This window comes from Pseudomonas sp. D47, from assembly GCF_045447305.1.
In the GTDB taxonomy this organism is placed as follows: Bacteria; Pseudomonadota; Gammaproteobacteria; order Pseudomonadales; family Pseudomonadaceae; genus Aquipseudomonas.
Genome location: NZ_JBJGXU010000012.1, coordinates 1 through 57171, shown reverse-complemented (window position 1 = coordinate 57171; position 57171 = coordinate 1). Strand labels below are relative to the sequence as shown.

Below are 57171 nucleotides of genomic sequence, written 5' to 3'. Positions count from 1 at the left end.
CAGGAGAGCCGCCTCATGCACAGCGTTTTAGACACCTTCCGCCTCGATGGCCGGCTCGCGCTGGTCACCGGTTCCAGCGCCGGTATCGGCCTGGCGATTGCCCGTGGCCTGGCGCAGGCCGGTGCGCGGGTGGTGCTTAACGGGCGCAACCGCAGCACCTTGCGCGATGCAGCGGCCACGCTGACGTTGGAGGGCCTGGAGGTGCACACCCAGGCGTTTGACGTGACCGACAGCGCGGCGACCCAGGCCGCTGTGGCCGATATCGAAGCGCGCCTGGGGCCACTGGAAATCCTCGTCAACAATGCTGGCATGCAACGCCGTGGCCCGCTGGAAGACTACAGCGAGCAGCACTGGCGCGAGCTGATCAGCACCAACCTCGACAGCGCATTCTTCGTTGGCCAGGCCGTGGCACGGGTGATGATCCCGCGCAAACGTGGGCGCATCATCAATATCTGCTCGGTGCAAAGTGAATTGGGGCGCCCGGGGATCGCGCCGTATGCGGCGAGCAAAGGCGCGTTAAAAATGCTCACCAAGGGCATGGCCATCGATTGGGGCCCGCATGGGTTAACGATCAACGGCATCGGCCCTGGCTATTTCAAGACCGAACTCAACGCCAACCTGGTGGCCAACCCCGCGTTCAGCGACTGGCTGGAGCAACGCACGCCAAGCCGCCGTTGGGGCGACGTGGCCGAGTTGGCCGGCGCTGCCGTCTTCCTGGCCAGCGACGCCGCCAGCTTCGTCAACGGTCATATTCTGTACGTCGACGGTGGTATTACCGCGTCGCTGTAACCCGGAGAGCCTTATGCACGCTATCGTTTGTCATGCCTCAAAAGACCTGCGGGTCGATCCCCTGGACGAACCGCAAACCCTCGCCCCCGACCAACTGCGCGTACGCATCGCCCGTGGCGGTATCTGCGGTTCGGATTTGCACTACTACCAGCACGGCGGTTTCGGCACCGTGCGCCTGCGCGAGCCGATGGTGCTCGGCCATGAAGTGTCGGCGGTGATCGACGCCGTGGGCAGCGAGGCCGGGTTGTTCAAGGCTGGCCAGCGCATTGCGGTGTCGCCATCACGCCCGTGCGGCGGTTGCCGGTATTGCCACCAGGGCCTTCCGAATCATTGCCTGAACATGCGTTTCTACGGCAGCGCTATGCCCTTTCCGCATATCCAGGGCGCGTTTCGCCAGAGCTTGGTGATCGAGACCCATCAGGCCCATCGACTGGCCGACCACGTCAGCCTCGCCGAGGGTGCACTGGCCGAGCCCTTGTCAGTGGGCTTGCACGCGATTCAACGTGCCGGCGCGGTGTTCGGCAAACGCGTGTTGGTGACCGGCTGCGGCCCCATCGGCAACCTGCTGATTGGCAGCCTGCGCGCCGCCGGTGCCGGTGAAATCGTGGCCGTGGACCTGTCCGCCAGCGCCCTCGCCTGCGCCGAAAAAATGGGCGCCACACGCACTCACAACCTTGCCGACGGCGCCGATGCGCTTAAGCGCTACAGCGCCGAAAAGGGCTACTTCGACGTGATGTTCGAAGTCTCCGGCAGCGCCCAGGCCCTGCGCAACGGCCTGGAATGCATCGCCCCACGTGGCGTCCTGGTGACGGTGGGCTTGGGCGGTGATGTGTCGTTGCCGTTGAATCTGCTGGTCAGCCGCGAGATTGATATGCGTGGCACGTTCCGCTTCCATTCGGAGTTTGCCCAGGCGGTGGACTTGCTCAATCGTCAGATCGTGGATGTGCGCCCGGTGATCTCCCATACCGTGCCGTTTGGCGAGGCGGTCAAGGCGTTTGAGTTGGCGGCGGATAAGACTCAGGCGATGAAAGTGGTGCTGGATTTTGGTGTGGCGGATTTGGATTGAAGCCTTCCCGCTAAACCCTGTGGGAGCTGTCGAGCTTTAGCGAGGCTGCGATAACAGTGGTTCAGTCAACTTATTCGGCGACTGATACACCGCTATCGCAGGCAAGCCAGCTCCCACATTTGAGCTGAGTTGGCTGCTCTGTCAGCGTTCTTCGAGACGATCGCGCAAAAACCGGTGGCTCGTAGAAAACAGCCGCCGGTACGTGAGCAGCACCGCTCCCACCGTACCCAACGCCGACGACGCGGCAATCAGAAACATGATCACGATCTGATACCGCACTGCGTCCACCGGGCTCTCCCCCGCCAGCACCTGGCCGGTCATCATGCCGGGCAGGCTGACGATGCCGACCACGGTCATCTGGTTCAACGTGGGGATCATCCCGGCGCGCACCGCCTGGCGAATCGCTTCCTGGGCGGCTTCCCAGCGTGAACCGCCGAGCGCCAGGATCATCTCGATGGTATTTCGCCCGGAGGTCAGTTCCTGGGTCATGCGCTCAATCCCCAAGGACACACCGGTCAGGGTGTTGCCAAGGATCATCCCCAAAATCGGAATCGCATATTGCGGCTCGTACCACGGGTGGATGCGGATCACCGCAAACAAACCCACCGCCGTGACCAGCCACGAGCTGCCCCACACCGACAGGATGCTGTCGACCCGTTGCCCGCGATAGGTCCTGCGCCCACGTCCGGCCGCCGACAGGCCGGCGATCAAGGTCATTGCGCACATCAGCGGCAGCACCACGTACCAGTACGCGAACTCGAACACCCAGCCCAGCAGATAACCGATGGCCAACAGTTGCACCACAGTGCGCACCGCCGCCCACAGCAATTGTCGACCAAGGCCCAGGCGCAACAGCAATGACAGCGCGCCGTTGATCAGGATCAGCGAGGCAGCGATGCCCATGTCCAGCGCGGTGAGGTTTTGATAGTTCATGGCTGTGCCGCTCCACTCAGCACGCCCGCGCTCATGTGCAGGTGGATGGCGCTCATGCGTTGGGCCTGGTCGAGGTCGTGGGACACCCAGATGAAAGCGCGCGAGTTATCGCCGGCAAACCAGGCGTCGATCAGCGCTTCCACATCACGCGATGACGTGGGATCGAGGGCGGCAGTAGGTTCATCGAGCAACAGCACTTCGGGGTTCAGTTGCAAGGTGCGAATCAACGAGACCACCTGGGACTCACCGCCCGACAAGTCACCGGCGTTTTTCTGCAGAAACTCCGGGGCTTTACCGGCATGCTCCAACAGCGTGGTGACGGCCTGCAAATCGAAGCTGCGCTTGCGCAGGGTCTTGAGGCTGAAGGGAAAACGCAGGTTGTCTTCCACGGTGCCCTCAAGCAGCGCCGGGCGTTGCGACAAGTAGCTGATGTGGCTGCGGTAGTGGGGAATCTCTGCATTGGCGATTGGTTGGCCATTCCACAAAATCTGCCCGGCGCTGGGCACATCCAGCAGCGCCAGCGCGCGCAGGAACACGCTTTTACCCGAGCCGGAGGAGCCGGTGATCGACACGCGGTCGGCGCGGTTCAGGGTGAAATCCGTGGGGTGGAGCAAGGCCACTTGGCGGCGCTCATCCCGGCGCGTGAGGGCGCGGGTTTCTATCAGTGCGCTCATGGACGCGGTGTTCCTCTTAAATCCTGTTGGCGCAATGGTGCGGCAGGTGCACGAAGATTTCATGAAAAAATTCAAACTATCGCCCTTCATGTCGTTCACACCTTCACGTGCAACGTAAAACAGGAGGCGACATGCTCTACCGACAACTGGGCCATTCGGGCCTGCTGGTATCCGAAATCATCCTGGGCACCGTGCCCTTCGGCGGTCGCGCCGAATTCGAAAAATGCGGTTCGGTGGGCGTGCCCCAGGCCAAGCGCATGTTCGACATCGCGTTCGACGCCGGGGTAAATATGGTCGACACCGCCGACCTCTACTCCCACGGCCTGGCCGAAGAAGTGGTGGGAAAAGCCTTGGGCGACAAGCGCCACGACATCCTGCTGGCCACCAAGGGCCGTAGCCCCGTGGACAACAACCCGAATAACTCCGGCTCCTCGCGTTACCACCTGATCCGCGCCTGCGAAGCCAGTTTGAAGCGCCTGGGCACCGACCACATCGACCTCTACCAATTGCACAACTGGGACGGCCTGACGCCGATCGAGGAAACCCTCGAAGCGCTGCGGCTGTTAGTTGGCTCGGGCAAGATTCGCTACTTCGGCACCAGCAACTTCACCGCCTGGCAGATGATGAAAACCCTGGGCAAGGCTGAGCTTCACGGCATGCTCAAACCCATCACCCAGCAGATTTACTACACGCCCGAATCCCGCGAGGCCGAGTACGAATTGCTGCCGCTGGCGCTCGACCAGTCCATCGGCACGCTGGTGTGGGGCCCGATGGGCGAAGGCCTGCTGACCGGCTCGACCCGGCGCGGGCACAAGCCACCGGCCAATACCCGCCAGGGCAGCGGCTGGCCGGAACCCTATGTACATGACCAGGAACGTGCGCTGGACATCATCGAAACCCTCGCCGCCGTGGGCGATGAGCATGGCGTGTCGGTCGCGCGCACGTGCCTGGCGTGGCTCAAGGATCGCCCGGGCATTACCTCGCTGATCGTCGGCGCTCGCACCGAAGAACACCTGCGCGACAACCTCGCGGCGACCGAACTGAAACTCACAGAAGAACAGTCTTCACGTATCGAAGCGGTGACCCGTCGCCAGCCGTTGTATCCATACTGGCATCGTTTTACCGCCGGGATTGACCGCTTTGACCCGGCGGAGCAACCGTTCCTGGCTGAGCATCAAAAGACCATGGATGCCAGAACAGATAAGTAAGGGACTATACATAGCTAAATGTGGGAGCTGGCTTGCCTGCTCCCACAGAAAAGCCAAGCACTGCTGTGCTGCCAGCCGAACTCGCTCCCACACTTCCAGGGTTGCACTGAACGCCAATGCTGCCTATATTTCCCGCCTGGCGCTCTCTACGCCACCTTCCGCGGAAAGGGCTGCGCCCAAGACACTCAAGCTCTACCTCATTTCTACGACTCCCAACCTTAAAGCGGAAAAGGTCAGTGCAAGGAGATCGTATGTCGCAACGCCCTCTATCCTCCAACACCGATGGCCGTCTCAACCTTGAGCAGCAGCGCAAGCGCGCCAAGGAACTGTTGCCGCGCCTGAAAAGCCAAGACCCCAACGCGACCTTGTCCCAGGCTCAATGGCAGGTCGCCAAGCAACTCGGTTTCAGCAGCTGGCCCAAGCTCAAGGCGCATGTCGACGCCCTCGACTTCGCCGCCCGCCACCCCGCGTTTGATGCCAGCGATGAAGCCCGTACCACCCACTGGCGCTGCGGCAATGACATTGCCCACAGCCTGCAAGTGGCGGGGTTCAAAGGCCAGTTCCAGATGCTCGCAGACCCGCTGTGCATGGGGCCGGTGCGCGACTTGCCCAGCGAAGCATTCCGCGTGATGCGCAGCGCGTTTATCAGCCAGGCCTTTGCCCTGGACCCCACTGAAGTCGCGCGACGTGTCAAGGATGAATACCACCAGCTTGAAGCCTTGGCCAACACCGACCACAGCGTGCTGTGGTGCGAGGCGGATGCCTATGACCAACTGTTCCTGATCCGTGCGCTGGCCGGGCTTGAGCAGGCACCGCGCAAGCTGGAGCTGATCGAGGTTGATCGCATTCCCGGCGTCGAGCGGTTTATCGGTATCGGCCAACTGGCCCCCGACGTGCTGGCGTGGCTATGGCCGCAGCGCCGGTTGATCGACGATTCGGCGGTGCAACTGGCCAAACAGGCGTGGTCGGCGTACTGCGCCAGCTCACCGGTTGGGCTGGCGGAACTGGCCCACAGCACGCAGCCTTCCCTGCCCTTTCTCGCACCGACATTACGTCGCCAATTGCAGGAGCTACCCGGTCTCCACGATGGCCTGTCCCTCACCGAACGCTTGTCGCTGAGGTACATCGCCGAGGCCGGGCCGGTGCCCTTCGGCAGGGTGTTTGCCGAGTTGATGGGCAAGCGCGAGCCGCTGCCGTTCCTGGGCGACATGATGTTCCATGCGCTGTTGCGGCCGTTGATCGAGGCTGAGCAGCCGTTGCTGATCGAGACCGGCACCGAGCACGAATGGCCGCGCCGCGCTCTGACGTTAACGCCACTGGGGCACGCCGTGCTGAACGGCGACGCCTCTTGGCTGGACCACGCCAGCCACGAGCGTTGGGTCGGCGGGGTCTGCTTGCGGCCAAGGCAACCCCATTGGACGCTGGGCGACGACCACCTGCCCGTCTGGCGTGGCTGATGCTGCGCCATAGCGCTCAGCGCTTGGGCGACAACCCGACCGCACACGCTATCACCGCCGGGTCGCCCTGGTAGAGGCCGCGCGGCGCCGTCGACAGGTGGCTGACGCGGCTGTCGACGGCGCGCAGTGTCGGCCGCTCGACCGGTGGCAGGCTATGGTCCGGGTCGACAATCTCCATGCAGCGGCGCAGGGAGTTGAAGTCCGGCGATTGTGACAACGACAGGTGCAGGGTCTGGCTCACCGATACCGACACCACCGAACTCTGCGCGCATTGCCCGTCATAGATCAGCGTGTGGCGAATCAGCGGGTTGTCGTGGCAGTACTTCAACAGGTTGACCTGCCGCGAGTGCACCAGCGCGGTGTTGATAATCAACAGGTCAAACGCTACGCCGTCCACGCGTGTCAACGCCTGCAGCTCGTCGAACGAGCTCAAGGGGGCGATGCGGTAATAGCCCAACTGGTTGAGCATTTTCTCAATCTTGATCCGTTGCAGCAGGTCTGCATCGGCAATCAGAAGGCGTAACGCTTTATTGGACATAGGGTAAACCTGACAGGTGGGCATCCGCGTCGATCATTCAACGCTGAACACGTTACCCGTCAGGGGTGAAACCTGACTTTAAGGCGATTCTGAAACGGCAACTGGGTACACCTGCCCACTTTTAAGAATCGCCTGAAAGCCCTCGCCCCACCCGCCCCCTACCATGGGCTGCGTTCCCACACGCTCCCATGGAATCCATCCTTGCTCATGTTTCTACTCAGAATGGTGATTTTAGCCTGCGGGCTGCTGGCCCTGGCACCGCCGCCTGCCAGCGCCGCGCTGAAGATCGAAGGTACGCGCCTGATCTATTTTGGCCAGGACAAGGCAGCCAACATCGGCGTGGTCAACCAGGCATCCCGTGAGGTGGTGGTGCAAACCTGGATCACCAGCGAGGCCGACGCTGGCGACCGCACCGTGCCGTTTGCCGCCACCGAGCCGCTGGTGCAACTGGGTGCCGGCGAGCATCACCAGTTGCGCATTCTGTATGCCGGTGAAGGCTTGCCCACCGATCGTGAATCGCTGTTCTGGCTGAATATCATGGAAATCCCGCTCAAGCCCGAAGACCCCAACAGCGTGCAATTTGCGATACGCCAGCGGCTCAAGCTGTTCTATCGGCCGCCCGCGCTCCAAGGTGGCTCGGCTGAAGCGGTGCAGCAGTTGGTGTGGAGCAGCGGCGACGGGCGCACCGTCACGGTCCGTAACCCCAGCGCGTTTCACCTGTCGCTGGTGAACCTGCAAACCGACAACGAGGTGCTCAGCGATTACCTGCTGCTCAAGCCGTACGAGAGCAAAACCCTGACCGTGCCAAGCCCCTTGCCCAAGGGCACCACCCTCCATTTCACCGAAATCACCGATATCGGTTTGCAGGCCCGCCATCGCGCGGCACTCAACTGATGATTCGCGGGGTATTTACACCAATGTCACTGACCAAACGCTTTTTACCCATGCTGCTGTGGGCCTGCGCGGTCCTGCCCGCGACCAGCCACGCACTGGCCTGCCGTGAAGACGGCACCGGCTCGATCATTACCCAAGAGGCACTAGGCACCGCGCTGGCGGTAGCTGCCGATGCACCCAACGGCAGCATCATCTGGGAGTCCGGCCCGCGCTCCACCAATGTGATCTGCAAGGACGACTACAAAGTCGGCCGCGAAGAAGTGTACTTCTACGTCAACCCGGGCAACGTCAGCATCGGAACGGGTATCCGCGTGGGCATTCGTTATAACAACCAGCCGATTACGCAAAGTACCGGCAAGGTCGGCACCGGTTTTTTTTCCGACCGCGGCTGCACCTCCAACTGCATCGGCTGGGACAAGGCGCGCTTCACGCTCAACTTCAGCGTGTACATCGAGAAGTACGACCCCACGCCACCCAGCGGCCAGGCCAGTACCCTGACCTCGTACCGCGTGTTCCAGCTCGACGGCGTGCGCGGGCTCAACTCACGGCCCAACAGCAACTTTAACTACGTGGTCACCGGCATGAACGGCATCCGCTTCGTGCCCTGCACGCCCGAGCTGACCATCACCCCCAGCGTGGTCAACTTCCCTATGCCCTCGCGTAAGTTTTCAATCGGTGAAGTCGCCAGCACCGCGAACTTCAGCCTGAACCTGCGCAAGGGTTGCGACACGCCCTACACCGTCAGCGCACGCTTCGCCACCACGCCGGGCGGCGGCAGCGTGATTAACGGCTTGCTGGTGCCGGATAACAACAAATCGGTGGGCATCTCGTTGTCCCGCGCCGAGAGCCAGCAACCGTTACCGTTCAACAACTGGTTCACCCTGCAGGAGCTGATGGGCCTGGGCCAGAGCCACGATGAATTTCGTGCTGACCTGAAGTGGCGCACCCTGCCGATTCCCGGCGCATTCGACGCCGCGGTGGTGGTGGATATGTACTACAAGTAGCGGGTTTTTAAGGATCGTCTTATGCCACGCGCAAAGGTCGACGCTTAAAGTCCGCCGATGCGATTGAAAAGTTATCTGCTCCAAATCAACCCCGTCCTCTCCCGACCCGAAGCAGCCAGAAGGCTGCTTCGTATTTTCGCGACCGTGCTGCTCATCGGCATCCTGAGCGGGGTGTATACCTTTCTGCTGTCGACCTTCAATAACGATATCTCCCAGCGCCGCGGCTACATGAGCAGCGCTATCGCCGAAGCCCACACCTTTTTCACCAACCGCGAAGCCTTGCTCGAAAGCCTGAGCCTGTCGGCGGTACGCAAGCAGTCCAGGGTTTACCTCTCTTCGCCGGAAGAACAACACCTGCAACTGGGCGACACGCCGGGCAACCAGTGGAGCATCTGGCTGACCGCGCGCATGCGCGACTACCTCAAGGCCAAGCAGCTCAACCTGCTTTATGTGAACGCCGGCCCCAACCCGCAAGTGGTGCGGCTGTACGACGCGACCACGCAGGTGCTGCCGATGTCCAAGTGCATGCTCAACCGCCTCAAAGCCCTACAGCACAGCGACCCGGCCATGCTCAGCGAGCTGTGGCTGAGCGACCGCACCGAGCACCATTCGCACCTGTATATTTTCATCCGCCTGGACCGCCAAGACCCCACTTCCGGCTGGCTGGGCCTGGAAATGGAAAGCCGCGAAGTGTCCTCAACCCTCAGCGACCAGAGCGCTGGAGAGTTCATGATGCTCAACGCCCAAGGCACGCTGGTGTTTACCAACAGCGATGACACGCAGGCACGCCAGCAACACCTGCGGCCCGGCGAAGAAAGCTTCTTCGGCTTTGTCGGCAGCGGTTTGCTGCCCGATCACCTGGTGATCCGCAAACACCTGAAATCCTCGGACTGGCAGTTGATGTACTCCATCGACCTGCGCGCGGTGGTCAACGGATTGTGGAAACAGCTACTGGGTTCGCTGCTGTTCTGCCTGTTCAGCCTGGCGCTGATCTGGCTGGTGATGCGTCGGGTCGACCAGCGCTTCATCATTCCCTCGATCCACCGCATCCAGGCGTTGATCGAGAGCGAGGCGTTCGGCCGCGATGTGATCCAGACCGCGCCCGTTGCGCTGTGTGTGCTACGCCGCACCGACGGCCAGGTGGTGCTGGAAAACACCCTGGCCCAGCAATGGCTGGGCAACGGCCCGGAGTGCAAGGCATTGCGCGCTGGTTGGATCGAGCAGGCCTACGCCGGTGAACCGTCCGAACGCAGCGATTACTTTGAAACCATCGACGGCCGCCACCTGTACCTGAGCAGCGCGCCGACCCGCTACAGGGGCGAGGACGTGTTGTTTTGCGCCTTCAGCGATATCAGTGCGCGCAAGCAAGTCGAGGCGGCGCTGGAAGAAGCGCGGCAGTCGGCAGACGCCGCCAACGCGGCCAAGACCTTGTTCTTGGCGACCATGAGCCATGAAATCCGCACGCCGCTATACGGCGTGCTCGGCACCCTGGAATTGCTGGCACGCACGCAACTGGACGCCCAGCAAAAAGACTATCTGCATGCCATCGAAGGCTCATCTTCGACCCTGCTGCAACTGATCTGCGACGTGCTGGACGTGTCGAAGATCGAGGCCGGGCAGTTGGCGCTGGAAATGAGCGAGTTTTCACCGCTGGACCTCGTCCACGAAATCATCCAGGGCTACGCCGCAGCCGCCCAGGGCAAGGGCCTGCAATTGTATGCCTGCTTCGACCCGAAGTTGCCGGAACGGCTGATCGGCGACGTGACGCGCATCCGCCAGATTCTCAACAATTTGCTGAACAACGCGGTGAAGTTCACCGACTACGGGCGCGTGGTGCTGCGGGTCAAAGTGCTTGGCCGCGATGGCGAGCGCTCAAGCCTGTTGTGGCAGGTTTCGGACACCGGCAAAGGCATCGCCCAGGAAGACCAGGCGATGATTTTCGAGCCGTTCTACCAGAGTGAAGGCAACACTAACGTGGTCGCCGGCACCGGCCTGGGCTTACCAATCTGCCAGCGTCTGACCGAATTGATGAATGGCAATATCCGCATGGTCAGCGAACTGGGGCTGGGCAGCAGTTTCAGTCTGATCCTGCCGCTGGAGGAAGCACCGACCCCACCGATGACCCCGCTGTTGGCCGAGACCATTTACGTGGTGTCGCCGATCCAAGAGCTGGCGCACTCCATCAGCGGCTGGCTGCGCCGCTGGGGGGCTCGCGCCCAGGCCGGCCTGCCGACGCTGCCGGAAAACCATCTGCTGCTGCAAGTGCACCCCGGCAGTGTCGACCCATTGCTGGCACCCGAGTGGCCGGGCCCGGTGATCCACGTCAGCAGTAACGCCTGCACCGCGCAGGAGGCCGAAGCCGGCGCCTGGCACGTCAACCTCAACCACCTCGGCGCAATTCATCAGGCCGTGAGCCAGGCCCAAGGGCTGTGGGTGGCCCGCGCCGGTGAGCAGACGCGCCAGAGTGACCTGAACAAACTCAACCTGCACCTGCTGGTGGCCGAGGACAACATCATCAACCAGCTGATTTTGCGTGACCAACTCGAAGAACTCGGCTGCACCGTGGAGCTGGCGGCCGATGGTCAGGAAGCGTTGCAGCTGTACACCGCCGGCAACTTCGACGTGGTGTTGACGGACGTGAACATGCCCCACATCAACGGCTATGACCTGGCACGCGAACTGCGCCGCCAGGGCTGCCCGTTGCCGATTATCGGGGCTACCGCCAACGCCATGCGCGGCGAGGCCGACCTGTGCCTGGCCGCCGGCATGAACCATTGCCTGGTCAAACCCTTTGCGTTGCGGGCTCTATTCAACTCCCTGGCGCCTTATGCACGGATCAACCATGAAGCCCCTTAGTATTTTGATCGTTGAGGACCACCCCCTGCAGCACGTCTACCTGCAGCACCTGCTCAGTGAGTTGGGGGATTTCATGCTCGAAACCGCCGAGGACGGCAAAGAAGCACTGGAGCGTCTGCGTAAGCGCGATTTCGACTTGGTACTGACCGACCTGCTGATGCCCGGCATGGACGGCGTGCAATTTATCCAGTGCCTGGCCAGCCTGCGTTGCAAACCGGCGCTGGCGATCATGAGCGCGGCGTCGCGGCGTATGTTGATGGCGGCAAGCCTGGTGGCGAAAAACCTCGATGTGGAAGTGATCGGGCTGATCTCCAAGCCCGTCGCCGCCGACGCCCTGCGCAGCCTGGTGGACCAGCTCAGGAACAGCGTGCGCAAGCCCTCCCCGGCATTGCCCGAACACTTGGACATCGACCGCCACACCCTGGTCCAGGCCATGAGCTCAGGCCAGCTCCAAGCCTGGTTCCAGCCGAAAAAGTCCCTGGCCAACGGGCGCATTGTCGCCGCCGAAGCACTGGTGCGCTGGATGCACCCCGAGCAAGGCGTGATGCTGCCCGCTGCGTTCCTGCCGGCGATCAAGGCATTCGAGCTGGAGGAGCGACTATTGTGGGTGGTGCTCAAGCAGGCGATCCACGCCCAGGAACGCTGGCGCCAGCGTGGCTACGAAATCCCGGTATCGATCAACCTGCCCACCCACCTGCTCAACAGCCACGACCTGGCCGACCGCCTGCTGGAATTTGTGCTGCACCACGACGGCATCCCGGGAATGATCTGCTTCGAGCTGATGGAATGCTCGGTGCCCCAGGACATCAGCAACTTCTACGCCGGCGCCTGCCGCCTGCGCATCAAGGGCTTCGGCCTGTCGCAGGATGATTTCGGCAAGGGCTACAGCTCGTACCTGAATCTTGTGTCCACGCCGTTTACCGAATTGAAGATCGACCAGTCGCTGGTGCAGGGCTGCCACGACAACGAAGGGATGGCCCAGGCGTTGGCGAGCATTATCGCGCTGGGCCGCAAACTCGGCCTGACCGTGGTCGCCGAAGGTGTCGAGACACCGCAGCAACTGGCCCTGCTGCGCAAGATTGACTGCAATCAGGTGCAGGGTTTCCTGATTTCTCACGCGGTTTCTTCTGAACAATTTCAACAACTACTGAACAATGATGGCCCCGCGACATCTCACTAGTTGGCGGCCAGGGATTATCTGTTCGATAGTAAGGAGTAAGCTCCATCCTGTGCCGATTTATCCTGCGCTTGCGGAAACCCCTGATGAAGCACAACAATGCGGTCCTCGAAGCCTTTACCCGCAGCTCATTGCGCCTGAACAAAGGGCTGATGGTGCTGCTCGGTATCGCGTTACTGTTGGTGTTGACCAACTACTGGTCACTGCAACGCGGGGTCGAAACCCGCTACGGCGCGACACGCTTTCATTTCGCGCGCCTGATGGAGAACCTGGCGGAACAGGAGTCGTACCTCAAGAGCCTGACACACCCGGGCATCCAGGCCGAACTGCTGCGCGCCACCAAGGTTCATGTCAGCCTGAAAAGCCGCATGGTCGACAACCACCGCACGCTGTACGAAGGCCAGAAGTATTCGTTTTCGGTACCGTTCAGCGTCAAATTCGATGAACAACAGGTCAGCCCCGCCACCCGGCCGCAGATATTTGCCCTGGGCGCGCACCTAACTAGTTATTTCAGCGCCTTCTGGTCGTCATCGCCGTATGAGGCGCCGCAAACCTTTCTGCTCAATCGCCAGGCGAACTACGCCATCACCGTACCGTCGGTGGGCTACCAGCGCCGGGAAAGCACCGAGGAAACCGGCAACTTGGTGGCGCTGGTTAACGCAGTGCAACAAACCCTTGAGCAGACGCCACAACCACTGGAACAGAACCGCGTGTACTGGCAGGCAGGCCCCGGGTCCGAGCACCTGCTGGCTTACATCGGCCTGCCCCTCGACGGCCAGGGCCAGGCGGTGGTCGGCACCCTGCTCGACATGGCTCAGGTCGACGACGTGCAACGCGCCCTGGAACACTCGGCATTTGACCGCTTTACCCTGATTGCCCCCGATGGCAACCGGTTGATCGGCCCCGAAGTGGGAGCGCCGCTCAGCGATGGCGTGCACTTCAACGCAGACGGCTTTGAATTCAAGATTACCCAGGCGGGCGCCCAGCCCTGGAGCGCGATCTATGGCCTGAACTACTCACACTTCTTTCATTCGGCTTTGTGGCCGTTGAGCACCCTGGCGCTGCTGCTCGGCAGCCTGATTACCCTGGGCTGGGCCGGCAGCCGCTGGTACCGGCGCCAGGTTATCGCGCCGGCGCGCCTGGCCCACGAACGGATTGCCGAAAGCGTGGCGTTCAGCCGCGTGATTATCGACACCGCCCCCACCGGTTTGTGTGTGGTACGGCGCAGCGACGCCAAGGTGTTGATCGAGAACCAACGCGCCCAGCAATGGCCGGGCACTGCACACCTGGTGGCCACCCTGGCCGGTATGCACGACAGCGCCGAGAGCGGCGAAACGCACCTTGAGATCGAAGGCCGGCACTTGCAAGTCGGCTTTGTCTCCACCCGTTATCAGGCCGAGGACGTGCGCCTGTATGCGTTCAACGACATCTCTCGGCATATCGACGACGCCCAGACCTTGGAGGACGCCCGCCGCGCCGCCGATGCCGCCAACAAGGCCAAGACGCTGTTCCTGGCGACCATGAGTCATGAAATTCGCACCCCGTTGTATGGCGTGCTCGGCACGCTGGAACTGCTCGGCCTGACCGACCTGGACCCCCATCAGCAAACTTACCTGCATACGATCCAGCGTTCCTCCGCCACGCTGTTCCAGTTGATAAGCGATGTGCTGGACGTATCGAAAATCGAGGCCGGGCAAATGGCGATTGAAGCCGTGGAGTTCTGCCCGCTGGACATGCTCGAAGACACGTTGCACACCTACGCCGCCTTCGCCCAGCGTAAGGGTTTGCAACTCTATAGCTGCATCGATCCGCAGCTGCCGGACTGTGTAATGGGCGACCCGATGCGTATCCGCCAGATCCTCAATAACCTGGTGAGCAACGCCATCAAGTTCACCGATATCGGACGCGTGGTCATTCGCGCCAGAGTGACCACATTCGACGCCGACAACGTCGACCTCGAATGGCAGGTCACAGACTCCGGTGTGGGCATTCCCGAAACGCAGCAGGCCAAGCTGTTCGACGTGTTTTACCAGGCACCGGACACCGCCAGTGAAGGCGGCGCCGGGCTGGGGCTGTCGATTTGCCGCTGGCTGGCGCAGATGATGGACGGTGAAATCAAGGTGGTCAGCGAACCGGGCCTGGGCAGCAGCTTTACCCTGAAAATACGCCTGCCGTTGTGCAGCGGTGCCCTGACCAACACACCGCTGATCGAACCCAGCCCAACGCCTGTGTATGTGCAGGCGCCGGTGCGTGAGTTGGCGCAGTCGCTGTGTGACTGGCTCAATCGTTTGGGTATTACGGCAGCCCTGGCGGCGTCCACGCCCGAACAGGACAGCCGCCACGCGGTGCTGGTCGATGTGCTGCCCAATGAGCCCGCCCGCCCCTGGCCCGGCCAACGCGTGCTGTGCCTGCCGGGCGCACACACCCCGCCACGGCACACGAAACAGGGCTGGGTTGTGGACATGCACGACGTGCGCGCCATTGCCGCCACCGTCTCGTTGGCGCAGCACGACAAGCACGAGCATCCGCCGGCCGCCCTACCGCAAAGCGCAGGGCGGCTGGGGCTGCGCATCCTGGTGGCGGAGGATAATCCAGTCAACCAGGCGATCATCAAGGAACAACTGGAGGCGCTCGGCTGCTCGGTGACCCTTGCGGCCAACGGTGAACAGGCGCTGCAGCTGTGGCAACCGCAGGCGTTCGACCTGGTGCTGACTGACGTGAACATGCCCTTGATGAATGGCTATGAACTGACCAAGGCCCTCAGGGCGCATGACCGGCAGTTGCCGATTATCGGCGTAACCGCCAACGCCATGCGCGAAGAAGGCGTGCGCTGCCTGGCGGTGGGCATGAATGCCTGGATCGTCAAACCTTTGAGTCTGCAAACCTTGCGCGCGCAGTTGGTCAAGCAGTGCAAAGTCAAGCCACCGGTGGAACCACCGCCCGAGACGTTCGACGACAGCGTGCAGCTGTCGGACAAGATGCGCCCGCTGTTCATCAGCAGCGTGCAGCAGGATTTGCAGCGGATCGGCGCGGCACTGGCGCAGCGCGACGCGCGCACCCTCGGCCAGCTGCTGCATTCGGCCTCCGGCGCTTTGGGCGCGGTGCAGGCGCTCGACTTGGCCCAGGCCTGCATCGAACTGGAAAGCGCATTGAACCGCGGCAGCCTCGACACTTCACTTGAGCTCAAGGTGAAGACTGTGATGCAGCGACTGTCGGCCGTCCTGGAAACTCTCCAGCCCGGGCACACTTCCCTCACTTGAACTGGCACTACGGACGGCCCTTTATGAAAAAATTCAACGTGGTTATCGCGGACGATCACCCAATCGTGCTGCTTGGGGTACGCGAGCTGGTGGAGCGCGACACACGCTTTCAAGTCGTGGGCGAAGCGGTATGTTCGGCGGGCCTGATCGAGCTGTTGCAGCATCAGGGCGCCGACATTGTGATCACCGACTACAACATGCCGGGCGACTCGCCCTATGGTGATGGCCTGAAGCTGGTGGAGTACCTGAAACGGCATTTTCCGCAGGTGCAGATCCTGATCCTGACGATGATCTCCAATCACCTTATCCTCACTCGCCTGCAAGAGCTGGGCGTGGTCGGCATCATCCAGAAAAGCCAATTGCACACCGAGATTCAACTGGCACTCAAGGCCATTGCACAACAGAGCGCCTATCGCAGCCTGGAGCCGCCCAAGACCTCGGTGATCGAGACCCTCACGGCCATCGACGAGCGTTTTACCAGCTTGTCGCCCAAAGAGTTCGAGATCCTGCGTTTGTTTATTTCCGGCATGAGCGTGAGTGATATTGCACGCAGCCAGAACCGCAGTTCAAAGACCATCAGTGCACAAAAAATATCCGCCATGCGCAAACTGGAAGTGAGCAGCGACCAGGACCTTCTCGCCTATTGCCTGGCGCGCAACATCTTCAACTAAGCACAACGTGCAAGCCATTCCCAGGCAATGGCTTGGCCCTTTATTTGCTGGTTCCCCACCTGCCTTGCGGTGCAACTAACCCGTCTATAGCGCGGCTTATAAGAATCGTCTTATTCGCTCGCAGCGCCTCGCCTCTTATTCTTTCCTCGCAGTTCAACAACAGCATTTTCCAACTAACACTTACGGACATCATCATGAAGAAGTTTTCCCTGGCTGTTATCGCCTCGGCCATTATCGCCGCTTCCGGCAGTGCATTTGCCGTTGATCCGGTACCGACGCCTACCCTGGGCGGCAGCGGTAAAATCACCTTCACCGGCGTGATCAACAACGACGCCTGCTCGGTAGACGGCGCCAACTCTGACCGCACTATTTCGGTGGACATGGGCAACGTTTCGATCAAGGACATGGGCACTGCGGAAAACCCAACCGCCGGCCGTGTGACCGCCAAAGACTTCAACCTGAACGTCAACTGCAACCAGGGCACCAAAGTCGCGATGATCTTTGATGCCAACAATGGCGGTTCGGGTCTGGTCAACGGCAAGAAAGTATTGGCCCTGAACCCAGGTTCGGCTACCGCGCAAAACGTCGGTATCGCCCTGCTCGACAGCACAGGCACCTTGATCGACCTCAGCTCGACAAGCACCGCACGCATTGAAAGCGCCATGCACGGCCAAGGCACTGCGGGCGGCGACGCCACCCTGAGCTTCGCGGCTGCCTACGTCACCACGGGTGCCGCCGGTGCATCCACCGCCGGTCGCGGTGATGCCACCCTGCCGTTCATCCTGCAATACGAGTAACTCGGCGCCCCGAGCACCGATCGCGCGAGGCCAAACGGCCTCGCCATTCTCTTTGATTACACCGGATAACCCTCATGCTGCCTCGTTATATCGCCGCAAGCCTGGGGCTGCTGGGCATGCTTATGGCTACCCAGGCCGCCGCCAGCATTTCATTGAACGCCACCCGTATCGTATTTGATGGCGACCACAAAGAAGCCAACATCACCGTGCGCAACGGCAACCAGGATGTGCTGATTCAATCCTGGGTCGACATGAACGACGCCAGCGCCAGCCGCGCACCGTTTGCCGTCACCCCGCCATTGGCCCGCGTATTCGCCAAGGAACAGCAACTGCTGCGCATCTTGTACGAAGGCACCGGCATGCCCACGGACCGCGAGTCGGTGGTGTGGCTGAATGTGCAGGAAATCCCCAAGGCCAGTGAGGCCGAGAACACCTTGCAGTTGGCCATCCGCCAACGCATCAAGATTTTTTACCGCCCTGCTGGCCTCACCGGCAGTGCGTTGCAGGCCCCTGCACAGCTTGAATGGTCGCTGGCCAAGCACGGCGCACAGACCCTGTTGCAGGTGAAAAATCCGACGCTGTACCACGTGTCCATGGCCGACATTAAGGTGCAGGCGCAGCTGGCCAGCGATTCGACCATGATCGCGCCCGGCGAGGAAAAACAGTTCCCGCTCAAGACGCCACCCGCGGCTGGCTCGGTGCAACTGTCGTTTTCCAGCATCAATGACTACGGCGCGCAGAACCACTACACCGCGCCCCTGTCAGGCGTCGCCGCGCACGCGACTGAATCACGCCTCAAACCCTAAGCCTTTTCTCTAACCCACAGGCTCACCTCGCGTGCGTGTTTGCGTGCCCGCCTGTTCGCCAATCAGGGATGTCACAGGTCTTCGCATGTCTTTTCTTTCCAGTAACAGGCCCGCGCGTGGCGCACTGAAGTTGAAGACGCTGTCGCTTGCGATTGCCGCCAGCCTGCCGGCCTGGGCAATGGCGGACGAGGCTGCGGAAACCTTCAACACCACCTTTTTGCAGGGCTCGCAGTCATCGGTCGATTTGCAGCAGTTGCTCTCGGCCAACAGCGTGCTGCCGGGCAATTACCGCGTCGACCTGTACAGCAACGAAGTACTGGTGGGCCGGCGCGACATCGACTTCAAGCGCAACCCGAAAAACGGCCGGGTCGAAGCCTGCCTGACCCTCGATTTGCTCAAGCAGTTGGGCGTTGACATGCACCGTTTGCAGGCCGAAGGCAAAATCGACCCGCAGCAGCCGCAGGATTGCTACGCCCTCGCTGAGATGATCGAGGACGCCAGCGTGCGCTACGACAGCAGCCGCCTGCGTTTGATGGCGAGCATCCCGCAAGTGGCCATGCAGCGTGGCCTGCGCGGTTACGTCGACCCGCAGTTATGGGATGAAGGCGTGCCCGCCGCGTTCGTCAACTACCAGCTCAACAGCAGCCGCACTGCAGGCGACTACAAAACCCGCATCTCGAATAACCTCGGCCTGCGCAACGGCATCAACCTGGGTGCCTGGCGCTTGCGCAACGAGTCGAACCTGAGCGGCGGCACCGGGCGTTCGAACACCTACACCAGCAACCGCACTTACTTGCAGCACGACGTGACTGCGATCAAGGGCCAGTTCAGCGCCGGTGAGATTTTCTCCGACACCGACCTGTTCGACAGCGTGCGTTATCGCGGCCTCAAGCTCGCCTCCGATGACGGCATGCGTGCCGACAGCGAGCGCGGTTATGCGCCGGTGATCCGTGGCGTGGCGCAGACCAACGCGACAGTGGAAATCCGCCAGAACGACTACATCCTCTACACCGCCAACGTCGCACCGGGGCCGTTCGAGATCAACGACATCTACCCCAGCGGCTCCAACGGCGACCTGCAAATCACCGTGATCGAAGCCGACGGCACGCGCCGCGTGACGATGCAGGCGTTTTCCAGTTTGCCGATCATGGTGCGTGAAGGTCAGGTGAAGTACAGCCTCTCGGCGGGCACGTTCAAAAGCAACGCGGACGGCCTGGCGACTCCGCGTTTTCTCAGCGGCACCCTGGCCTACGGCTTGACCAGCAACCTCAGCGCGATTGTCGGCTTGCAGACCAGCGAGGACTACAACGCGCTGTCCATCGGCGCCGGTAAGAACACCTCGTTCGGCGCCTTCTCGCTGGACACCACTCACTCCTCCAGCAAGGCGCAGGGCAAAACCACCCAGGGCAGCAGCGTGCGGGCGCTGTATGCAAAAACCTTTACCGGCACCGACACCAACTTCACCCTGGCCGCGTACCGCTACTCCACCGAGGGCTACCGCACCCTCACCGACCATGTCGAAGACAGCAGCCAGGATGTGCGCGTGCGCACCGGCCATTCGAAAACCCGCACCGACCTGACCATCAACCAGAGTATCGGGCGCAACAGCGAGTTCGGCAGCGTGTACGTGAACGCCAGCGACCAGCGCTACTGGAACCGCGGCGGCTCGCAGAGTTTTTCCGCCGGCTACACCAGCAACTGGGGCGACCTGAGCTACAACCTCGGCGTGACGCGCACCAAGCAAATCGTCACCTTTGGCCAGCCGAGCAGCGACACCCAGGTGAACCTGTCGATTTCCTTCCCGCTGGGCAGCCAGGCCCGCGCGCCACGGGCGTTTGTCACCACCAGCCGGCAGCATGGCGACACCACCACCCAGGCGGGCCTCAATGGTTTCGTCGCCGACACCAGCGACACGTTCTATTCGGTGCAGGCCGGCCACAGCGACACCAGCGGCGATTCCGGCTCGGCGAATATCAACAGCCGCACCTCGGTAGCGGACGTCAGCCTCGGCTACAGCCAGGGCCAGGGCTACAACTCACAGAACCTCAACCTCGCAGGCTCCGTGGTCGCTCACGCAGGCGGCATCAACCTGGGGCAGACCGTCAGCGAGACCTTCGCGCTGGCCGAAGTGCCGGGTATCTCCGGGGCAAAAATCAGCAGCTACAGCGGTGTAGAGACCGGCTACAACGGCTACGCGGTAATCCCCAACGCCCAGCCCTACCGGGTGAACTGGGTGAGCCTGGACACCCGCGACCTGGGCGGCGATGTAGAAATCACCAACGCCACCCAACAAGTGGTGCCGCGCCGTGGCGCAATCGTGGTGGCGCACTACAGCGGCACCACCGGGCGGCGGGTGTTGTTTGAGTTGTTTGATGCGCAGCGCAAGCCGCTGTCGTTTGGGGCTTCGCTGGAGGACGCGAACGGCAAGCAACTGGCGATTGCGGACCCGAATGGCAATGCGCTGGCGTTGGTGGAGGAGGATCAGGGCACGTTGGTTATCAAGTGGGGTGAGCAGCAGTGCAGTGCAACCTATGCGTTGCCGCCGCAGAATAAAGCGCTGAACTATGAGCGCCAGGCGTTGGTGTGCACGCCTTGAAGGGGGCGATATCTACACCCTCTCTCTGATGTATAAAAATCCAAATGTGGGAGCGGGCTTACCTGCGATAGCCATAGGTATCTACACATCTTTTTTTACGGGTTGAGTGTTGTGTTTGTCGGAGGGCGCTGAGTACATATCCGTTGTTTGGGTCACGGCTGATATTGGTTCCGCTCTTACAGCCAGCCCTTTCAAGGTCTTTGCCTAAATCGCGTCCTACGCCAATTCCAGGCTGAAATTAAGAAAAAAACGAGTTGAATTTGGTTCAGTCAGCATCTCTTTTGGTCAAAAAATGATCATTTTTTGAGGCTTTTTCCAAAGACCTTGAAAGGGCTGGCTGTAAGAGCGAAACCATAAGCCGCCGTTACCGCAGCAACGGATATGTACTCAATCTACCTAAACCCATCACACACAAAAAGTTGCGTAGATACCTATGCCGCGATAACGGCGTGTCAGCTCATGCATTCGGTGACCGGCAGACAGCTATCGCGGGCAAGCCCGCTCCCACATTGGCTAAGCTGCTACCGATACGCTGTAGTTGGAAGAATAAGGGTTGGCTGGGCCTCAGGCCTTCACGTTCTGCCGGATGTTCCAGCCAAACTTCACCGGCCCGCCGTCCTTGCCGCCGTCGGCTTTCTGCGGCTGGTAGCTGACGTCAACGGTGGCGAAGTTCAGGGCGAAGCTGTCTTGCAACACATCGACGCCGTTTTCAGCACTGCTGCTGTAGGACACCACCATGACTTCCTTCAGGGTGATCACCAGATACTCCACCGGGCTCGCGCCTCCCACCTTGCGCACCACCAGTTTCGCGTCCGGATAATGCTTGCCGCTGGCGCAGGCCATCATCAGGTTAGGGCTGGATTTATCCAGCGCCTTTGTCAGGTTCAGGTTGGCAATATTGACCTTGCCCGCACCGCCGCCCGTACCGCTGTGCATCGAACCCGACTGCGACATTCCCCAGGCCCAGTGGGTGATATCGATCTCGTCGCGATGGGCTTGATCCCTGGATTCGCCCTTGATATCGCCCAGTTTTAAAAACATATCGACGGCCATGTTTGCTCCCTGCCTTGGTGTGCGTCGGTAGTGACGCGGGGCGCACTTTTCCTCAGCCGCCACGGCGCACGCAAGACGCCAAAGCATGATAGAGACGCACCCGACGTGAATTGGCGAACCTTCCGACATTCATAGATGCGTGCACGTCTTTACGCTCTGGGCTCCCGCAAAAACCAGGAGTTAAGGATGACGGCCTCTGTGTTGAAAGATGGATTCCCCACGGCCCACCGCACTACGCGTCAGCGCATTGAAAGCAGTATTGATCTACGTAAGTTGTTCTTCGCCATTGATGCTGATCCGGCGCTGATTGGTGCGGGCGTGGTGTATATCGACGAAGTGTTTAACGTGGTGGTACTGCGTGAGTTTCAGGCGGTGTGCAGCGTAGTGCCGAAGAAGGTGGTGTTGCGTGAGGCGCCTCGCTACGTCGGGCCTGCGGAGTTCAAGCGGATGTTGGAGCATGAGCCGCGGGAGTCGGAGCTGATGAAGGAGGCGCTGAATACTACGGTGGCGTGTACGGGTGTACTCTTGAGTTGGTTGGTGGTTGCGAGCGGGACCGCGTTGATGCCTTTCACTGGCGGAGCCAGTGCGGTGATTTCATTCATCGGGAAAGCAGCAGTCGTTGCGAGTACCGCTCAATGCATCTCTGGTGTTATACGAACCGGGTCAGAGGCAGCCTTTCCTGAGTTCAATGACTACTTGGATAACGAAACTTGGTATCAGGCTGCGACAGTCGTGCTGGACGGTGTTGCTTTGCTAGGCGTTGCCACATCGGCAATGGTCACAGTGAAAGTAGTCACTACAACCACAAAAGTAACCGGAAAAACGACTCGCCAAGTACTCAAAGGCCTCACCCGGCAAGAACGCAAGAAACTGAACGATGAGTTGCTCAGAATCCGCGATCCGAGCCTAACATTCAAACAGCTGAAGCTTGAAAAAGCTGCTGGAAATCTGCCAAAACGTATAAGTGCTACACAGATACAACAGGCAACCGCAGCCCATATAATGGATGCAGCAGCCGCTTCGCTGAGCCTCACCAGCAGTACAATATCCGGAAACGTCAGAACATTGGCCTTGGGTGTTTACGAGGAAATCAATCAATGAACAACCGGACGGAGAAAAAAAACCACTATTACTCAGCTGCGTTCATTGAAGATCCTTGGCAATTACTCAAGCGCTATATGCCGATAATCTGGGGCGATGCGCTTCTCGGGTGTTTCTCGATCGCCTTGGCGGCGATCCTTGCAATGCTCACTTATCTCTCGACGTACCCCATAGGCTTTGCGACCAAGACATCTTTTTTCGGCGCGGCCGGACTTGGCGCTGTATTTGCCATTGCCAAATACCAAGTGCTGTACGGGCGCATACAGTGGGCCTGGCTAAACGTCGCGATATATCTCATATGCCTGCTGGTATCACTGCCCACCATTGCCTACGGCCCCAACGTCTACCTCTACTCCATGACACTCCTCGGCCCGCTGACCGGCCTACTGATCCTCAACAGCAACCGCTGCCGCGAACTACGCCACAAGATGGTAGAAATCCGCCACAAACGCGAAGCCATCATCACCTCCCTGAAAAACCAGGGCCGCTGGAAATGGTGGTAAGCCCTGGCCCCATTCATGTGCACATCCCACGCGCAGAAACTGAATACCTATCCATTCAGTCAGTGCCCATGGCCCCGCATTTTTGACAAACTGCGGCGCGACGCTGCCGTTGCGCGCAGCCCCGCAAGGACGGAACAATGACCAACATGGACTCGATCATTCGACAGTTTTCTGCCGAAGGGGCAACCCATCTCTATTCCAGCCCGCCGTCGGTATTGACGCCCGCCGACCTCTACCGCGCCAAGGGCGATGGCCATTTCCGAGAGACGATTGCCGGCAGCAATATCTACCTGATCACCGCCAGGCGGCGGGTGCTGATCAACCCTGATGACCTGTACCTGCTCGGTCGATCAGCGCACGGCAGTTTTATCGTGATGGACGAACAGGGCGTGCAGTCGATCCCCTTCCGTTATGACATCCCGCGCATCGGGCATGACGATCAGGATGACATCGAACAGGTGATCGTCGCGCCCAACGGTACGCACCTGACCATCCTCTCGACCTCACGGCAAATGACCACCGCCGCGCATATCGTGGTAGCAAACGCGACCAGTGCCCTGCAAGCGAACCATCGGGACATGAACGTGCTCTATGTCGGCCAGGGCATCGGCAAGGTTCACGCGCGTACGGCGGTGGACCGGCTGTTGAACCACACCACCCTGCAACGCATCCTCGCAGAAACCTCGACCAACAGCCCGGAGCTGGAGGTGTCGATTTTGCTCTACCGGTTCGAGCACGGCAGGACAATGATCAGCAACGGCGGTGACTTCAATGCTGAGCCTGTGGCCAGCGAGCAGGAGGAGTCGGAGCATTTCGAGCGGCTGCGCAGTGTGCGCTTGAATCGCGATGAGGTGATTACGCTGGCGGAAGCCGCCCTGATCAACCACTTCAAGCCGCATTACAACACCCTGCTCAAATCCACGAATTTCGCCGCCAACAATAAGATCAAGCCACTGAAAAAGCTCCTGGCCAAGGGCATTAGCGGGCTGACCGTAGAAATCTGCAGTTCCACGATCAACGCACGCCTGGGCACCTGCGATGCGCTGCCCATGGAGTTGAGCACCTTCATGCCGGCCCACGTCCTTGAGGGCTGCAACCTCGACAATGAGCAAGAAAAGCGGGCGTGGGCCGAAGAACTCAGGGTCATGGCGCACACGCACTACGCCTGTTTCCCCCTCACCACGCCACAGGAGCGCGATACCTTCATGCATGGCATGGTGTGGCTCGGCGAATCGGTGCGCGAGCAGATCTGGCAAGTGCCCGGCAAGGGTGCCTAGGCACCTGCCAACGAATGATGCTCCTGTAGCAAGCGGGCTTGTTGTGTCTGCCGGACTTGTTGTGGCGAGCGGGGCCGCTCGCCACAATAAACCTGCTCACTGCAAACAATTACGCCGTACGGGCCGCGATCGCTTCGACTTCCACCAACGCCCCCGGCAACGGCAACGCCACCACTTGCAACGCGGTGCGCGCCGGTTTGTTCGGCTGCTCAGACGTGCCGAAGAACTGCGTATAACCGCGCTGCAACCCGGCGAAATCCAGCTTGCCGGCGGTCTCTTCGGCGCCGACCAAAAACACCCGCAACTGCACGATATCGCCCAGGTCCAGGTCTTGCTGTTGAAGGATCTTGCGCAGTTTGTTGAACACCGACACCGTTTGCACTTCGGTATCACCATACGCCGCAGGCGTGCCTGCCGGGGCCTGCGCGTCGGCCAGATCGGGCAAGGTGCCGCTAACGAAAATCAGGCTGGCAGAGGCCGGCACGGTGACGGTTTGCGAGATTGGAAAATCGCCGACGCTGGTACGCTGAATGCTGTCGCTCATGGTGTTGCTCCCTTAAAGGCGGCTATTTATGACGCGGCAAGTGCCGAAATATCTCGTTGTTGAGTTACCCGTTCAGCCAATTGCGCAACCACATGCCGCGCCGAGTTGGCCGCCGATTCCTGCCAGATACCCACGCCACTTTGCACCAGGCCGTCACCGGCGAAGTACACGCGGCCATGGGCTTGTTCCAACAGGCTGCTGGCGTCAGCCGGGAAGTGTTCGCGTTGCAGCCACGGGCCTTCGCTGTAGGGAATCTGTTCCCAAGACACCGCCAGCGGGTTGCGCAGGTGTTTGGAATAACCCGGATGCAACAGCTCCACGGCCTCCTTGGAGGTGGCGTACTGCTGCTCGAACGCTTGCGCGCCAAACACGTCGGCGCCCTCACCCGTTACGTAACCGGCCACCAGCAAGCCTTCGCGGGTGTTGAGGTCGTTACTTGGATACCAGAGCAATCGCGCCGGGTGCTCGACCCATGACAGACCGCCGTAGGTGCGGTAGTCGGTTTCCCAGAAGCGCGGCGATTGCCATGCCACTTTGGTGGCTTGATCGCTGCGGGTGCTGAGCAACGCAGCCTTGATCGGGTCGCTGAAGTCGGTGTCGAGTTTGGCCAGCAGCGGCAGCGGCAATGTCGAGACCAGATAATCGGCGCGCACCACCTGTTCGCGACCGCTGCGCGTGTCGTGGTAAGTCACCGCCACGCCGTCGTCCAACTGACGGATTTGGCGCACCTGGGCCCCCAGTTGCACGTGTTCGCTGACGCGTTGGTAGAAGGCGTCGGTGATGCGGTCCATGCCGCCGACCGGTTGGAACATGGTCGCTGAGAACTCAGGAAACTCAGTGTGCAGCAATGCGCCCCACAGCTCGGGATGCAGCAAGCGATCCAGCGCCAATGGGCTGCGGCTGGCGGGCAATGCACCGGGGTGCGCGGGCGATTCCAGGTGACCGGCGCGTAAGCTGCCTTCATAGGCCAGCTCTTGCGACAGGTCGCCATAGACCTGCAAGAAAGCCAGCAAGCGCGTGCGGTCCTCGCCGCTCAATACGTCATCGAGTGCGTCGCGCTGCACCGCCTTGGCTAACAAGCCGGAGAGGTGCCCACGCGCATCGTTGATCGCCTGGCCGACGGTGAACGCCGGCTGTTGCAGGTCCGGGCGCACCTGGGCGCCATGGCTGCTGTTGACCAGCACTTCCAGCGGCACGCCCAGTTCGCTGCAGTAGTCGAGGATCGTGCGGTGCTGGCTGGGAATACGTGCAGGCCCAGCGTTGAAATACAGGCCCGGATCGAACGCCACGGCTTGCGTGCGGCCGTCCTTGTAGTCCACACGGTCGCCATTGCGCAGGGTCCAGGTGCGCCCGCCAACCCGATCCCTTGCTTCCAGCACTTGCACATCAAAACCAGCGCGGGTCAGTTCCAGCGCAGTGACCAGCCCGGCAATCCCCGCGCCTAACACCAGCACACGAGTGCCCTGCCCCAGGCCGGCCTTAAGTTTTAGCGGTTGCGGGCGCCGATGCGACGACGGCCCCAAACCCAATACCGCCAGCGCATCCTTGACTGCCTGCTCACCGCCCACAGCGGCAATGCTCGACAGCGCTTCACGTCGTGTCAGTCCCATGTTTACAACTCCTAGTCCGGCAGGCCCGGTGGGTTGATCAGCGACTTGTCGACACGCTCAATATCAAGGCCCCAACGTTGCAGCACCTGTTCGTATTGGCCACCGGCAATCGCGCCTTCCAGGGCGGTGTGGATCGGCTGGACCAAGCCATTGTCTTTGCGCGTGGTTACCGCGATATCGGCCTTCAACGGCCAACCACCATTGACCGTGCCGACGCGCTTGATGCCACCGGTGATCGCCGCCGAGTAGGCGTACACCGAGTTGGGCCCGAACAGCGCATCGCTGCGCCCCGATTGCACCGCCAGTTGCGCGGCGGCCTGGTCGTCGAAGTACTGCAACAGCGCCGGTTTGATGCCGGCCTTTTCATTCGCCTCGTTCCACGCCAGCAGGACCTTTTCCTGGTTGGTGCCGGAGCCGACGATGATCTTCAGCCCGGCAATGTCCGAAGCCTGTTTGATCTCGGTGACTTTGCTGGTGCTCTTCACATAAAACCCGAGCACGTCCTGGCGGTAGGTGGCGAAGTCAAAGCGTTTCTTGCGTGCTTCGGTCACGGTGACGTTGCTAATCACCGCGTCGTACTTACCTGAGCTGACGCCCAGCGGCCAATCCTCCCAACTGGTCTGCACCACGTTAAGTTGCAGGCCGAGGCTGTCGGCGACCAACTGCGCGGTGTCGGCCTCGCTGCCGATGGTGGTCTTGTCGTCATTGGCCAGCAGCGCCAACGGTGGCCCGGCCACGCCGGACACGGCCACGGTGAACTTGCCCGGCTGGGCGAACTTGAAGCCCGGCGGGATCTGCGCGATGGCCGCTTCGTTGCGCGGCACATGAATGCGCACACGGTCGGGGCTGAGGTCGACCTGTTGCACGGCGAATGCGCTTTGCGCAGTGCTGACAGCAAGCGCCAGCAGGGCCACACGGGCGGTATTGATGAACATGGCGGTCTCTCCTTGAACTAAAGCACCTTGCCGAGAAAGGCCACGGTGCGGGGATGTCGGGGTTGGCGGAAAATCTGTTCGGGCGGGCCTTCTTCGATCAGTTGGCCGTCGCAGAGAAACACCACGTGGTCGGCCACCTCCCGGGCGAAACCGATCTCGTGGGTGACGATCACCAGGGTCACGCCCAGTTGGGTCAGGCCCTTGATCACGTCGAGCACCTCGCCCACCAATTCGGGGTCGAGGGCTGAGGTGGGCTCATCAAACAGCAGCACCTTGGGGTCCAGCGCCAGGGCGCGGGCAATGGCCACGCGCTGTTGCTGGCCACCGGAAAGCTGGCGCGGGTAGGCATCGACCTTGTCCGCCAGGCCGACCTTGGCCAGCAGCTCGGACGCCTTGGCCTGCGCCTCGGCCTTGCTCCAGCGCTTGTGGGCCAATGGCGCCTCGGCGATGTTTTCCCAGGCGGTGAGGTGCGGGAACAGGTTGAAGTTCTGGAACACGAAGCCCACGTCGATGCGCCGTTTGAGGATCTCGCGTTCTTTCAATTCGTAGAGCAGGTCACCCTTGCGCCGGTAGCCGACGTATTCACCGTCGATGGTGATGTGCCCGCTGTCGATCTTCTCCAGGTGGTTGATGGTGCGCAGCAAGGTGGATTTGCCCGAACCGGAGGGCCCGAGAATCACCGTGACCTTGCCCGGGTCGATAGTCAGGTCGATGTCGTTGAGCACCTGCTGGTTACCAAAGCGCTTGCCCACGCCCTGGATCTGGATGCGCCCGGCGCGTGCGTCACTCATGGGTTTTCTCCTTGAGCCAGCGGCGGATACGTTGCAGCGGCGTCGGCGGCAGCACGCGCGCGGTGCCACGGGCGAAATGACGCTCGACGTAGTACTGGCCGCTGGTCAGCACGGTGGTGATGATCAGGTACCACACGGTCGCCACAATCAGCAGCGGGATCACCGCCTGGGTGCGGTTGTAGATGACCTGCACGGTGTAGAACAGCTCCGGCAAGGCCAGCACGTAGACGATGGACGTGCCCTTGACCAGGCCGATGATTTCGTTGAAACCCGAGGGCAAAATCGAGCGCAGCGCCTGGGGCAGGATGATCCGGAAGATGCGTCGCGAGGCCGGCAAACCCAAGGCCGCCGCCGCTTCATGCTGGCCGGCATCCACACCGATCAGGCCGCCGCGAATAATCTCCGCCGCGTAGGCCGCTTGCATCAGGCTCAGGCCCAACACCGCCACGGTGAATTGGCTGAGCACATCCACCGTCGACCATTCGGCGAACACCACGCTGGTGAACGGCACGCCGAGCACGATGTGGTCATACAGGTAGGCAAAGTTGTAGAGGATGATCAGCACCAGCAGCGCCGGCATCGAGCGGAAAAACCAGATGTAACCCCAGGCCAACGCCGCCAGCAGCGGCGAGCCCGACAACCGCGCCAGGGCCAGCGCGGTACCGAGGATGATGCTGAACACCGTGCTGAGCAGCGTCAGCAACAGCGTCTGGACCAGGCCCCGCAGCACCGACGGCGAGAAGAACCACTGGCCGAATACGCCCCACTCCCAACGCGGGTTGGTGGCCAGCGAATGCACTATGGCGAGCAGCACCAGCGCGGCGAAAATCGACCCGGCCCAGCGCCACGGGTGTCGGGCCGGCACCACGTGCAGAGCCTTGATGGGCGTTGCGACGCGGCGCTGGGGAACCGGGCTGACATCTTCGATCAGGTCATAGGTTTTGGCGACAATGGGCATGTTCTATTCCTCGCGGGTAGCGGCCTTAGAAGGCGTAAGTCAGCCGGGTGTAGTAGTACCCGCCGGTAAAACCGTAGGGCGAATACGTGCCGTAGCTGGCGAGCATGGTGCGGCTCGGCACGCCTTGTTTCTTGGGGTAAACGTCGAACAGGTTCTTGGCGCCGACGGCGATGTTCAGGTCTTTGGTGAGGTTGTAGCCAAGGTCGAGGTCGGTGATCCACTTGGCGCTGTAGACGCGGTCCAGGCTACGGTCGGCGGAGACGTTGACCTCTTTGTACGAGCCGTAGCGGGTCAAGGCCAGGTTGAGGTTGAAGCGGTCGATGCTCCAGTCGCCGCCCAGGATCAGCTTGGTCTTGGGCTGTACATCGGTGATCAGGCCCCGGGCCTGACGGTCCATCAAATCGTAGGACGTACCGAGGATGTCGGTGGATGCCTTGTAGTTGAGGATCTTGGTCTGGTTCCAGTTGAACGCTGCCGTCCATTTCAACGCGCCGTACTGGCCGATGTCCTGGTTGTAGTTGCTGACCAGGTCCACGCCTTTGGTGCGGGTGTCGGCGCCGTTGATGAAGTACTGGCCGCCAGAGGTGGAGTTGATACCGTTGCTCTGCAGGACCTGGGTGACTTGCGGGCCGAGCAAGGTGCCGGTCAGGGTGATGCGGTCACGCAGGTTGATCACGTAGGCGTCGGCGGTGAAGTTCAAACGGTCGGTGGGCGTCAGGGTGAAACCGAGGCTGAAGTTGGTCGAGCGCTCGGGTTTTAACTCTTGTGCGCCAAGGGCTTTGGCCGCCGCCGAACCCACTGGCAGTACGCCGTAGTTGATCGACTGATACACGCCGTCAACCACGCCATAGGTCGTCGAGCGCGCGCTGAACAGGCTGTTGGCCAGGGACGGCGCACGGAAGCCATTACTGACTGTGGCGCGCACGGCGAACTGCGGAGTGAAATCGTAGCGCGTGGTCAGCTTACCGCTGCGGGTCGCGCCGACGCCTTCGTTGTAATGCTCATAGCGAAACGCGGTGCCGACGTACCAGTCCGGCAAGGGGTTGAAGCCTACATCGACATAGCTGGCGAGGCTGTTGCGCGAGGCGCTGCTTTCTTCATCGGGTGAAATGCCGTTGGTGACCTGGGCCCCGGACGACGCGCAATTGCCCGGCGCCACGCAGTAGCCGCCGTTGGCATAGGACGCGTAGTCACCGGCCTGCACCTCATAAGTGTCGCGCCGATGCTCGAAGCCGTAGGACAGGTCCAGCGGCTTCTGCAGGCCGACATCGAAGCCGCGCTTGAAGTCGAGGTTGGTGGTCAGTTCGGTGGAAATCCAGGTGCCGGAGGTGAAGCTGTTCGGCGTGTACTCGCCCAGCGACGGGTTCTGGTTGTGGGTGGTGCCCTGCTCCGCTTCGTTGCGCCCGTAGGTGGTGGACAGGTCCCAGTCCCACGCGCCGACGGTGCCTTTGCCGCCGAACGCGGCCTGGAAATCGTCCTCGTCGATGTACCAGGTCGGCGTGTACCCGGCCGGGTAGCCATTCGGCCCGGTGGTGATGGTGTTGGTGATGGTCGGCAAGCGGAAATTCTGCCCCTGCTCGGCCTTGCGCCGCGAGTAGGTGGTGAAGGAATACAGGCTCAAGCTGTCATCAATCGGCAGCTCGGCGTTGTAGCCCAGGGTCAGCAGGTTGGTCTTGGGCGTGCCGTAGCCGCCATAGGTGGATTTGCCTGCCAGGCCGTAGGCTTGTTCATAGGTGTAGCCGTTGGCGCTGGCCTTGTTGTCGTCGTTCTGGCTGCGCGCATCCAGGGCCAACTGCACAATGCCGCCGTTGCCGATTTCAAAACCCTTGTTGAGACTTTGCTGCACGGTCTGCTTCTTGCCGTCGTAGCCTTGGCCGACGTTGGTCACCGAGGTGCCGCTGGTGTCGGCCTTGAGGATCACGTTAATCACCCCGGCGATGGCATCCGAGCCGTATTGAGCGGCGGCGCCGTCGCGCAGTACTTCTACATGGTCGATGGCGCTGATCGGGATCAAGTCGAGGTCAGCGGGGGCCGCGCCGGTGTTGATGCCGTTGATGTTCAAGGTGGCGCTGGTGTGGCGGCGCTTGCCGTTGACCAGCACCAGCACTTCGGCGGCACTCAGGCCACGCAGGTTGGGAGCACGGGCAATGCCGCTGGCGTCCCAACCGGTTTTTTCCGGCAGGGTCAGCGACGGGATCACCGCGCTCAGGGCTTCCATCAAACCGGGCTTGCCGGTGCTTTGCAGTTGCTTGGCGCTGACCACATCGATTGGCACCGGGCTGCTGGTGACGGTGCGCTGCTCGGCGCCCCGGTTGCCGGTGACCACCACGGTGGACAGGGTGCTGTCGTCCTGAGCCTGGGCCGTGCTTGCCAGCAGGGCCAGCGCCAGTGCGGTGGTGGGGAGTAAAACGTGTTTCATGGCCACTCCAAACTTTCCAGATCGCGAAGTCGGGCAGTCGCGCGATCGTGCGCGGTGCTCGGTTTTTTCCAGGGTGTGTCGGCGATTGGAAACTAGGTGTGGGGCAAGCGAGAGGTTTGAATTGGCAACATACGTTGAACTCCTTCCAACGATTCTGCCGCGGGGTCATTGCCCGGTTATGGCGCGCAGAATCTGAATCACGCTGGGTACCATCCGAGGTCAGGGGTAGGCTGTTGCGATCAAACATAACGGAATGGATTTTAAAAATATAATGCTATTTGGGCATAAGCTAATATTCTCTACTTTCATTATATATTAATATTTTTATTCAAATAAATAATGTCTTGGTCGTTCCCACGCTCTGCGTGGGGGTGCCTCCTGTGACGCTGCGCGTCACCCTTGCGCACCACTTAAACCGTGCGCCAAAAGCAGGACGCGAAGCGTCCAGGGCGGCGTTCCCACGCAGAGCGTGGGAACGATCGTCACACCTGATCGACCCATTCGGCAGGAACAGCCTGTTCCAATATCACTCTAGTCATGACACTGGTCGGTGCTTTTTTCTCAAACCGCGCTAGAACTTCTGCCCACATCGCTTTCGTCACCTTGACTGGAGTTTTGGGGCATTTTATCAAAGACCTTGAAAGGGCTGGCTGCAAGAGCGGAACCATAGGCCGCCGTTACCGCAGCAACGGATATGTACCCGAGCTACCGCCATCGCAGGCAAGCCAGCGCCCACATTTTCTACCGCGTTCCTTCACTTCATTTTGCCGGCCGCAGCAGCTGCATCTGCTGCCGATAATCATCCGTCACCTGCCGCGCCTGGCTGCTGCTGGTAATCACCCTGGGCGTAATCAACACAATCAACTCCGTCCGATCCTTGGACTTGCTGGTATTACCAAACAACCACCGCAACCCAGGAATCTTGCCCAAATACGGCACGGCGCTGACACTTTCAGCGTTGTCCTGCTTGATCAACCCCCCCAACAACACCGTCTGCCCACTCTGCACCGCCACCTGCGTCGACACCGACCGCGTCGAAATACGCGGATTCACCGGCGTATCACTCGTACCACTCTGACCCTCAGCATCACTGACCTGCTGCTGAATATCCATATACACCAACCCCCCCGGATTGATGCGCGGCACCACATCCAGAATCACCCCGGTCTGCACATACTCAACACTGCTCAACGTGGAATCGGCGTTGCCGGTATTCACCGTGGTCTGGCTGATGGGAATGTTATCCCCCACCTGAATCTGCGCCGGCTGGTTATTCATCACCACCAACGACGGCGCCGACAGCACCTGCGTACGCCCATTGGTCTCCAACGCATGCAACGCCACCTGCAAATTGGCACTGACAAACGAATAGAACAACGAATCCGACGCCCCCAACCCCGCCCCGCCACCGCCCAACGCGCCTTGGCTGCCGGACGCATTCGCCACCGTCTTACTCGAGGAATTCCCCGCCAGCCGCCCCAAATACCACTGCACCCCAAGGTCCAGCTCCCCGGTCAACTTGACCTCAAGAATGCGCGTCTCGATCTGCACCTGAAGGGGCGGATTATCGAGACGTTTGATCGCCGCCTCGATCTCTTTCCATTGCGCCGCACGCGTGCGCACCAGCAGTTGGTTACTGCTTTTCTGCGCAGTAATACGCGTACCGGCCTCAAGGCTTTTATCCGGCGCAGGCTCGGCGACTTCAGGCGTTTGCTCAGGTTCTTCGGCAGGCGGCGGCGTGTTCTGCATACCAGCAGCGTTACTGTTGAGCGATGACAAGGTGGTGGTGCGCAGCCCCGGCGCAACCTTGGCCGGGGTGTCGTCCTTGATCGCGTCATTGCCGTAGATCTGCCGCAGGTACTTGGCCAGGTCCGAGGCCTTCATGTTGCGTACGTCGTACACATACATCTGCGGTTCATTACCGCCGCCTTCGTCGATGGTGCGGATCCAGTCACCCACCTCGCTGAGGTACTGCGGCTGCGAAGAAATCGCCACCACCGAGTTGGTCCGTTCGATGGGCAGAAAGCGCAACATCCCCGCCAACGGCATGCCGCTGTCCGGGCCAAACATGGCTTGCAGCTCGGGCATCAACTCGGCCACCGACGCGCGTTGCAGGCCGAACACCCCCACGGACATGCCCTTGAGCCAGTCCACATCAAAGGTGTCGATGGTCTCCTGATAGTTAGCCAGCTCCTCTGGGGTGCCAGCCAAGCTGAGGAGATTGCGCGCCGGGTCCACCAGCAAAAAAGCATTCTCGCGGGCGAACGGCTTGAGCAGTTTTTGCATTTCGGTGGCGGAGATATACCGCAGTGGGAACAAGCGCGCAGAGAGGCCGCTGGACGGCGCAGCCACATGCATCTGCGGCACCAGCTTGCCCGCCACAGCCTGGTCGGCGGGCAGGATCACGTAGCGCTGGCCCTGGCGGATCATCGCGTTGTCGGTCCAGGACAACAGGGTTTCGAGAATCGACAGCGCCTGCTGCTTATCCACCGGTTTGGAGGTGGAAAAGCTGACGTTGCCTTTCACGCCCTGGGCGATGCTGTAGTTCTCGTGCAGCAGGTCGCCCATCACGCTGTTGATCACCGCTTCGATTGGCTGGTCGGCGAAGTTGAACACGATGTCGCCGCCCTGCTCCTTCGCGCTCGGTGTTGCGCCGGGCGGGCGCACGAACTGCTGGTTGCCACGGATCACCTGGCGCTGCGGCGCTGACTTGACCGCAGGCTGGGGGCTTTCGGGCGCAGGTGCCTCACTCGGCGGGCGTTGCGAACCGGTGCCCTGCATGGCTTCGCGCAGCAGATCTTCGTCCGGGTCGAGGCGGTCGGGCAAGGCGCCACAGCCGCCCAGTGCAAGGGCGGTGGCCAGGCAAAATGTTGAGGTGCGCATGTCGATCAAGGGAAGGGCTCGCGGGGAAGAGTAATCGGGGGCCGGGTGGACGGCGGTGGCAGGCGCTTGGCGTAGAGGTTCAAGGTGTGTGTGCGGCCATCCAGGGCAAAACGGGCGTATTGCGGCGTCAGGTGTTCCAGGCGCCAGCCGTTGGGCAGCGTCTGGCCCAGGCGCACCGTCAGCGGGCGGCCATCGGCCTGTTTGAGCATCGCCATTTGCAGGTTACCGGTGATCATGATGCCGCTGAGGGTCAGGTTGGCCAGGCTCGAAACCCGCGCCTTGCCGACCACGCTATCGGGGCTGCGATCAGGGCTGAACAGCGGCGTCTGCCAGGTGGCGGCGAGGCTATCCAGCGCCACGTTCGGCGCCACTTGCACACTGGCCGAAGGATGCGCGCGGGCGGCCGGTTCGGGCAGCCACTGCGGTTCATCACCGATGCTACTGAGGATGACCGCCATCAACACGCCGAGTAACCCGGCCAGGCCGAGCAAGCCCCATTCCAAGGGGCGCAACGCGCCGATCATCGCGCCACCTGCGGTTGCAGATAGCCGCGCACCAGCAGGTGCACCAGCAGTTTTCCCGCACCACCCGAGGCCGGCGCCTGCTGGCCACGGCGGATGCGCAGTTCGTCCACAAACAGAAACGGCGGCTGGTACTCCAGCTCATGCAGCACCGCTTCCAGCGGCTCAATCGCGCAGTTGAGCGTGAGGCTGACCTTGACCTGGCGATACGGCTCGCCTTCATCCTGCTCCGGGGTGATCGGCTTACGTTGGGTCAGGCTGCAGCCGCCACCGAGCGTGGCGTGGCTGTTGATCAGGTCGGCGAGGCGCTGCATCAGGTCGGCGGCCACCACGTCGGGGTCATCCCCCGGCAACAAGCTGGTGCTACTGGCCGGGTCCTGGCGGGCCTGTTGCAGTTGCTGGCGCAGCGCATCGCCTTGGCGAACCACGCCGGCGTAGCGTTGCTGCTGCTCGCGCAATTGCTCGGCCTGTTCGCCCATGTCACGCAGGGGCCCGGCGAACCAGCTGTCGATCAACAGCCAGTAGGCCGCGCCAACGACCACGGCCAGCAACAGTAAGGCCGCGCCGCGACGTTCACGGGGTGTGAGGGGTCGGCGCATCGGCGGCCTCCTGGCGTAGGTGGGCACGCAAGGCGAACTGGTCTTTGCCGGTGCGCGCGTCGGGTTGAATCACCCCTTCGAACTGGGCGTTTTCCAGGCTGTGGCAGCCCTTGATGCGGGTGATCAGCGCGCTGGCCTTGGCACTTTGCCCGGAGAAGGAAATCTCGCCGTCCTTGACGTCCAACTGGTCGAGCCAGGTGTCGGCGGGCAGGCAGGTGGTGAGGTCATTGAGCAACGCGGCCAAGGGCGGCTGCGCCAGTTTGCGCCGGGTCAGGTATTGCGCCGCGCCACGGGTGTTGAGCAGTTGTTGGCGCAAGGCGTGCACCTCGGCGACCTGGGCTTTTTGCTGCTGTACGCTGGCGTGCATGGCGTCGAGCACGCGCTGGCGGTCGTTGAGCCACAGCAGCATCGCCGCGATCAACAAGGCACCGCACAGCCACGGCAGGCTGCGTTGCAGGCCTTTGCCGGTGGGCCGTTGGCGCGGGCGCAGCGGCGCCGGGAGCAAGTCGATGCCCAGGTGGTTCACATCCACCCGATGAGGGTGCACGCCGAGGGCGGCGCAGTCGCTGAGGATCTGGTCCAGTTGTTCGCGCAGGATCGCCACCAGCGTGACGTGCAGATGCGTGGCGGTGCGTTGCTCCTGGCGCGCGACGAAGTACAGCTGGTCAGCCTCGAAGGGGGTGTAGCGATCCAGCTCGTAACCGACCACGGCGGTCAGGTTGCGCGCAGCGGCCAGCGGCAGTTGCACGGTTTGCAACAGCACGGCGTCGGGCGCGAGCATCAGCACCTGGCGCGTGCTGCCGGGTACGGCAGGTTCGTTCAAGGGCCAGTGGTAGATCTGCTCTGGCGGCTCGTGCAGCGCCAGCCAATTCGGCACACAGGCGCGCAGTTCCGCGAGCCACAGGCGCCAGCCTTGTTGCAGCAGGCTGCCGCGCCAGTGCCGGGCGATGGGTTCCAGTCGATTCATTCTTGCCAACGCAGCACCCGGTAGGGTTGCGCGCTGTCCTCCGAGGGGCTCAATAAAACGGTGATTTGCAGGCGTGCCTGATAGCCGCCGGGGCGCTGTGCGCGGCTGTCGACCATCAGCACAACACCTGGGTCAGCGCCTTCAGCGTTCTGGCGCGGCAGGTTCAGCGCCTTGCGCATCAGCGGGCTGGCGAAGGCCGGATCGGGGCGATCCAGGTCACTCCACAAGGTGATTTCCGGCAGCAATTGGCTGTACAACGTTTGCGTCATGCCGGGCAGTTGGCGCACTTCTTCAAGCACCCGAAACGGCGGCAAGCCTTGCTTGCGGCGCGCCTCGAGGGCCTTGAGCAGTTGGCCGGCCTGGGCCTGGGTAGCGCCGCAGGCCAGGGCCAGGCGCATGAAGTCATCCGCCTCGGCGTTGATCAGGTACAGCTTGCCGCGCTCGCTGCGCAGGCTGACGTGCAACTGGGCGTCGTCGAAGGTCAGCGGGATGTCACGGCCGTCGGCGATCCAGTGCCGATCCGCCATGGCCAGGGCGATACCGGCCTCGGCAGCCAGCAGGGTCTGGGTGTGCTGGCGCAGCCACAGGGCCTGGCGGCTTTCCAGCTGCACCCAACCGGCCAGGCCGCCAAGCAACACACTGAGCAAGGCCAGCGCCCACAGCACCAGCAACAGCGCCGCGCCGCGTTGGCGCTTCATTCTTCGAGCGCTCCGCTGGAAAGGTTCAGGCGCAGGGCAATCACCTGGGTGACCCACGGCAGCGGGCCGTCGAGGCTGGCGGCGATGCGCACCGCTGCTGGCAATCGCCTGGGCCATGGCCATTCACTAATCCATCCTGTGGCTTGGCCCAGCGGTGATACGCCGCGATAACTGAACTGTAAACCCGCGACGTTTTTCAGCAGCACTTGCGGCTCACTGCGGGCGATGTTGGTGTGGGATTCCAGCTGAGAAAACGCCACCTGCAATTGCTGCTCGCGCTGTTGCAAGGTGAACCGCTGAATCCCGCCACCGAGCACACCCGGCAAGGTCGCCACAAACTGCAAGCGCTCGGGTGTACCAAGAAAAAAACCGTCCGTTTGGCTGTCGTCCTCGGTGACATCCAACGGCAGCGCCTCGCTGATCGCCGTGCGCAAAAACTGCTGGGCGGCGCGCATCTCATCCAGGCTGGTGGTGTAGCGCTGGGCCTTGGCCACCGCGCGATTGGCGCCCAGCAATGCGCCGCCCACCAGCATCAGCAACACCGACAGCAAGCTCAATACCACGAGGATTTCCAGCAAGGTGAAGCCCTGCTCGCGGCGCTTCACAGGCGGGCCTTCAAGGTACTTAAACGAGCGTGGTGCGGCCCTTCGCTGACAATCAGGTCGAGGCGAAATACACGGGGCTGTTGGCGGGTGCAGATCAGTTGCCAGCGGATGCCATCCAGATTGCCCTGGCTGACACCCTCGGCCAGCGGCCCCGCCGCCTCCTGATCGAGCACAGTCAGCGCCGCGTGGGTGAGGCGGTCGCTATGGGCGACTTGCGCCAGCGAACGTGCGCTTTGGCCGAAAGCCACCAGCAACACCGTGCTGCCCACCGCCATCAGCGTCAGCGCGGCGAGCATTTCAAGCAAGGTGAAGCCCGTTTGGTATTTCATGGCAGCGCCTTGGACTGCACGCTGCCGGTCAGCCAAGCAACGTCAATGCGCCAACGCCGAGTGCCATTGGCCAACAGCAGATGGCCGCCGGTGGAACTGCCGTCGGGGTAAAACTCGAAGGCGGAGCCGGCCTGTTCGGCGCTGTGCAAGGTCATGCTCAGCTCAGACGGCCAGCGTTGCAGCGCGCGGCCCGGCGCCTGGAACGTCATCTGTTGCAGATCAAACTCGGTGCGCGCCGCCGCGCCGCTGACCACCGCCAAGGCCCGCGTGGTGCGCAGCGCGTCGACCATCTGCCCGACCGCGCGGCGCTCTTTGGCCACCTGCAAACCCTGGCGCACACCCAGCCCCAACAACCCGGCGGCGAGGCCGATCAACAGGATCACCACCAGCATCTCCAGCAGGGTAAAGCCGCGCTGGGTCATGGCGAGGTTATTCCCAATTGCCCAGGTCGGCGCTGTAGCCATCGCCGCCCGGCTGGCCGTCCTGGCCGAAGAAGATCAGGTCGAAGGCGCCGTGTTCACCGGGGTAGCGATAGCCGAAGGCATGGCCGAACGGGTCCTTGAGTTCGGAAGGCTTGGCGTAGGGCCCGGCCCAGCTGGAAGCATTGGCGGGCTTGTCCACCAGCTGTTGCAGGCTGTTGGGCGGTGCGCCGACGTCCAGTGCATAGCTGTCGACTTTCATGCTCAAGCCGGCCAGTTGCGCCTTGCCCGCGCCGTACTTACCCTTGTCCACATTGCCGCCGACCTGGCGCACCACGATGGTTGCGACAATGCCCAGCAGCACGATCACCGCGAGCATTTCCAGCAAGGTAAAACCGCTTTGGCGGCGTGCTGATCTGGGCTGAAGGTGTCTCATCGGTATAGCTCCTTGAAGGTTCATATGTTGCTGGTCAGGCTCATCAGCGGCAGCATGATCGCCAGCATGATCACCGCCACCAGCACGGCCATGACCACGGTCAGGGACGGCACCAGCGCAGCAAGCAGGCGGTCGATGCCGCGCTTGGCCTCGACGTCGAACACCTCGGCAACCTTGAGCAACATGCTGTCCAGTTCACCGGCTTGTTCGCCGACTTCAATCATTTGCAGGGCCAGTTCCGGCAACAGCGGCTGAGCGCCGAACGCACTGGCGAGGGTGCCGCCGCCTTTTACCGATTCCGCCGCCTCCGCCACCTGGGCCTGCAAGGCGTGGTTGGTGCAAACTTGCCGGGCGATGACCAGCGCTTGCAGTAACGCCACGCCATTGCTGAGCAAGGTGCCGAGGGTGCGGGTCAGGCGGGCCGCTTCGACCCGTTGCAACAGCGGGCCGATCACGCGAACGCCGAGCAGGCGCCGGTCGTAGCGTTGCCGCCGCAGCGGATCGCGCAGGCGTGCCGCCACCAGCCAGCTGGCCGTGATAATCGCGGCCAGCAGCACCAAGCCATAGGCACCAAGAAACTGGCCAAGGGCGAGAATCACCTCGGTGATCAGCGGGATAGGCACGCCCAAATCCTGGAAAATCGGCACGAATTGCGGCACCACGTACGCCAGCAACAGCGCCAGCGAACCCAACACGCCGACCACCAGGAACGCCGGGTAGATCAGCGCATTGATCACTTCGCCGCGCAGCAACTGGCTGCGCTCCAGGTAGTCGCTGAGTTGGCGCAAGGTGCTTTCCAGCGCGCCACCGGCTTCACCGGCGCGCACCATGCTCAGGTACAGCGGCGAGAAGCTCTCGCCCTCCTCCTCCAGCGCGGCGGATAACGGCTTGCCCGCCTTGACGTGGTCGCGGATGCGCTCGATCAGCGCGCGCACCTGGGGTTGGCCGGGCTGCTTGAGCAGCAAGCTCAGCGAGCGCTCCAGCGGCTGACCAGCGCCCAGTAAGGTGGCCAGTTGTTGGGTAAAACTTACCAATGCGGCGCCCTTCAATTGCCCGCGCGTGTTGCGCAACCTCGGGCTGCCGGCCGCTTCGATGTGCAGCAGCAACAAGCCGCGCTTGTGCAGCACGGCGATGGCGGCAGCTTGGTCCTGGGCTTGCAGCGTGCCGCTCTGGGCCACGCCCTGGCTGTCCAACGCGCGAAACTTGAAGCGGCTCACGCGCCGTCTCCACGGGTCACGCGCAGCACTTCTTCCAATGAGGTAATGCCCGCCAGCGCCTGGCGCAAGCCTTCTTCATGCAAGGCGCGCAAACCGGCGCGGCGCGCGGCCTGCTCCAGGGTGGCGGCGTCGGCGTGACGCATCAGCAGGCTGCGCAGTTCGTCGTTCATCACCAGCAGTTCGGTGATTGCGCTGCGGCCGTGGTAACTGCCTTGGTAGAGCAGGATCGGGCGTTGGTCGGTCAAGCGATCCAGGCCATGTTCCTCGATCAATTCCGGCGGTGCTGCAAACGCCACGCGGGTCGCCGGGTCCAGGCGCCGCACCAGGCGCTGGGCGAGAATGCCGCTGACCGTCGAGGCGATCAGGTAGCTTTCCACGCCCATGTCCAGCAGCCGCGTGATGCTCGCGGCGGCGCTGTTGGTGTGCAGGGTGGAGAGCACGAGGTGGCCGGTGAGCGAGGATTGGATGGCGATGCGGCAGGTTTCCAGGTCGCGGATTTCGCCGATCATGATCACGTCCGGATCCTGGCGCACGATGGCGCGCAGCGCGCCGGCGAAGTCCAGGCCGATGGCGGGTTTGACCTGGATCTGGTTGATGCCTTCGAGTTGGTATTCCACCGGGTCTTCGACGGTGATGATCTTGCGTTCGGCGGTGTTGAGCCGCGAAAGCGCGGTGTAGAGCGTGGTGGTTTTGCCGGAACCGGTGGGCCCGGTGACCAGCAGGATGCCGTGGGGGCGTTCGAGCAGGTCGAGAAACGCCGCCAGGCGCTGGCCGTCAAAGCCCAGGCTTTGGAAGTCGAACTGCACGGTTTGCCGGTCGAGTAGGCGCATCACCACCGACTCGCCAAAGCTGGTGGGTACCGTGGACACGCGCAAATCCAGTTCCTTGCCCTGGATGCGCAGCATGATCCGCCCGTCCTGGGGCAGGCGCCGTTCGGCGATGTCCAGGCGCGCCATGATCTTCACCCGCGAGATCACCGCCGCCGACGAACTGGCCGGCGGCGCCTCGGCGTCGTGCAGCACGCCGTCGATGCGGTAGCGCACCTTGAGCTGGTTTTCGAAGGGTTCGATATGGATATCCGACGCGCGCTGTTCCACCGCGCGCTGCAGGATCAGGTTGACCAGGCGGATCACCGGCGCTTCGGAGGCCATGTCCTTGAGGTGTTCGATATCCTCCAGCGCGCCGCCCTGCTCATCGAGGTTTTCGATCAAGGTGCCCATGGCGGAGCGGCCCTGGCCGTAGTAGCGCTCGATCAGCGTGTCGACTTCAGTGCGCGGGCCGATGGCCAGCCACACCGGCACCTGGCAGGCGTAGGCCAGGGCCTGAAAGGGATAGAGTTGCGCCGGGTTGGCCGCCAATACGCGCAGACCACCGTGGGCCCAGCCCATGGGCACCACTTGGTAGTGGCGCATAAAACGTTCGGTGAGTACGGGCAAAGGGTCGAGCAACGGCGGCGCGGCATCGGCCAGCAACAGCGGCGCACCCAGCAGGTCGGCCCAGGCGCGAGCCAGTTCGAGTTCCGAGACCAACCCCAGGCGCGTGAGCAACCCAACCAGGTCGCTGCCGTCCGTGGACAAACGCCGAGCACGCTCCAGGTCGACGGTTTTCAACCCAGCGTGCCGCATCAGCCACGCGCACACGTGGTCGGTGTGCGGGATCTGCAAATGGCAGGCATCGGTGGGTGTTGACGACATGATGTGGGGTGTCTAGTTGCGAGAAAGTATGGCTATTTGGAACTAGTGGCATTGCGAAAACAGTGCCATTAGTTCGCCACGCCGCAGTCGGAGTTAACTGGGTTAATCGACTGGAAGTTGCAAGTCTAGTTCCGGAAGGCGGGAAACAAACTGAAATGAATAGGCTGGGGCTGTCCTGGCTTTCCTGTACAACCCTTGATTTACAGGCCTCGCAGACGAGAACCGGGGCTGGCTAGTTGCAATTAGCCACTTCGCTAGTTATTCAGGCACTCTCACGCTCAATCAAACGACACGCCAACCTATTCAAGCGCTGAACTTCGCCCTCAACCGGAACAACATCAAAACTTGGCAACTGAGGTCAAAAAATGTGGGAGCGCGCTTGCTCACGAAGAAGGCATGTCAGTTCATGTATTCAGTGACTGATACACCGTGATCGCAGGCAAGCCAGCTCCCACATTTTGAATTGCGTCAGGCTTGAGGGCGGGTGCTCTTCTCCACCAGACACATCGGCGTGCCGGCCACCGGCTCCTGCATGATCTGCACTTGCACATCGAACACTTGGCGCATCAGTTCGGCGCTGATCACTTGGGCCGGCGCACCGTCGGCGACCAGCTTGCCAGCGTGCATCACCGCCAGGTGGTCGGCGTAGCGGCAGGCCTGGTTGATGTCGTGCAGCACGGTGATCACGGTTTTGCCTTCGGCGGCCAGTTCGCCCATCAGGTCGAGCAGTTCGACCTGATGGCTGATGTCGAGGTAGGTGGTGGGCTCGTCGAGTAACACCACCGGCGCGTTCTGCGCCAGCACCATGGCCAGCCAGGCGCGTTGGCGCTGGCCGCCGGACAAGTCGGCCAGGGCGCGGTCGGCCAGGGCGTCCAGTTCCAGGCGCTGCATGGCTTGGGTCACATGGGATTGATCGCTGCCGCTCAGGCGGCCCCACAGCGAGTTATGTGGGCTGCGGCCGTAAGCGACCAGTTGGCGCACACTGACACCTTCCGGCACCGGCAGCACTTGGGGCAAAAACGCGATCTGCTGTGCCAACTGGCGGGAGGTCAGGCTGGCGTAGGCTTGGCCGTCCAAGGTCAATTCGCCCTGGGCGGGCTTGAGGATGCGCGCGAAGGCCTTGAGCAACGTGGACTTGCCGCAACCGTTCGGCCCGATGAGTGCAGTAACGCGACCCGCTGGCGGTGCGAACGACAAACCCTGCACGATGCGCGTGGCGCCGTAGCCGATGTCGAGTTGATGTGCCTGCAGAATGCTCATGTCATCAGCCCTTGAACCGTGCCAGTAACCAAAGAAAATACGGCGCGCCAATCACCGCCGTGAGAACCCCCGCAGGGATTTCGCTGGGCGCGATCCACTTGCGCCCGAGGGTGTCGGCCAGCACCAGCAACAGCGCGCCGATCAGCATGGCGGCCGGCAGCAGGTACTGGTGATGCCCGCCCACCAGCCGCCGCGCCATGTGCGGCGCGACCAGGCCGATAAATCCAATCGGCCCGATCACCCCGACGCCCAGGCTGGTGAGCACCACCGCGCAGGCCATCGCCAACCAGCGTGTGCGAGTCAGTGCGGTGCCGAGGCTGTGGGCGGCTTCGTCGCCAAGGGCAATCAGGTTCAGCGGTTTGGCCAGGCACAGGCCCAGCGGGATCAGCAGCAGGAACGGCAGCACCAACGCGACGTGGTGCCAGTTGCGGCTCCACAAACTGCCGGTCAGGGCGAGCAAGGCGGTGTTGATGTCCAGCGGATGGGACAGGATCAGGAACTCGGTGATGCTGGATAAAGTCACCGCAATCGCCACACCGGACAGCGCAAACCGTACCCCGGAAAAACTCACGCCGGTGTTGTACAGCGCCAGCAACAAGGCGCCACCGGCACCCCCCAGACACGCCACCAATGGCAGCCAGGCAATCGGCAGGTGCGGCCAGCTGATGATCGCCACGGTCAGCGCCAGCCCGGCGCCTTGAGTGACGCCGAGGATTTCCGGCGAGGCCAGCGGGTTGCGAATCACACCCTGCACAATCGCCCCGGCCAAGCCGAATGCGCAACCGGCGAGGATGGCGATCAGGCTGCGCGGCAGGCGATGGTTCCAGACTTCGAAGTCGAGGGTGTTGTGGGCCAGCAGACGCTCCAGCACCGTTTGCGGCGTGAGCCACACGGTGCCGGCGCTGAGGCTGATAAAGGTCGCGACCAGCACCCCGCCGAGCAGCAGCCACAGGCGTAATCGTGGCTGAGTCATAACGCGCGCCTGGCCAGAAAGAGGAAGAACGGCGCGCCGATCAGTGCGGTGACCACACCGGCGGGCGTTTCCACTGGAAAGGCCACGGCGCGGCTGAGCAAGTCGGCGCCCAGCACGATCACCGCGCCCAACGCCGCACTGAGTGGAATCAGCCAGCGGTAGTCATTGCCGAGAAATTGCCGAATGATATTCGGCGCGATCAGCCCGACGAAACCAATCGGGCCGACGGCGCAGACACTCGCACCCACCAGCAACAGGCTGGCGATAAACACCTGCAAGCGCAGGCTGCCAATGCCGACGCCCAACGAGCGTGCGGCGTCTTCGCCGAGGTTGATCAGGTTCAAGCGCGGCGCGCACCACAGCGCCCACAGGCCGCCGATTAGGGTGCAAGGCCAGAGCAATTGCACCTGGGCCGCGCCGACGTTGGCTAACGACCCAGCCAGCCAGTTCAGCACGCTTTGTGCCTGGGCCTCGACCAGAATCACCGTGAGCCGGGTCAACGCTGCGCACAATGCGGCGACAGCCACGCCGGCCAATACCAATCGACCTTGGGCGGTGGTCGGCGACCACGCACCGCCAAGGCTGAACACGGTGACCCAGGCTAATGCGCCGCCCAGGCAGGTCATCAACAATGCACCACCGGCAAAGGGTGGCGCGACCAACCCGGTCGAGAACAACGCCAACCCCAACGCCGCACCCGCCGTCACGCCAAACAGCGACGGCGAGGCCAGGCGGTTGCGGGTAATGCCCTGCATCAGCGCACCGGCCAGGCCCAGGCAGGCACCGACCAATGCCGCGCACACGGCCCGAGGCACCCGCAGTTGGGCGACAATATAGGCCATATTGCCGCCCACGCTGCCCTGATGAACCAGGCCATTCCACGCATCTGCTGCGGTGATGGTGAACGGTGACCAGCTGTACAAAGACAGCCAGAACAGCAAGGCGCCCAGCAGCACAATGCTTGCCGCCGCGAGACTTCGCCCCATGCTTATTGGCTCAATACGGCTTTGCCGCCTTTGAGAATGGCCAAGGCATCTTCGGCGATTTGCTCAGACGCCAAGACACCGCGATTACGTGCCCAGCTGTCGCCATCGACTTCAGCCACGTGGTGATTGCGCACGGCACCGAGCACCTGCCACAGCGGCTGCTTGCTCCAGGTGTCGACAATGCTTGGGCGACGGTAGTGACCCACCAGCAACCAGCCCGGGTCCAGCGCGAGCAGTTGTTCCAGGCTGACAAATTCGGTGGGGGCGGCCTTGGCGCGTACCGACGGCACTTTCAGGCCGATAGCCTCCAGCACACTGCCGGCGTAGGAGTCCGGGCCGTGCACGGAAAAACTGTCCTCGCGCGCGACGCCGAACAGCACGCTGGCACCCGCGGGGATCTGTTTGGCGATTGCCTGCAAGTGCTCACGGTTCTGCGCGATGCGCGCCTCCATCTGCGGGCTTTTACCGAGCGCCTTGCCGATCAGCTCGGCGGATTTCAGGCTGCCCTTGTAGTCCTCGCCGCGCGATGGCAACAGCAACGTCGGCGCGATGCTCGACAGGTCGCTGTACAGCGCCTGGTGGCGATTGAGGTCGGCGACGATCAGGTCCGGCTTGAGCCGGGCGATTTCCTCGATGCTCGGTTGCGAGCGTAGGCCCACGGATTTCCACTGGCCGATGGCCTGGCGCACACGCGGCAATACGCGGTTGGCATCGCCATCGTCGGCGGCACCGACCGGGGTGACGTCAACGGCGGCGAGGCTGTCGAGGAAGGAAAACTCCAGCACCACCACGCGCTTGGGCGCATCCGGCAAGTGCACCGCGTGCTGGCCGTCATTGAGGTCGATGGGGGCAGCGCTTAACACGCTTGAAGAGAACGCCAGGAGGCAGGCGGCAAGGGTCGGGATGGAGCGCAGCATTCGCATGACAAGGACCTCGGCGTTGGAACATCCCAGCTAGACCGGCTGGGGAAAACGGCGGGTACTATTCCATATTGGGGCGATGCAATCAAAAAACATTCTTATTAACGCTTTTTCATTTACAGCCGCTGCGCACATTCTGTGGCGAGCGGGCTTGCCCCGCGTTGGGCTGCGCAGCAGCCCTGATACGGTCACTGCGTTCTTTCAGTCAGAATTAAGTGGCAGGTTTTGGGGCCGCTTCGCAGCCCAACGCGGGGCAAGCCCGCTCGCCACGACAGCCTCGCTCGCCACAAGAAGCCTGCAGATTGCGCCGTTAAAAGTCGACGGTGGCCGAGAGCAGGTACGTACGCGGCGTCGACAGGGTTAAGCCCGGCTCACTGTCATCCGAGGCCCCGGCCGAGCTCCAGTAGCGTCTATCGGCGACGTTCTCGACATTCGCCCGCAAGGTGATGTGCTTGTCATCGACCTTGAAGGCGTAGCGCGCGCCCACGTCGATACGGTTCCAAGCATCGATTTGCTTGACGTTGGACTGGTCCAGGTACTGCGAGCTGGAGTAAATGCCGCGACTGGTCAGGGTCAAACCCTCGAGCGTCGGCACATCCCATTCAGCCCCCAGGTTGACGTTGTACTTGGGCGTGGCCGGTGCGCGGTTGCCGTCGTAGGTGCCGTTGGTGGTGTGGGTCAGTTCGCTGTCGATGTACATCACGCCACCGAGCAGGCGAAAGCCCTTGAGTGGCTCACCGAACACGCTGACTTCCACCCCGTCGTTCTGGCGCTTGCCATTGGGCCCGAACACCCGCGTGGTGGCGTTGGTTTCATAGGCGGGCTGCTTGATGCGGAACACGGCGGCGGTGAGGGCAAAGGCCCCGGCGTCATATTTGGCGCCCACTTCGACCTGGCGGCTGATAAACGGCGGGAAGATTTCATCTTCGTTGATCGACGTAGACGGTGCGATCTTGCCCTGGCTCAGGCCTTCCATGTAGTTGGCGTACAGCGACAACTTGTCGGTGGCTTTGAAGAGGATGCCGCCCGATGGCGAGATTTTTTCCTCGTCATAGGCAGTGTCGCCTTTGACGTTGTCGCTCCAGTCGTCCACTTTCACCCGCTGCCAGCGCGCGCCGAGGGTCAGCAGCAGGCGGTCGTCGAAGAAGCCCAGGGTGTCGGAGAGTGCCACGCCGCTGAACTTATTCTCGGTGTAGACCTTGGCGTCGAAACGTGTGGGCCGCGACGGCGTGGGGGTTTGCACCGGGTTGTAGAGGTTGCTCGACGCTGGCGCATAGCGCGCACCGCCGTTTTCAAAGTCCATATAAAAGTAGCTGGCAGCCAGGTTTAACTCATGGCTGACGGGCCCCGTGTGGAACCAACTGCGCACACCCGCCGTGGCGGTCCGCACGTTTTCGTCGCGGGTGAAATCACGCGGCTGCACGCTGAAACCCCCGGCATTATCGGTGACGGATACTGCGTGGCGCAGGAAGTCGTGATTACTTTTACGCGCGCCCACGCCGCCGTAGAGCATCACGCTGTCACTGAGGTCGAACTCGCCGTTAACAGTGCCAAACGTGTCATTGGTGCTGGCCTTGCTCCAGGATTGCGCGTAATTGCGGCGCACGTCGTTGGCACTCGGCACCCTGGCATTCGGCCCGACCTGCACGCGCTCCTGCGGGGCGTCGGTGTCGCGTTCGGTGTGGCCGATGTCGGTGGAAAGGCGCAGGCGTTCGCCACGAAAATCCAGGCCCAACACGGCCATCTCACGGTCGACGCTCTGGTGATCCCATTCGGTATCGCCGGACTGCTTCACGCCATTGAAACGGATGCCGAACTTATTGTCCTCGCCAAAACGCCGGCCCACATCCACTGCGCCGCCCGCCTGGCTGCCGGAGGCCCAGGTGCCGGTGAACGAGTTGATGTCTCTGTCGGTGGCGCGCTTGGGCACCACGTTGATCCCACCGCCCACACTGCCGCGCGGTGAGATGCCATTGATCAACTGGCTGGGGCCTTTGAGAATGTCGACGCGCTCGGCCATTTCCATGTCGATGGTGTACGTCGGCAATACGCCGTAGAGGCCGTTGTAGGCCACATCACTGTTGAACAGGCTGAAGCCGCGAATGGTGAACTGCTCATAACGCCCACCGGCCGGGTTGGTGGCGCGCACCGATGGGTCGCTGGCGATCAGGTCGCCGAGGGTGCGCGCCTGCTGATTCTTGACCGCCTCCTCGGTGTAGGTGGTCATGCTGAACGGCGTTTCCATGAAATCCCGCGAACCGAGCAAGCCTTGCGAGCCACGGCGTGCCACTTGGCCGCCCGCGTAGGTATCACCGCCCTCAAGCCCGGTGGTGGCGACGATCGACGTTGGCGCCAATTGCAGGCTACTGCCCTCCGGCACCGGCACCAGCATGTAGGCCTGATCACCCATCGGTTGCAGCTGCAGGCCGGAGCGTTGCAGCAAACGCGCAAAGCCCTCCTCCACGCCGTACTCGCCAACCAAGCCACTGCTGCTGCGACCGCTGACCAGCGCGGGGTCCACCGACAGATTGACACCCGAAAGCCCGGCAAAACGGGTCAACGCCGAGCTGAGACTGCCCGCCGGAACCTGGTAGCTGCGGCGAGCGGCGCTGTCTTCGGCATAGCTGAGGGGGATGAACAACGGGCTGGCGCTGAGGCTTAGCATCAGGCTCAGGTTCAGCAGCGGGCGCAGGCGCAAGGGTGAGACGGCGGGCATTGGCGGAAGCTCTCGATTTAATTCTCTTACCTGGAATGACAGGCGAGGTGAAAAAAAGGGACAGCCTTCGATAGTTTTTCTACCGGTGGTGAAGTATCGAGCTAAGGGCGCTGGTGCTCTCGCAAGTCGAGACAATGAGCAAGAAGATCAACCGCGATCAAACGGTCATTGAGAAACTGACTCACGAGATCACCCAACTCAAGCGATTGAAGTTTGCCAAGCGTAGCGAGCAGATGAATCCTGAGCAGGCCAGCCTGCTAGATGACCTGATTGATACCGATATCGCGGCGGTTGAAGCAGAGCTTCAGGCGTTGCAAACAGTGCCAACGACGACTGAGAAAAAGCAAAAGCCCAAGCGCACAAGGCCGATACGTTAAGCACGCTTCAGGCTGAACTGGACGCGACGAAGATGGCACGGAAAAAAGTAGAGGTTCATTGAGGTCGTTTCGGTCAAGCCTGCGAAGTAGAGATAAATATCTTGCGCGATCGGGCGACTGATCTGCGGCCGCAAGGGTATCGATCAACTGGCCTTGAATTGGCGGACACGGCGGCTTGATGACCGTCCAAAGGTGCAGTTTATTGGTCCGGCGCCCTCATGATTCCTGGTAAGGCGCCGATAGTTCCAGATGATACTGTGTTTGCCGTTCGCCTAGGGCGCCGGTTCTCTTACTCCCCAAGGAGACGGCCATGCGCCTGCTGCCTGTAAAAGTCATGTCGCGCTTCAGCTTGGCGATGGGCGCTATCGTGCTGGTCACCGCCGGCTCCATCTACGCGGTGATGGTGCTCAGTGGCGAGCCCAAGCTGATCGCGTCGAATACCCAGAGCGCGCAGCAATCGGCGGTGGCCATCGCGCGCCAGTTGACCATCAAGCTAGCCGAAATCGACGGACGGGTGGGTGCCATGGCCAGCCTAGGCGCGACCCTGCCCAACGACGTGGAGCTGGTCAAGCCGAGCCTTGCGCGCATCATCGATTCCCAGGGCGACACGGCGGTGGCCGGCGGTGGCCTCTGGCCCGAGCCGAACGCCTTCACTCCCGGTGTCGAAAGGCGGAGCTTCTACTGGGCGCGCAACCAGGGCAGCCTGGGCTACTCCGAGGAATACAACGCGCCACAGGCCGAGGCCTACCATGCAGCCGACTGGTACGCCCAGGGGAAGACCGGCAAAGATGGTCACTGCAATTGGTCGGACGCCTATGAGGACCCGATCAGCAAGATCCTGATGACCACCTGCACCATTGGCTACACCCGCGAGCAGCGCTTCGCCGGGGTCGCCACCATCGACCTGACCCTCACCGGCCTGGCAGACTTTCTCAAGGCAAACGGCAACGTGACCGGCGGCTATGCCTTCGCCCTGGACACCTCGGGCAAGGTGCTCTATTTCCCAGTCGGCCAAGGTCAGGCTGTAGCCGACGAGACCGGCTTGCTGAACAGCGCGCCATGGTTCAACAACGTGACGCAATGGCGCAAGACCGGCCAGCAGCAGGCGCATACCTTCGCCATTGAGGACGACAGCCGACTCGGCTCGGCCGGCTACGTCAGCCTGACGCGCATCAACGCCAGTGGCTGGGTGATTGGCCTAGTCACGCCGAAAGCGCAGATGACCGCGATCGCCAGCCGCCTGACCATCGACATCCTCACTACCCTGGTACCAGTGCTGCTACTTATTTTCGGCTTGGCATGGCTAGCGGGGCGCACGCTGCTAAGGCAGATCGACGAAACCACTCTGCAAATCAACCGTCTGGGCGAGCAGCAAGGCGCCGGCGCGGCCGAGCTGGATATTCTGCGTGCGGATGAAATCGGCCTGCTGCGCGGCGCGGTCAACCGCTACGCCGGCAGCCTCCGGCAGATGCTACGCACCATTGCCGATGAGTCCTCGAAGCTGCTACGCCAAGCCGACGACGTTGCGCGGTTGTCGGTAGTCATGGCCGAGCGGGCGGAGACCCAACGCCTGGACAACACCTTGCTCGCCACCGCTGTAACGGAAATGTCGTCGAGTGCCCAGGAGGTCGCACACACCACCAGCGACTGTTCCAACACTGCCGAGAAATCCCTCCGTACAGCGCGCGAAAGCCAGGGCCACGTGACCCAGAACAGCCAGGCCATCGTCTCCCTGAGCAGCGACATCGGCAGCGTGGCCACCGCGATCACCCGCCTCGGCCAGGATATCGAAGGGGTTAGCGGAGTACTCGACGTAATCAAGTCGATCTCCGCGCAGACCAACCTGCTCGCGCTCAATGCCGCCATTGAGGCCGCCCGGGCCGGCGAACAGGGCCGCGGCTTCGCCGTGGTGGCCGACGAGGTGCGCACCCTGGCTGGACGCACCCAGGTTTCGGCGGACGAAATCCAACAGATGATCGCCGAATTGCGCCAGGCTTCGGTCACCGCCGTCAGCACCATGGTCGCCGGCCAGGAGCGTACCCGCTCGGTGGTGGCCCAGGCCGATCTGCTGGCGACCTCGCTGGGCACCACGGTGCTCGGCTTCGACGATATCGTTCAGCGCACGCAGCAGATTGCCGTGGCGGCCCAGGAACAGAGCCATGTGACTCAGGAAATCAATGAGCTGGCCGTGCGCATCCATACCGCCAGCGAGGAAGGCGCCCGCGACGCGGCCAGCCTAAGCACCCTCAGCCAGGGCATGCAGGACTTGTCGCTGCGCCTGGGGGGCATGAGCCGTCAGTGATATGGGCGCATGAACCGCCCGTGTTGAGTCCTAAGTGTTACCGCCAATGTAAAAGTGCCCCTCTGGAGGTCCCTTTTTGGTTGGCGTTGACACCTAAGCACCCTTGCAGGCGCCGGGAAAGGCTCGACTGCCCAGCTCTGTAGGCCTGGAGTGATTAGATGAAGGAGCAACGCAAGCTTACTGCTTATCCAAGGACCACCCACCCAGCGCAGGAGAACGCACGTGACAGGGGGGTTACCAACACTCGGCTGAATAACCTCCATTCCTCGGCGCGATAACCCAGCAGTGCCTCACAGGCGTCACTGACAAACGCAATCTGGTTGCCCAGGTCGACGACGAACACCGTGTCCAGCTTCAGGTGGATCAATTTTGGATAGAGCGCTCGTAAATCAACGGGCATGGGCTTCAGTGTCCGCTTCAGATAGCGCGATCAAAGCCTTAACGTGATGGGCGGCGGCAAGCAATCCCATTCGATTTGACCGTTATCGGATGGCCTGCACACTTCCCAGCTCATCAATGAGGGTCATTTTTCCCTATTGGTTGATCGACGTGCCAAACGCATCGGCTCGGCAAAGGCGCCGGGCCGTGAAGAGCCGTGCTTAGACGAACGTCAGGACAGTGTTGAACACCAGTGCTGCGACAAAGCCAAGAGGCGCTGCGCGAAACAGGAGCTGCTGGAACAGTGAGCTGCGGCTCTGCTCCGTGGTACATGAGCCTAATATCAAGCTGCCACCCGAGGAGAACGGCGAGATGGCGGTGGCTTGAGCGCCCACGACGATGGCCACGAACAGGATCATCGGATCGAGCCCCAGTGCCGTGGCAAGCGGTGGCACCAACGGGAACAGCGCCGGCGTCACCACCCCCAGCGTGCTGGAGAACAGCGACATGAACGCCGCCACCACACCGAAGACAATCGGCACCATGATCGGCGCAATGCTATTGCCCATCCACGATGCCAGCAAGTCGATGGTCCCAGCCTTGATCGCGACCGAAATCAGCATGCCCACACCGCAGATCATGATCAACGTGCCCCAGGGCACGGACGCCATGGCCTTGCGTTCGTCGCCCAGTTTCAGCAAGAGCGCGATCACCGAGAACAGGCTGGCGATCAAACCGATGTCCATCTTCGAATTGATGAAGCTCACCGTGGAGTTGTCCGGGAAGACAATTTGCGCGATGGGCGCCGCCAGCACGATCACCATCATCGCCAACGTCAGCCACAGGGTGGCTTTCTGCTCGCGGTTCAGCGGCGTCGGCACGGCGACCGCATAAGCGCACGCCTTCATCGCCTTGCCGTGGCCGGTGAGAAACACCAATACCGAAATCACCGCCAGCGGTATCACCAGGGTACTGGCGAAAATCGCTGCGGCGTTGATAAAGGCCTCGTTTTCCGGGATGCCGGCATTGGCCATCAAGCCACGAAAAATGATACCACTCTGGCTGGAGACGAAGTTGGCTCCGCTCAAAGCGCCATAGTTGACCGCCATGCCGCCCGTGATCAGGCTCATCCCGGTGCGCTCACACAGCAGCAGCGTGATGGGCGCCATGAACGCCAGCACTGTGTAGTAGCCCGCCCCCATCGCCGAGAGGGTGGTTGCCGTGAAGAAGACCGCGAACGGCAACAGTTGAGGCATCGACCGGCATCGATAAATCAGATGCTCCGCCAGTTTTTCAAGCGTGCCATTGACGGTGGCAAAACTGTAGAACAGACAAACCGAGAAGATGATGAAGAAAATCTTCAGCGGCCACAGGCTGATGACTTCGGACGGGCTCAACCCCATGCCGTAACAGCCGATCAGATAAGCAAAAGCGATGGCGAACAGACCGATGTTGATCTTGGTCTTGTAACCCAGGGCGACGGCGACAACGATTGCCGCGACGACGAGCAGGCTCATCATGATGGAAGTCCTATTATTGTTATTGATCGTTTAGCGTGAAATGTCGAAGCCAAACAGCTTCGCTGGGTTGTCCTTGAGCACATGCGCACGCTCGGTCGCGTCCGGCAGCAAGCCTTCGAGGAAAGCCACTTGCCGGGCATAGTCCGTCTGCTGTTCAAACTGAGTGTTGGGCCAATCGCTGCCCCAGACGAGTCGCTGGAGACCGCCACTCGCGTCGCGCACCAGAGCCAGCGCATGCGATGCCTGGGCCAGATCGGATTGACTGCGGTACGCGGCGGACAGCTTGAGCCACACCCCGTCATCGTTCAGCAACTCAAGAAACGCCTGATGGTTGGGGTGCCCGGCATTGATGCCCCCCGTCGGCAGGCCGAAATGATCAATGACCACGGTGACACCGCAGGCCCTGATGGCCGATACGATCAGCGCCAGGTCATCGATGCCGCGCTGAATTTCCACTTGCCATCCCCGCAGCGCCAACCGCTGGAACAGAGCGGTCCAGGCTGGGCCGCTGTAATCCGCCAGCGCCTTACCAATGAGATTCAAACGGATGCCGACTACACCGGCTTCGGCCAATTCGTCCAACTGGGTTTCGCTGACGTCGACATCCACCACCGCCACCCCACGCAAGCGCTGCGGATAACGGCGCAACGCGTCGAGCATGAAGTGATTGTCGGTGCCCAGAAAGCTCGGCTGAATCAACACGCCGTGTGAAAAACCGTGGCGATCCAGATGATCCAGGTATTGCTCCACCAAAGCGTTGTAACGCGGGCTGTAGCGACGGTTGGCAACCATCGGCAGATCCTGGCGGAAGACGTGGGCGTGCGTGTCCACACCGGTGAAGGCAGGCGGGTGAAGGCTGGTCATAAACAGATAACCCCGATCGTTTGTTGTTATGGCAAATCACCTGCCGCCCCTGAGAAACCAGGCCCTTTGGCCCAATCTGTCATCATCAGTATGTGTGTAGACGTCGCAAATTCATATATATGACTAGATCACCATATATTCAGGGATAGATATCTGTCAAACCTCACGCAGGTGATAAAGTGGCTCCGCATGCCGAAAAGGAATCAAAGAAAAATGAACACCCCTACCCTCGGATACGACGAGCGCTTGCCGCTCTATCAGCGCCTGCGAGAAGAAATGCTCGCCAAGATCGGCACTGGCGAATGGATGCCAGGCTCGCCCATCCCCACGGAGGCCGAGCTCACCAAACACTATGGTGTGGCCATCGGCACGGTACGAAAGGCCGTGGACACGCTGGTCAATGAAGGCCTGCTCCTGCGCAGCCAGGGCCGTGGCACCTACGTGCGCCGCCCCAACTTCGATGCCTCACTGGCGCGATTCTTCAGGCAAGTGAATGCCGCGGGTGGACGCGAAATACCGACCAGCCGCATCCTGGCAAAGAACCGGCAAAAACCCTCACAGCCGGTGGCAACAGCACTGAAGTTGCAGGACGACGAAGACGTCGTGCACCTGGAGCGGCTGCGGATGGTTGAAAGCCGCACACTGTTTCACGAGGATATCTGGCTCCCCGTCACACGGTTCGGCGCATTGCTGGACATTAATTCCGAAAGCTTCGGCAAACTGCTCTACCCGTTTTATGAAACCCAATGCGGCCAATGTATCGGCTCGGCGACCGAGACCCTCACCGTGGAGCAAGCCGACCGGGCCATCGCCAAAATCCTTTCGATCAAAGAAGGCGCCCCGGTCGTCACCATCGAGCGCACCGCCCTGGGCTATGACCGCTCCCCGCTCGAATACCGAATTTCCCGCGCAGCGGCCGAGGGGTTCAGGTACCAGATCGATATCTCATGAACCCAGTGGCAAGGCGGCCCGGCGCAGCAACGCTTGCCGTCTTTACCGAGGATGACCTGGTCGGATTCATCAACGGCGACCGCATCGCCATCTTCGTTAAGGGTGAACACGCCCTTGGCGCGCAGGATGATGTCGTCGGTTGCTTCGGGCAGCGCGCCGGCTTTCAGTGCAGCACCACGTACCGAATCGCCCAGGACTTTGCCCTGGAACTTGGCAGCGAAGGACTCTGCCTTCTCAGCGCGCTCGCTGATGGCCTTAAGCCATTTATCGTAGTCACCGCGCAAGCGCTCGGTGCGGCGGTTGAAGAATTCATCCACATTGCATGCTGGTTGACCGTACTTGTCGGTCGCGTGAGCCAGGTGATAGCGCTCGTGTTCGATGAGTGCGCAGAACTCAAGGTCGTTGCACTCGGCGCAGTAGTCAGTAGCCAGGGCGATGATGAAGGCCGGCACATCGCCGAACCAATCACGCATCTGTTGCTCCATCCGGGCTTTCTGCCAGCCGCCGGCGCGGAACGCTAGCCGTTCGGCCTGGCCCAGGACTGTTCTGCCCTGCTTCTCGAAGCTCGACGACGCCCACATGATCCGAATGTCTGCATCCAGTAGATGGGCGTGATCTTCGTTGTGAATGCTGCCGGTGGCGGCAAGGATCTGGGCCTGAAGCCATTCCCACACATCAGGAGCCGGAGTCAGTCGGATGCCAAAGTCGGAAAGCTCGGACAGCTCAAGAAGTGACGATGGTGGGTATGGCCTTTCCATGGATCACCCTGAACTTGAAATTGTGGCGTGTTACGGGTATTGGTGACGGCTTCAAAAAGCAAGGAAGCTCAATTCAATGTCTCGTATTAAATGCATTTGCCTTAGCGCTCTCGCAGTCGCAACCCTCTCAGGATGCGTTACTGCCCCTACCTGGGTTAACAGGGGGCCAGTAGATCTAGACGCTTGGAACGGCCTGATGAATTGCTATACCGACGCCAATATCATCGACGGCGAAAGGGTAGAAGGTACGATCTGCGCCACGCAGGAATCTGGTTTCTTCGGAGGCGGCGAACCGGAGGTGTATTTCGGACCTTGGAATCGCAAATTCATGAAAGAGTATGCGAGCGCAACGACTGCTGGTGTAGCTCAGGACTGGAAGGGTAAAAAGGTGTTCTTGCAATGCGCCCCCACACTCGCGATTGATAACAAAACAGTTTCGAAGCGCTTTTGCAAGGTTACGGTCAACGACCAGTTGCTGGTTAGCGCAACCGTCAAATACGTGAAGTAAAACGAGGCCTCTCAGGCCCGCCGACTCTCAGCCCGGCCCGGCAGGCACGTTCGATTGCCTCCCCGTCAGGTTGCTTAGATGTCATAAATTGTCTCGGTCTGATTAAGTAGTGGCTGAAAGCGAGGTATCAGTAAGTGCATTTAGTTGAGGTGATTTGAAAGGCCTTAGTCTGGAAGATGTGTAGGTGTCCCACTTAAACAGGTGTTACCTATGCGAAAGTCCATCCGAGCAATAATCCTCATCACTCTGGCACTGCTACCAACCTCAATTCACCATGATTCAGGTTTGCGCGTAGGCGTGTCCGCGCAACTCAGCGACAACTAAGCCCTGAGGCGATCCAGCAGCCCTTGCTGCGTCGATTGCCTTGGCGATG

Annotated in this window: 48 protein-coding genes and 3 pseudogenes; 21 read left to right on the top strand and 30 right to left on the bottom strand. The window is 61.7% G+C overall.

Features of this window, described 5'->3' with window-relative positions; all coding sequences use genetic code 11:
• Window positions 1-15: 15 nt before the first annotated feature.
• Window positions 16-789, top strand: a complete 774-nt coding sequence (locus ACI77I_RS11020; protein ID WP_242150945.1) for a glucose 1-dehydrogenase — start codon at window positions 16-18, stop codon at window positions 787-789.
• A 13-nt stretch (window positions 790-802) separates the two neighbouring features.
• Window positions 803-1855 carry an L-idonate 5-dehydrogenase gene (locus ACI77I_RS11015; RefSeq protein ID WP_406997489.1) on the top strand — a complete coding sequence of 351 codons (1053 nt, stop codon included), beginning with the start codon at window positions 803-805 and terminating at the stop codon, window positions 1853-1855.
• A 141-nt stretch (window positions 1856-1996) separates the two neighbouring features.
• Here the strand turns inward: ACI77I_RS11015 and ACI77I_RS11010 are convergent, their stop codons facing one another.
• On the bottom strand, window positions 1997-2788 hold the full coding sequence (locus tag ACI77I_RS11010) for an ABC transporter permease (RefSeq protein WP_094951525.1): 792 nt from the start codon (window positions 2786-2788) through the stop codon (window positions 1997-1999).
• Window positions 2785-3462 carry an ATP-binding cassette domain-containing protein gene (locus ACI77I_RS11005; RefSeq protein WP_406997488.1) on the bottom strand — a complete coding sequence of 226 codons (678 nt, stop codon included), beginning with the start codon at window positions 3460-3462 and terminating at the stop codon, window positions 2785-2787. Before ACI77I_RS11005 ends, ACI77I_RS11010 begins: the two co-directional genes overlap by 4 nt.
• Window positions 3463-3593: 131 nt before the next feature.
• Here ACI77I_RS11005 and ACI77I_RS11000 point away from each other — a divergent pair, with 131 nt between their 5' ends.
• Both ACI77I_RS11000 and ACI77I_RS10995 read left to right on the top strand, forming a co-directional pair.
• Window positions 3594-4670 (top strand): aldo/keto reductase, encoded by a 1077-nt coding sequence (locus tag ACI77I_RS11000; protein ID WP_263273570.1) that lies wholly within the window; start codon window positions 3594-3596, stop codon window positions 4668-4670.
• A gap of 251 nt (window positions 4671-4921) precedes the next feature.
• On the top strand, window positions 4922-6127 hold the full coding sequence (locus ACI77I_RS10995; RefSeq protein WP_406997487.1) for a DUF1835 domain-containing protein: 1206 nt from the start codon (window positions 4922-4924) through the stop codon (window positions 6125-6127).
• A 16-nt stretch (window positions 6128-6143) separates the two neighbouring features.
• Here ACI77I_RS10995 and ACI77I_RS10990 read toward each other — a convergent pair whose 3' ends face one another.
• Window positions 6144-6665 carry a chemotaxis protein CheY gene (locus ACI77I_RS10990; RefSeq protein WP_242150954.1) on the bottom strand — a complete coding sequence of 174 codons (522 nt, stop codon included), beginning with the start codon at window positions 6663-6665 and terminating at the stop codon, window positions 6144-6146.
• Window positions 6666-6872: 207 nt separating this feature from the next.
• Here ACI77I_RS10990 and ACI77I_RS10985 point away from each other — a divergent pair, with 207 nt between their 5' ends.
• The 9 genes from ACI77I_RS10985 to ACI77I_RS10945 all read left to right on the top strand — a co-directional run bounded on the left by ACI77I_RS10985 (window position 6873) and on the right by ACI77I_RS10945 (window position 20726).
• Entirely contained in the window at window positions 6873-7559 is a 687-nt protein-coding gene (locus tag ACI77I_RS10985; protein WP_263273572.1) for a molecular chaperone, read from the top strand.
• Window positions 7560-7582: 23 nt separating this feature from the next.
• The gene (locus ACI77I_RS10980; protein WP_242150960.1) at window positions 7583-8563 is read left to right on the top strand and encodes a fimbrial protein; all 981 of its coding nucleotides are present in this window, start codon (window positions 7583-7585) and stop codon (window positions 8561-8563) included.
• Between the two features lie 57 nt (window positions 8564-8620).
• Window positions 8621-11419, top strand: a complete 2799-nt coding sequence (locus tag ACI77I_RS10975) for an ATP-binding protein (RefSeq protein ID WP_263273573.1) — start codon at window positions 8621-8623, stop codon at window positions 11417-11419.
• Complete coding sequence (locus ACI77I_RS10970; protein WP_242150966.1) at window positions 11406-12599, top strand: EAL domain-containing protein; 1194 nt, start codon at window positions 11406-11408, stop codon at window positions 12597-12599. Before ACI77I_RS10975 ends, ACI77I_RS10970 begins: the two co-directional genes overlap by 14 nt.
• An 83-nt stretch (window positions 12600-12682) precedes the next feature.
• The gene (locus tag ACI77I_RS10965) at window positions 12683-15856 is read left to right on the top strand and encodes a hybrid sensor histidine kinase/response regulator (protein WP_094953711.1); all 3174 of its coding nucleotides are present in this window, start codon (window positions 12683-12685) and stop codon (window positions 15854-15856) included.
• A 23-nt stretch (window positions 15857-15879) separates the two neighbouring features.
• On the top strand, window positions 15880-16527 hold the full coding sequence (locus ACI77I_RS10960; protein WP_094953712.1) for a response regulator: 648 nt from the start codon (window positions 15880-15882) through the stop codon (window positions 16525-16527).
• 194 nt (window positions 16528-16721) lie between these two features.
• Window positions 16722-17324, top strand: a complete 603-nt coding sequence (locus tag ACI77I_RS10955) for a fimbrial protein (RefSeq protein WP_094953713.1) — start codon at window positions 16722-16724, stop codon at window positions 17322-17324.
• A gap of 74 nt (window positions 17325-17398) precedes the next feature.
• Window positions 17399-18130 carry a molecular chaperone gene (locus ACI77I_RS10950; RefSeq protein WP_242150971.1) on the top strand — a complete coding sequence of 244 codons (732 nt, stop codon included), beginning with the start codon at window positions 17399-17401 and terminating at the stop codon, window positions 18128-18130.
• 85 nt (window positions 18131-18215) lie between these two features.
• Window positions 18216-20726, top strand: a complete 2511-nt coding sequence (locus tag ACI77I_RS10945) for a fimbria/pilus outer membrane usher protein (RefSeq protein WP_406997486.1) — start codon at window positions 18216-18218, stop codon at window positions 20724-20726.
• A gap of 564 nt (window positions 20727-21290) precedes the next feature.
• On the opposite strand, the gene ACI77I_RS10940 is transcribed toward ACI77I_RS10945, so the two are convergent.
• On the bottom strand, window positions 21291-21779 hold the full coding sequence (locus tag ACI77I_RS10940; protein WP_406997485.1) for an Hcp family type VI secretion system effector: 489 nt from the start codon (window positions 21777-21779) through the stop codon (window positions 21291-21293).
• Window positions 21780-21965: 186 nt separating this feature from the next.
• On the opposite strand from ACI77I_RS10940, the gene ACI77I_RS10935 reads away from it, so the two are divergent.
• From ACI77I_RS10935 to ACI77I_RS10925, 3 genes are all read left to right on the top strand, one after another.
• The gene (locus ACI77I_RS10935; RefSeq protein WP_406997484.1) at window positions 21966-22880 is read left to right on the top strand and encodes an NAD synthetase; all 915 of its coding nucleotides are present in this window, start codon (window positions 21966-21968) and stop codon (window positions 22878-22880) included.
• A complete protein-coding gene (locus ACI77I_RS10930; RefSeq protein ID WP_242150980.1) occupies window positions 22877-23383 on the top strand; it encodes a hypothetical protein in 507 nt (168 codons plus the stop codon). The genes ACI77I_RS10935 and ACI77I_RS10930 overlap by 4 nt, the downstream gene beginning before the upstream one ends.
• Before the next feature lie 137 nt (window positions 23384-23520).
• Window positions 23521-24660 (top strand): hypothetical protein, encoded by a 1140-nt coding sequence (locus ACI77I_RS10925; RefSeq protein WP_242150983.1) that lies wholly within the window; start codon window positions 23521-23523, stop codon window positions 24658-24660.
• 109 nt (window positions 24661-24769) lie between these two features.
• Here the strand turns inward: ACI77I_RS10925 and ACI77I_RS10920 are convergent, their stop codons facing one another.
• From ACI77I_RS10920 to ACI77I_RS10815, 22 genes are all read right to left on the bottom strand, one after another.
• The gene (locus ACI77I_RS10920) at window positions 24770-25204 is read right to left on the bottom strand and encodes a RidA family protein (protein ID WP_263273576.1); all 435 of its coding nucleotides are present in this window, start codon (window positions 25202-25204) and stop codon (window positions 24770-24772) included.
• A 26-nt stretch (window positions 25205-25230) separates the two neighbouring features.
• A complete protein-coding gene (locus ACI77I_RS10915; protein WP_406997483.1) occupies window positions 25231-26814 on the bottom strand; it encodes a flavin monoamine oxidase family protein in 1584 nt (527 codons plus the stop codon).
• Window positions 26815-26825: 11 nt separating this feature from the next.
• Window positions 26826-27749: an ABC transporter substrate-binding protein gene (locus ACI77I_RS10910; RefSeq protein WP_242150991.1), complete on the bottom strand. Its 924-nt coding sequence runs from the start codon at window positions 27747-27749 to the stop codon at window positions 26826-26828.
• A gap of 17 nt (window positions 27750-27766) precedes the next feature.
• Window positions 27767-28540, bottom strand: coding sequence for an amino acid ABC transporter ATP-binding protein (locus tag ACI77I_RS10905; protein WP_242150994.1), 774 nt, complete (start codon window positions 28538-28540; stop codon window positions 27767-27769).
• Entirely contained in the window at window positions 28533-29498 is a 966-nt protein-coding gene (locus ACI77I_RS10900) for an amino acid ABC transporter permease (RefSeq protein WP_406997482.1), read from the bottom strand. The genes ACI77I_RS10905 and ACI77I_RS10900 overlap by 8 nt, the downstream gene beginning before the upstream one ends.
• A 25-nt stretch (window positions 29499-29523) precedes the next feature.
• Window positions 29524-31917, bottom strand: coding sequence for a TonB-dependent receptor plug domain-containing protein (locus tag ACI77I_RS10895; protein WP_406997481.1), 2394 nt, complete (start codon window positions 31915-31917; stop codon window positions 29524-29526).
• Between the two features lie 759 nt (window positions 31918-32676).
• Window positions 32677-34800: a type II secretion system secretin GspD gene (gspD, locus tag ACI77I_RS10890; RefSeq protein WP_406997480.1), complete on the bottom strand. Its 2124-nt coding sequence runs from the start codon at window positions 34798-34800 to the stop codon at window positions 32677-32679.
• Window positions 34801-34805: 5 nt separating this feature from the next.
• Window positions 34806-35324 (bottom strand): hypothetical protein, encoded by a 519-nt coding sequence (locus ACI77I_RS10885; protein ID WP_406997479.1) that lies wholly within the window; start codon window positions 35322-35324, stop codon window positions 34806-34808.
• Entirely contained in the window at window positions 35321-35920 is a 600-nt protein-coding gene (gspM, locus tag ACI77I_RS10880; RefSeq protein ID WP_242151007.1) for a type II secretion system protein GspM, read from the bottom strand. The genes ACI77I_RS10885 and gspM overlap by 4 nt, the downstream gene beginning before the upstream one ends.
• Entirely contained in the window at window positions 35895-36887 is a 993-nt protein-coding gene (locus ACI77I_RS10875; RefSeq protein WP_406997478.1) for a type II secretion system protein GspL, read from the bottom strand. Before ACI77I_RS10875 ends, gspM begins: the two co-directional genes overlap by 26 nt.
• The gene (locus ACI77I_RS10870) at window positions 36884-37585 is read right to left on the bottom strand and encodes a type II secretion system minor pseudopilin GspK (protein ID WP_406997477.1); all 702 of its coding nucleotides are present in this window, start codon (window positions 37583-37585) and stop codon (window positions 36884-36886) included. The genes ACI77I_RS10875 and ACI77I_RS10870 overlap by 4 nt, the downstream gene beginning before the upstream one ends.
• Complete coding sequence (locus ACI77I_RS10865; protein WP_242151015.1) at window positions 37582-38190, bottom strand: prepilin-type N-terminal cleavage/methylation domain-containing protein; 609 nt, start codon at window positions 38188-38190, stop codon at window positions 37582-37584. Before ACI77I_RS10865 ends, ACI77I_RS10870 begins: the two co-directional genes overlap by 4 nt.
• Window positions 38187-38519 carry a prepilin-type N-terminal cleavage/methylation domain-containing protein gene (locus tag ACI77I_RS10860; protein ID WP_406997476.1) on the bottom strand — a complete coding sequence of 111 codons (333 nt, stop codon included), beginning with the start codon at window positions 38517-38519 and terminating at the stop codon, window positions 38187-38189. The genes ACI77I_RS10865 and ACI77I_RS10860 overlap by 4 nt, the downstream gene beginning before the upstream one ends.
• Window positions 38516-38941, bottom strand: a complete 426-nt coding sequence (locus tag ACI77I_RS10855) for a prepilin-type N-terminal cleavage/methylation domain-containing protein (protein ID WP_406997475.1) — start codon at window positions 38939-38941, stop codon at window positions 38516-38518. Before ACI77I_RS10855 ends, ACI77I_RS10860 begins: the two co-directional genes overlap by 4 nt.
• Window positions 38942-38948: 7 nt before the next feature.
• Window positions 38949-39374 carry a type II secretion system major pseudopilin GspG gene (gene gspG / locus ACI77I_RS10850; RefSeq protein WP_406997474.1) on the bottom strand — a complete coding sequence of 142 codons (426 nt, stop codon included), beginning with the start codon at window positions 39372-39374 and terminating at the stop codon, window positions 38949-38951.
• Between the two features lie 20 nt (window positions 39375-39394).
• Complete coding sequence (gene gspF / locus ACI77I_RS10845) at window positions 39395-40591, bottom strand: type II secretion system inner membrane protein GspF (protein WP_406997473.1); 1197 nt, start codon at window positions 40589-40591, stop codon at window positions 39395-39397.
• On the bottom strand, window positions 40588-42285 hold the full coding sequence (gene gspE / locus ACI77I_RS10840; RefSeq protein ID WP_406997472.1) for a type II secretion system ATPase GspE: 1698 nt from the start codon (window positions 42283-42285) through the stop codon (window positions 40588-40590). Before gspE ends, gspF begins: the two co-directional genes overlap by 4 nt.
• 468 nt (window positions 42286-42753) lie before the next feature.
• The gene (gene fecE, locus ACI77I_RS10835) at window positions 42754-43545 is read right to left on the bottom strand and encodes a Fe(3+) dicitrate ABC transporter ATP-binding protein FecE (RefSeq protein WP_406997471.1); all 792 of its coding nucleotides are present in this window, start codon (window positions 43543-43545) and stop codon (window positions 42754-42756) included.
• Window positions 43546-43549: 4 nt separating this feature from the next.
• Window positions 43550-44518 carry a FecCD family ABC transporter permease gene (locus ACI77I_RS10830; protein ID WP_406997470.1) on the bottom strand — a complete coding sequence of 323 codons (969 nt, stop codon included), beginning with the start codon at window positions 44516-44518 and terminating at the stop codon, window positions 43550-43552.
• Window positions 44515-45504, bottom strand: coding sequence for an iron-dicitrate ABC transporter permease FecC (fecC, locus tag ACI77I_RS10825; RefSeq protein ID WP_263273584.1), 990 nt, complete (start codon window positions 45502-45504; stop codon window positions 44515-44517). Before fecC ends, ACI77I_RS10830 begins: the two co-directional genes overlap by 4 nt.
• A 2-nt stretch (window positions 45505-45506) precedes the next feature.
• Window positions 45507-46421, bottom strand: a complete 915-nt coding sequence (locus tag ACI77I_RS10820) for a Fe(3+) dicitrate ABC transporter substrate-binding protein FecB (protein WP_406997525.1) — start codon at window positions 46419-46421, stop codon at window positions 45507-45509.
• 313 nt (window positions 46422-46734) lie between these two features.
• Window positions 46735-49140: a TonB-dependent siderophore receptor gene (locus ACI77I_RS10815; RefSeq protein WP_406997469.1), complete on the bottom strand. Its 2406-nt coding sequence runs from the start codon at window positions 49138-49140 to the stop codon at window positions 46735-46737.
• 95 nt (window positions 49141-49235) lie between these two features.
• Between ACI77I_RS10815 and ACI77I_RS10810 the strand changes: the two are divergent.
• From ACI77I_RS10810 to ACI77I_RS10800, 3 genes and pseudogenes are all read left to right on the top strand, one after another.
• A pseudogene (locus ACI77I_RS10810) lies at window positions 49236-49502 on the top strand (transposase); the annotation flags it as partial.
• A 325-nt stretch (window positions 49503-49827) separates the two neighbouring features.
• A pseudogene (locus tag ACI77I_RS10805) lies at window positions 49828-50430 on the top strand (cache domain-containing protein); the annotation flags it as partial.
• A 306-nt stretch (window positions 50431-50736) separates the two neighbouring features.
• The gene (locus ACI77I_RS10800) at window positions 50737-51819 is read left to right on the top strand and encodes a methyl-accepting chemotaxis protein (RefSeq protein ID WP_406994571.1); all 1083 of its coding nucleotides are present in this window, start codon (window positions 50737-50739) and stop codon (window positions 51817-51819) included.
• A gap of 262 nt (window positions 51820-52081) precedes the next feature.
• On the opposite strand, the pseudogene ACI77I_RS10795 reads toward ACI77I_RS10800, so the two are convergent.
• From ACI77I_RS10795 to ACI77I_RS10785, 3 genes and pseudogenes are all read right to left on the bottom strand, one after another.
• Window positions 52082-52219: pseudogene (locus ACI77I_RS10795) on the bottom strand (PAS domain-containing protein); the annotation flags it as partial.
• Between the two features lie 199 nt (window positions 52220-52418).
• A complete protein-coding gene (locus ACI77I_RS10790; protein WP_406997468.1) occupies window positions 52419-53717 on the bottom strand; it encodes an SLC13 family permease in 1299 nt (432 codons plus the stop codon).
• A 30-nt stretch (window positions 53718-53747) separates the two neighbouring features.
• Window positions 53748-54581, bottom strand: a complete 834-nt coding sequence (locus tag ACI77I_RS10785; RefSeq protein WP_406997467.1) for an amidohydrolase family protein — start codon at window positions 54579-54581, stop codon at window positions 53748-53750.
• Window positions 54582-54794: 213 nt separating this feature from the next.
• Between ACI77I_RS10785 and ACI77I_RS10780 the strand changes: the two genes are divergently transcribed.
• Window positions 54795-55532 (top strand): GntR family transcriptional regulator, encoded by a 738-nt coding sequence (locus tag ACI77I_RS10780; RefSeq protein WP_242151055.1) that lies wholly within the window; start codon window positions 54795-54797, stop codon window positions 55530-55532.
• On the opposite strand, the gene ACI77I_RS10775 is transcribed toward ACI77I_RS10780, so the two are convergent.
• Window positions 55454-56290 (bottom strand): putative metallopeptidase, encoded by an 837-nt coding sequence (locus ACI77I_RS10775; RefSeq protein ID WP_406997466.1) that lies wholly within the window; start codon window positions 56288-56290, stop codon window positions 55454-55456. The two genes, ACI77I_RS10780 and ACI77I_RS10775, sit on opposite strands and share 79 nt — an antisense overlap.
• Window positions 56291-56486: 196 nt before the next feature.
• On the opposite strand from ACI77I_RS10775, the gene ACI77I_RS10770 reads away from it, so the two are divergent.
• On the top strand, window positions 56487-56798 hold the full coding sequence (locus ACI77I_RS10770) for a hypothetical protein (protein WP_242151058.1): 312 nt from the start codon (window positions 56487-56489) through the stop codon (window positions 56796-56798).
• Window positions 56799-57171: the final 373 nt, after the last annotated feature.

What these genes read in the sequence shown, in the direction of transcription:
- ACI77I_RS11015 (WP_406997489.1), top strand. Translation starts at nt 803, where the DNA reads ATGCACGCTATCGTTTGTCATGCCTCAAAAGACCTGCGGGTCGATCCC.
- fecC (WP_263273584.1), bottom strand. Translation starts at nt 45,504, where the DNA reads ATGGGGCGAAGTCTCGCGGCGGCAAGCATTGTGCTGCTGGGCGCCTTG.
- ACI77I_RS10800 (WP_406994571.1), top strand. Translation starts at nt 50,737, where the DNA reads ATGACCGCGATCGCCAGCCGCCTGACCATCGACATCCTCACTACCCTG.
- ACI77I_RS10815 (WP_406997469.1), bottom strand. Translation starts at nt 49,140, where the DNA reads ATGCCCGCCGTCTCACCCTTGCGCCTGCGCCCGCTGCTGAACCTGAGC.
- ACI77I_RS10775 (WP_406997466.1), bottom strand. Translation starts at nt 56,290, where the DNA reads ATGGAAAGGCCATACCCACCATCGTCACTTCTTGAGCTGTCCGAGCTT.
- ACI77I_RS10975 (WP_263273573.1), top strand. Translation starts at nt 8,621, where the DNA reads ATGCGATTGAAAAGTTATCTGCTCCAAATCAACCCCGTCCTCTCCCGA.
- ACI77I_RS10960 (WP_094953712.1), top strand. Translation starts at nt 15,880, where the DNA reads ATGAAAAAATTCAACGTGGTTATCGCGGACGATCACCCAATCGTGCTG.
- ACI77I_RS10770 (WP_242151058.1), top strand. Translation starts at nt 56,487, where the DNA reads ATGAATTGCTATACCGACGCCAATATCATCGACGGCGAAAGGGTAGAA.
- ACI77I_RS10915 (WP_406997483.1), bottom strand. Translation starts at nt 26,814, where the DNA reads ATGGGACTGACACGACGTGAAGCGCTGTCGAGCATTGCCGCTGTGGGC.
- ACI77I_RS10875 (WP_406997478.1), bottom strand. Translation starts at nt 36,887, where the DNA reads ATGAATCGACTGGAACCCATCGCCCGGCACTGGCGCGGCAGCCTGCTG.
- fecE (WP_406997471.1), bottom strand. Translation starts at nt 43,545, where the DNA reads ATGAGCATTCTGCAGGCACATCAACTCGACATCGGCTACGGCGCCACG.
- ACI77I_RS10790 (WP_406997468.1), bottom strand. Translation starts at nt 53,717, where the DNA reads ATGATGAGCCTGCTCGTCGTCGCGGCAATCGTTGTCGCCGTCGCCCTG.
- ACI77I_RS10860 (WP_406997476.1), bottom strand. Translation starts at nt 38,519, where the DNA reads ATGAAATACCAAACGGGCTTCACCTTGCTTGAAATGCTCGCCGCGCTG.
- gspD (WP_406997480.1), bottom strand. Translation starts at nt 34,800, where the DNA reads ATGCGCACCTCAACATTTTGCCTGGCCACCGCCCTTGCACTGGGCGGC.
- ACI77I_RS11010 (WP_094951525.1), bottom strand. Translation starts at nt 2,788, where the DNA reads ATGAACTATCAAAACCTCACCGCGCTGGACATGGGCATCGCTGCCTCG.
- ACI77I_RS10830 (WP_406997470.1), bottom strand. Translation starts at nt 44,518, where the DNA reads ATGACTCAGCCACGATTACGCCTGTGGCTGCTGCTCGGCGGGGTGCTG.
- gspM (WP_242151007.1), bottom strand. Translation starts at nt 35,920, where the DNA reads ATGCGCCGACCCCTCACACCCCGTGAACGTCGCGGCGCGGCCTTACTG.
- ACI77I_RS10900 (WP_406997482.1), bottom strand. Translation starts at nt 29,498, where the DNA reads ATGCCCATTGTCGCCAAAACCTATGACCTGATCGAAGATGTCAGCCCG.
- gspE (WP_406997472.1), bottom strand. Translation starts at nt 42,285, where the DNA reads ATGTCGTCAACACCCACCGATGCCTGCCATTTGCAGATCCCGCACACC.
- ACI77I_RS10905 (WP_242150994.1), bottom strand. Translation starts at nt 28,540, where the DNA reads ATGAGTGACGCACGCGCCGGGCGCATCCAGATCCAGGGCGTGGGCAAG.
- ACI77I_RS10920 (WP_263273576.1), bottom strand. Translation starts at nt 25,204, where the DNA reads ATGAGCGACAGCATTCAGCGTACCAGCGTCGGCGATTTTCCAATCTCG.
- ACI77I_RS10930 (WP_242150980.1), top strand. Translation starts at nt 22,877, where the DNA reads ATGAACAACCGGACGGAGAAAAAAAACCACTATTACTCAGCTGCGTTC.
- ACI77I_RS10910 (WP_242150991.1), bottom strand. Translation starts at nt 27,749, where the DNA reads ATGTTCATCAATACCGCCCGTGTGGCCCTGCTGGCGCTTGCTGTCAGC.
- ACI77I_RS10940 (WP_406997485.1), bottom strand. Translation starts at nt 21,779, where the DNA reads ATGGCCGTCGATATGTTTTTAAAACTGGGCGATATCAAGGGCGAATCC.
- ACI77I_RS10895 (WP_406997481.1), bottom strand. Translation starts at nt 31,917, where the DNA reads ATGAAACACGTTTTACTCCCCACCACCGCACTGGCGCTGGCCCTGCTG.
- ACI77I_RS10950 (WP_242150971.1), top strand. Translation starts at nt 17,399, where the DNA reads ATGCTGCCTCGTTATATCGCCGCAAGCCTGGGGCTGCTGGGCATGCTT.
- ACI77I_RS10985 (WP_263273572.1), top strand. Translation starts at nt 6,873, where the DNA reads ATGTTTCTACTCAGAATGGTGATTTTAGCCTGCGGGCTGCTGGCCCTG.
- ACI77I_RS11005 (WP_406997488.1), bottom strand. Translation starts at nt 3,462, where the DNA reads ATGAGCGCACTGATAGAAACCCGCGCCCTCACGCGCCGGGATGAGCGC.
- ACI77I_RS10855 (WP_406997475.1), bottom strand. Translation starts at nt 38,941, where the DNA reads ATGACCCAGCGCGGCTTTACCCTGCTGGAGATGCTGGTGGTGATCCTG.
- ACI77I_RS10785 (WP_406997467.1), bottom strand. Translation starts at nt 54,581, where the DNA reads ATGACCAGCCTTCACCCGCCTGCCTTCACCGGTGTGGACACGCACGCC.
- ACI77I_RS10955 (WP_094953713.1), top strand. Translation starts at nt 16,722, where the DNA reads ATGAAGAAGTTTTCCCTGGCTGTTATCGCCTCGGCCATTATCGCCGCT.
- ACI77I_RS10925 (WP_242150983.1), top strand. Translation starts at nt 23,521, where the DNA reads ATGACCAACATGGACTCGATCATTCGACAGTTTTCTGCCGAAGGGGCA.
- gspG (WP_406997474.1), bottom strand. Translation starts at nt 39,374, where the DNA reads ATGAGACACCTTCAGCCCAGATCAGCACGCCGCCAAAGCGGTTTTACC.
- ACI77I_RS11020 (WP_242150945.1), top strand. Translation starts at nt 16, where the DNA reads ATGCACAGCGTTTTAGACACCTTCCGCCTCGATGGCCGGCTCGCGCTG.
- ACI77I_RS10980 (WP_242150960.1), top strand. Translation starts at nt 7,583, where the DNA reads ATGTCACTGACCAAACGCTTTTTACCCATGCTGCTGTGGGCCTGCGCG.
- ACI77I_RS10945 (WP_406997486.1), top strand. Translation starts at nt 18,216, where the DNA reads ATGTCTTTTCTTTCCAGTAACAGGCCCGCGCGTGGCGCACTGAAGTTG.
- ACI77I_RS11000 (WP_263273570.1), top strand. Translation starts at nt 3,594, where the DNA reads ATGCTCTACCGACAACTGGGCCATTCGGGCCTGCTGGTATCCGAAATC.
- ACI77I_RS10965 (WP_094953711.1), top strand. Translation starts at nt 12,683, where the DNA reads ATGAAGCACAACAATGCGGTCCTCGAAGCCTTTACCCGCAGCTCATTG.
- ACI77I_RS10885 (WP_406997479.1), bottom strand. Translation starts at nt 35,324, where the DNA reads ATGATCGGCGCGTTGCGCCCCTTGGAATGGGGCTTGCTCGGCCTGGCC.
- ACI77I_RS10820 (WP_406997525.1), bottom strand. Translation starts at nt 46,421, where the DNA reads ATGCTGCGCTCCATCCCGACCCTTGCCGCCTGCCTCCTGGCGTTCTCT.
- ACI77I_RS10870 (WP_406997477.1), bottom strand. Translation starts at nt 37,585, where the DNA reads ATGAAGCGCCAACGCGGCGCGGCGCTGTTGCTGGTGCTGTGGGCGCTG.
- ACI77I_RS10995 (WP_406997487.1), top strand. Translation starts at nt 4,922, where the DNA reads ATGTCGCAACGCCCTCTATCCTCCAACACCGATGGCCGTCTCAACCTT.
- ACI77I_RS10990 (WP_242150954.1), bottom strand. Translation starts at nt 6,665, where the DNA reads ATGTCCAATAAAGCGTTACGCCTTCTGATTGCCGATGCAGACCTGCTG.
- ACI77I_RS10935 (WP_406997484.1), top strand. Translation starts at nt 21,966, where the DNA reads ATGACGGCCTCTGTGTTGAAAGATGGATTCCCCACGGCCCACCGCACT.
- ACI77I_RS10970 (WP_242150966.1), top strand. Translation starts at nt 11,406, where the DNA reads ATGAAGCCCCTTAGTATTTTGATCGTTGAGGACCACCCCCTGCAGCAC.
- ACI77I_RS10780 (WP_242151055.1), top strand. Translation starts at nt 54,795, where the DNA reads ATGAACACCCCTACCCTCGGATACGACGAGCGCTTGCCGCTCTATCAG.